We start from the raw sequence: 57,671 nt of genomic DNA on the forward strand, positions 1-57,671 counted from the left end.
CAACGCGTAAATCATATTGCTGCGATAAACGGGCAATGCCTTCCAGTACGCCAGGCAGCGCGCGGCGTGGGATGGTGCCGTCCATACAGTAGTAATCCGGGGAAATGCGCCCCACTGCCGGGAAGGCGTTTTTGCGGCCAGCCCAGAAACGTACGCGCTCCGCTTCATCCTGCGCCAGACGGACGTCAGTCGCGCCCGCTTTCAGTAAGATGTCGTTAACTCGCTCGCAGTCTTCCTGTACATCAGACTCCACGCCGTCCAGCTCACACAATAAAATCGCTTCGGCATCGACGGGATAACCGGCATGAATAAAATCTTCCGCCGCGCGGATCGACAGGTTATCCATCATCTCCAGCCCTCCGGGGATAATGCCATTGGCGATGATGTCACCGACGGCGAGTCCGGCTTTTTCTACCGAGTCAAAGCTGGCTAACAACACGCGCGCCACGGGCGGCTTCGGCAGCAGTTTTACCGTCACTTCGGTGGTCACGCCGAGCATGCCTTCCGATCCAGTAAACAGCGCCAGCAGGTCAAAACCTGGCGAATCCAGCGCGTCCGATCCCAGCGTCAGCGCCTCGCCTTCCAGCGTTTGCACTTCAATTTTCAGCAGGTTATGTACGGTAAGCCCATACTTCAGGCAGTGGACGCCTCCGGCATTTTCCGCCACGTTGCCGCCAATGGAACAGGCGATTTGTGAGGAAGGATCCGGCGCGTAATAGAGATTATGCGGCGCTACGGCCTGGGAGATCGCCAGGTTACGCACGCCCGGTTGCACGCGCGCACGGCGCCCAATGGGGTTAATGTCGAGGATCTCTTTAAAGCGCGCCATCACCAACAACACACCTTTTTCCAGCGGCAGCGCGCCGCCAGAAAGCCCGGTGCCTGCACCACGGGTCACCACCGGTACACGCAGACGGTGGCAAACAGCCAGAATCGCCGTCACCTGTTCCATCTGCTTAGGCAGAACAACCAGTAATGGACGCGTGCGATACGCGCTCAACCCGTCACATTCGTAAGGAGTGATCTCCTCATCGGTATGCAGGATCTCCAGTCCAGGGACATGCTCACGCAGTGCCATCAGTACCGATGTGCGGTCGACATCGGGTAAAGCGCCATCAAGACGCTCTTCGTACAAGATGCTCATGAGTAGGGTTCGCTTTGTTGTGTTGTGTGGCAGCTGATTTTTGCGCGCTGCTTCTGTGAACAGTTATTAAGCGGGCTTTTTGTTTTCGTCTATCTCTTTAGCTACCGGTCAGACCATTTTTTTTCCATCTCTGTGACTTCGCATTGGTTAACTCAATGTTAAATTGATGTAACATAATCACTTACGTGATGTACGTGTTTCGCGAATTAAGAACAGAAAAATTGGTCCTACCTGTGCACGAGGTCCGGGAATGAAAGATGAGCGTCGCCCTATTTGCGAAGTGGTTGCAGAGAGTATCGAACGGCTAATTATCGACGGCGTGCTGAAGGTCGGCCAGCCGCTTCCTTCGGAACGTCGGCTGTGTGAAAAGCTCGGCTTCTCGCGTTCCGCATTGCGTGAAGGGCTGACCGTGCTGCGCGGACGCGGGATTATTGAAACGGCGCAGGGGCGTGATTCCCGAGTAGCGAGGCTTAATAGAGTGCAGGACACCAGCCCGCTGATCCATCTGTTCAGCACGCAGCCACGAACGCTGTACGATCTACTCGACGTTCGCGCATTGCTGGAAGGCGAATCGGCAAGGTTGGCGGCTACGCTGGGAACCCAGGCTGATTTTGTCTTGATAACTCGCTGTTATGAAAAAATGCTCGCCGCCAGTGAGAACAACAAAGAGATTTCGCTGATCGAACATGCGCAGTTGGATCACGCTTTCCATCTCGCGATTTGTCAGGCTTCCCACAATCAGGTGCTGGTGTTTACGCTGCAATCATTGACTGATCTGATGTTTAATTCGGTGTTTGCCAGCGTAAATAATCTCTACCATCGACCACAGCAGAAGAAACAGATCGATCGCCAGCATGCGCGGATCTATAACGCGGTTTTGCAGCGCCTGCCGCACGTCGCCCAGCGCGCCGCCCGCGATCACGTGATGACCGTGAAAAAGAATCTCCACGATATCGAACTGGAAGGCCACCATTTGATTCGCTCGGCGGTGCCGCTGGAGATGAAGTAGTGGTGGGGAAATATGAGCTGTTTTTCCCCCTCTCCCCGAGGCCAGGAGACTATCCGTGCGCTTAATGGGATCTGCCGTTAAATCTGCTTTTCATACAATCGGTAACGCTTGTACGGCTCCGCCCCAATGCGTTCCAGCATGTTATTCATGCCGGTATTGGTTTCGAGGATCCATGACATTTCCAGCGCATCAATCTTCCGGCGGGCAAAGGGATCGCGTAAGGCTTCAATCAGCAACAGCGCGATCACCGGGCCGATGCGGCTAAACTGATACTCGTCACGCACGCCCATCAGCGGCACTCGTGCGGTTCGCATACCGCTGACTTTTAAGCGCCACAGCAATTTTGCCCAGCCAAAGGGAAAGAGCGATCCGTTCAGATCGGCAATCGCCTCGTTGATGTTCGGCAAGCCGACAATAAACGCGCAGGGAGCAGAATCAATCTCGGCGATGTAGATCATATCGTCCGGCACCAGATACTTAAGTTGATCGCCCATGATTGCAAATTCGCGTTCGGTAAACGGCACAAATCCCCAGTTGTGCTGCCAGCCAGAGTTGAAAATCTCACGCAGAATCTGCATTTCTTCGGCGAACCGCTGGCGATTAATACAGCGAATGGTCACCTTTTTGCGCACCTGTTCCATCAGTTTTTTTAGCGCCGGAGAGAAAGTGAGATCGGTTCGCTGCATCCACCACGCCAGTAAATCAATGCCTTTGTGATAACCCAACTGTTCGATATGCGCGGCATACCACGGTTTACCGTGCGGCATCATCGCGCTGGGAGGCGTGTCAAAACCTTCAATCAGTAATCCGCTTTCCTGATTGATATTCAGGCTGAAAGGCCCGCTGATCTTACTTGCACCTTGTGACTTCAACCATGCTTCCGCTGCGCCAAACAAAGCGGCAAAAACCTGCGAATCATCAATGGCATCAATCATGCCGAAATGACCGGTATCTTCGCCGTAACGTTCACGATGCAAGGTATCGATTTGCGCAGTAATGCGCCCTACTACCCGCCCTGCTTTTTTCGCCACCCACGCCTGCCAGATAATATGGTCCGTCCCCGGATTTTTCGCAGACAAATGCTCGTTGCGTTCAATGAATAAAGGGGGTATCCAGTTTGGATCGTCGGGATAAAGTGATGACGGAAAAGCGATAAATGCCTTAAGGTCATTTTTATTAATTACTTTTTCAATTTTAATCATCAGCAGATCGCATTCCATAGTTCTGTGGGTAACAAATAATTAACGGTGACAAACAGGTTGCAACAGCAACGAACGGCACCTTAATAATCAACCCAATGAATACAAACGACGAATAAATAGTATTTATTAATGATTACGGTAAGGTCAGAGACTACACAGAAGCGCCTCAATGCCTTTTGTCGATTTAAGGCGACCGGACAAGGTTTCTTCTTAATATATTCATAAATTAAATATCATTCACAATAAAAACAACAAAGCCAAACCTATTATTTAAATCAATGTTCAATATCACACCAATGAAAATACTATCTCATTTATCTTTTATGCATATATAATCCACCGCATTATTGTCACTTTATTTTTGATATCCAATTTTTTCGTGGTGTATATGTCCAATAAAATTTTTACGCATTCCCTACCTATGCGCTATGCCGATTTTCCAACGCTGGTTGATGCTTTGGACTATGCCGCGCTGGGAAGCGCCGAAATGAGTTTTTATGACAGGCGTTGCCAACTTGAAGAAAAATTGGAATATCAGACACTAAAAGCGCGCGCCGAAACAGGAGCAAAGCGACTGCTATCGCTGAACCTGAAAAAAGGCGATCGCGTGGCGCTGATTGCCGAAACCAGTAGCGGGTTTGTCGAGGCATTTTTTGCCTGCCAGTATGCAGGATTAGTTGCTGTGCCATTGGCGATTCCAATGGGCGTCGGTCAGCGGGATTCCTGGAGCACCAAACTGCAAGGTTTACTGGCAAGCTGCCAACCAGCCGCGATAATTACTGGCGATGAATGGTTGCCACTGGTCAATGCCGCGACGCATAACAACAACCCCGAATTACATGTTTTAAGCCACGCCTGGTTTAAGGCGTTACCGGAAGCTGATGTTGCACTCCAGCGTCCGGTTCCAGACGATATCGCCTACCTCCAGTACACCTCTGGCAGCACCCGTTTTCCCCGTGGCGTTATCATCACTCACCGCGAAGTGATGGCTAATCTACGCGCCATAAGCCACGATGGCATTAAATTACGCCCTGGTGACCGTTGCGTCTCCTGGCTGCCCTTCTACCATGATATGGGGCTGGTCGGTTTTCTCCTGACACCTGTCGCCACGCAGCTTTCCGTGGATTATTTACGTACCCAGGATTTCGCCATGCGCCCGCTGCAATGGCTTAAATTGATCAGTAAAAATCGCGGCACTGTTTCCGTCGCGCCGCCGTTTGGCTATGAATTGTGTCAGCGCCGCGTGAATGAAAAAGATCTCGCTGAACTGGAACTCTCCTGCTGGCGCGTCGCTGGTATTGGCGCAGAACCTATCTCCGCAGAACAACTCCATCAATTTGCTGAATGTTTCCGTCAGGTTAATTTTAACGATAAAACCTTTATGCCCTGCTACGGACTGGCAGAGAACGCGCTGGCCGTCAGCTTCTCCGATGAAGCCTCCGGGGTTGTGGTTAACGAAGTGGATCGCGACATCCTCGAATATCAGGGTAAAGCCGTCGCACCGGGTGCTGAAACACGCGCCGTATCGACTTTCGTCAACTGCGGTAAAACGTTGCCAGAACATGGCATTGAAATTCGTAATGAAGCGGGCCTGCCAGTAGCAGAACGCGTAGTGGGCCATATTTGCATTTCTGGTCCCAGCCTAATGAGCGGCTATTTTGGCGACCAGACCTCGCAGGACGATATCGCGGCGACGGGCTGGTTAGATACCAGCGACCTCGGTTATCTGCTGGACGGTTACCTCTATGTCACTGGGCGTATTAAAGATCTGATTATTATTCGTGGCCGCAATATCTGGCCGCAAGATATTGAATACATTGCGGAACAGGAACCGGAAATTCATTCTGGCGATGCCATTGCTTTTGTTACCGCTCAGGAAAAAATCATTTTGCAGATCCAGTGTCGGATCAGCGACGAAGAACGTCGCACCCAGCTTATCCACTCTCTGGCGGCGCGGATACAAAGCGAATTTGGCGTTTCGGCGGCTATCGACTTGTTACCACCACACAGTATTCCGCGCACATCTTCCGGTAAACCTGCCCGCGCAGAAGCGAAAAAACGTTATCAGAAGGCCTATGCCGCTAATCTTCATGTGCAGAAATCCCTCGCAGGTTTTGCGCAATGAATCAAACGGTCGCGGTGACGGGCGCTACCGGGTTTATCGGTAAATATATTATCGATAATCTGCTCGCCCGTGACTTTCACGTCCGCGCATTAACGCGTACTCCCCGTGCTCACCATAACGATAACGTTACCTGGGTGCGCGGTTCGCTGGAAGATACGCATTCACTTAGCGAGCTGGTTGCTGGTGCCGGTGCTGTGGTCCATTGCGCCGGGCAAGTACGCGGACACAAAGAGGATGTCTTTACTCGCTGTAACGTTGACGGCAGTCTGCGCCTGATGCAGGCGGCAAAAGAGAGCGGCTTTTGCCAACGTTTTCTTTTTATCTCTTCGCTGGCGGCGCGCCATCCCCAACTCTCCTGGTATGCAAAATCCAAACACGTCGCCGAACAACGACTGGCAGCAATGACGAACGAAATTACGCTGGGCGTTTTTCGCCCAACCGCAGTCTATGGCCCTGGCGATAAAGAGTTAAAACCCCTGTTTGACTGGATGCTCCGCGGTCTGCTGCCACGGCCTGGCGCACCAGATACGCAGCTCTCTTTCCTGCACGTTACCGATTTCGCTCAGGCGGTAGGTCAGTGGTTAAGCGCCGAAACTGTACAAACGCAAACGTATGAATTATGTGATGGCGTCGCCGGAGGCTATGACTGGCAGCGTGTGCAACAGCTTGCCGCCGCCGCCCGTCGTGGTTCCGTGCGGATGGTCGGCGTTCCTCTGCCGTTGCTCACCTGCCTTGCGGATATCAGTACCGCGTTAAGTCGCCTGGCAGGTAAAGAACCCATGCTCACCCGCTCGAAATTGGGTGAATTAACCCATATCGACTGGTCGGCAAGTAATAACCGTATTTCTGAAGATATTAATTGGTTTCCCGGGATTAGCCTGGAACACGCATTACGCAACGGGCTATTTTGATTGTCTTGTTAAAAGGTGTGTTAACGTTTCTATGGTAAATCGTGAAATAGTAATGGATTACATCCTTTCCTGTTTACAGGATTTGGTCGAAAACGGTGTGGAAATTAAGCCTGACAGCGATCTCGTCAACGATCTCGGCCTGGAGTCGATTAAAGTGATGGATCTTTTAATGATGCTGGAAGACAGATTTGATATTTCCATTCCTATTAATATTCTGCTGGATGTCAAAACTCCTGTGCAATTAATGGAAACACTACTTCCATGGCTGGAGAATAAATAATGGGGCTATACGATAAATATGCGCGTCTTGCGGGCGAGCGCCTGCAATTTAGCGATAACGGGTTAACGCCGTTTGGCACCTGTATTGATGAAGTGTATTCCGCCACCGAAGGCCGTATCGGTAATAAAAAAGTGATCCTGGCCGGGACCAATAATTATCTCGGTTTAACCTTCAATCATGATGCCATCGCCGATGGTCAGGCAGCGTTAGCGACACAAGGCACCGGCACCACCGGTTCACGTATGGCTAATGGCAGTTATGCGCCGCATCTGGCCTTAGAGAAAGAGATTGCAGAGTTTTTCAATCGTCCTGGTGCTATCGTTTTTTCAACCGGTTATACCGCTAATTTAGGCGTCATCAGCGCACTTGCCGACCATAACGCCGTGGTGTTGTTGGATGCCGACAGCCACGCCAGTATTTATGACGCCTGTTCTCTCGGCGGCGCGGAGATTATTCGTTTCCGCCATAATGACGCCAACGATCTGGAACGTCGCATGGTTCGCCTCGGTGAACGGGCGAAAGAGGCGATTATCATCGTTGAGGGCATCTACAGTATGCTCGGTGACGTTGCGCCGCTGGCCGAAATTGTTGATATCAAACGTCGTCTCGGCGGATATTTAATTGTCGATGAAGCTCACTCGTTTGGCGTGTTAGGCGCAACGGGCCGCGGGCTGGTTGAAGCCGTTGGCGTTGAAGATGATGTGGATATTATCGTTGGCACCTTCAGTAAAAGCCTGGCCTCTATTGGTGGTTTTGCCGTGGGTTCGGAAGCGATGGAAGTGCTGCGCTACGGCAGCCGTCCGTATATTTTTACCGCCTCTCCTTCTCCTTCCTGCATTGCAACCGTGCGCTCATCGTTAAGAACCATTGCCACTCAACCAGAGTTGCGGCAAAAACTGATGGATAATGCCAACCATCTGTATGACGGGCTACAAAAATTGGGTTACGAATTAAGCTCACATATTAGTCCGGTAGTGCCGGTAATAATCGGCTCGAAAGAGGAAGGTTTACGCATCTGGCGTGAGCTTATTTCGCTGGGCGTGTATGTGAACCTTATCCTGCCACCTGCCGCGCCAGCGGGCATGACGCTACTGCGCTGTAGCGTTAACGCTGCCCACAGTCGCGAGCAAATTGATGCCATCATTCAGGCGTTCGCTACCCTGAAGCAATAATATTGCCCCGCCATGGTGTTAAACGTCATGGCGGGTTTAATTTTGCCTATCAAATAGATACACCAGAATCAACGCCACCAGTACAAATGCTATAGGTAAACCGAGTGCAGTAACGGGCGCACTCAGCGCAAATAACAATCCCAGATTGACCATGATTTGGTAGCTTATCCAGGTAAGTAAGCCAACGATGACGCCCACAGCAAGACGGCTGCCCATCCCCGGCGAGCGCGGGGCGCTAAAGGTAAAAGGCACTGCCAGTAAAATCATCGCCAGCGTTAAAATAGGATTCCCCAGCTTTTCCCATAATGCCAGGCGATACTCACTGCTCGGTTGTCCAGTTTCCTGCAAGTAATTGATGTAATGGTTGAGCTGACGAACGGAAAAGCTATTGCCCGGCATCGACAGTTCTTCAAGATTCATACTGGTGAATGTCGATTTCCAGGCAAGATTATCTAATGTTTCCAACGTTTCTTTGCCGTTCAGCCATTTTTTATGATTCACACCATGCAGGATCCACGTTTTATCGTCTTCAATAGTGGCACTACGCGCGTAAATGTAGGATTCGAGCGAGAGATCGTCACGGTAATGAAAAATCTCCACCCCCACCGGCTGGCCCTGTTCGTTTAGCGATTTCACCGTCACAAATTCATTGCCGCGTCTGGCCCACAGCATATTGCCAGTAATGTCATCATCTTCCCCTAACGCGGTGGCGGTCGATTTGAGTTGCAGCGCCTGTTGCTGCAATGGCGACGCTACCCACTCATCAATCGCGCCTAACGAAACAGCCCACAGAATACCAGCGACCAACACCACCATCGCAATACGAAAAATGGAAAAACCTGTGGTGCGAATGGCGGTAAGTTCACTGTTCTTCGACATCTGTCCAAGACCAACAATCCCGCCTAATAAGGCGATAAACGGTCCAAGATCGATAAGCGTACGCGGCAAGGTCATCAACACTACCATCACCGCCTGGGTCCAGCGATAACCGCCGGGACTGACATCATCCAGTTCGTTAATCAGGTTAAACGTAGTGAAAAGCGGAAGCAGTAATCCAGCCGCAGCCGTAAACCCGAGAAATACGTGACGTATCAAGTAGCGACTAAAAATATTCATCGAAAGTATTTCTGCAACAAAGAGAAGTCGCGGGCGATGAGCAGCAGCAAGCCGATCAACATCACCCCGGGTATCAACCACAAGCCCGGTATAAGAGGAATCGCGCCGTTAGCCACCAGCGTACGGCAAACATCGCCGCCATAAAAAATGGCAATAAACAGCAACGTCAGTGGCAGTAACGTAGAAAATCGCCCCTGGCGCGGTTTTACCCGACTTAAAGAGATGGCCAACAGAGCCATCAATAACGCAGTCAGACCACGACTTTGTCGCCATTGCAGTTCGGCATGATCGGCAGGAAAGACTGAGCGCGCCAGTTCCGCGACCGATTTCGCTTTGCGTTTGATATTAGGGCTTTGATCCAGCGGATTCAGATGTAATTGCAGATTACGGTAGATCTGTTCGTTGTCGTCACTACCCTGATGATCGAGAAGATAAGCGGTCCCGTTATGCAACATAACGGTAGGTTTCTCGGGTGATGAGTCAACCACATCAAGCGAACGGGCGCGGAAAATGCGGGTTCGATTGGCGGTAGAGGTGTAAATCAGCGCGTCAGTCAGGCGATTATTGTCTTGATCCACCGTCTGCGAAAGGATCATTCGCCCGTTATCGTTAGTATTAAATTTCTTTGCCCGCAACTGGCGAACATCCAGCTCCGACTGCGACTGTTGCTCCAGTTGATAAATCTGCGCATAAGCCCAGGGACGGCCATACATCGACAGAAGGGTGACAAAAATACTTAACGGTATCGCCAGATAAAGAACGGCTTTGTACAAACGTGTCGGACTGGCGCCCGCCGCAGAGATAGCGGTAATTTCCGAGTCGGTATACATCTGCCCAAGCGTCACGCCAACCGACACATACAGGCCAACAGGTAACAACATCTCCAGTGCAATCAGCACCTTGTAGAAAACGATATCCAGCACAACATCAAGAGCTAACGTCCCATTTGCCGCTTCGGTCAGATAACGCTGTGCGGAGTAGCTGGCGAAAATAAAGATCAGAAAACCGACGATAATCAGCACCAGACGGCGCGTACCACGCATGATGTAGTGTTCAACCAGCTTCATCTCACTAACGCCTTCAATCCTTTGAGTTTTTTATTCATTGATCAGCTTCTGCGCCAGCGTAATAACATGATCAACCTCTTCTGGCGTCAGACTGCCATCCTTCGTCCACTGAATTTGCCCGTATTTATTCAGCACCAGAATGGTTGAACTCTGTTCCGGCAGTTGCCAGGCAGCGCGCCCCAGACCGCTGCCGTCGATTACGAATTGCGCCCACGGATAGCGACGTTTATTTTTTTCAATTTTACCTGTCACAAAATAGCCGGTGCCGAAGATGGCATCATCGGTGTTCACAATGGTGGTGGGCTGAAAACGCTCCTGAGGAAAGTTTGCTGCTTCTACTGCTTTGATTAACAGTGAGTTCTTCTTCTTCGCTGACTTTCGCCCGGCGATATACTGAATAATGCGGACTTTTCCCTTCAGTTGCGTGCTGTTCCACTTTTGATAGTAAATCTCGTCATTTTTGAGCAGTAATTCGCCACCGTCCTGAATATAAACAGGTGTGACCGGTTTTCCGATGACGAAATTGTGCGCAGTAGCACCGAACGGGAAGAGTAAAAATATCAGCGCAGTAAGCAGACGAGAGGGCATCATTACTCCGGTTATAGCGGAAAACGCGAAATCAGCAGTTCTAAGCGCTGACGAATATCGCTGTCGAGTGCCACCGGCGCATCATACGACTGGCGGTTTTCCAAATCATCCGCCACCATGTCGTCGTGCTTATCCCCCATCAGGCCATTAATGGCCGCCAGGAAGCGGGAAATCTGTAACGCCTCTGTATTTTCGGGATCAATCGATCTTAGAGTGTCGTAATAAGAAACCTGCTGACTGATGATTTTTCGCACATCATGAAATTCCCTGCCGGTTAGCTGCGGTTTAGCAATAATCGCTTTCAGGATGTGCATTTGCTTCTGGCGATAAGCGATAAAACCGTTAACGCTTTCTAGCTGGCTATGGCGTAATGAATAGTTCACCAGCCACCAGACAGGGGAACTCAAATAAACACGTAACAGGCTGCCGTAATACGACACAATATTTTTCTTATCGTTACGAAAACCATCCTGAAAACGCCCCAGAAAAACGGTCGTTTTGCCAAATAAAAAACCAGCCTGATGCTTCTTTAAATACAGCCGTTGCGCAAAACGCAAATGCTTATAGCGAGCACGCATGTATTTATACTGTTTGCGTTCTTCGTCGGTAAGAGAGTCACCTTTTGCTTGCTTCAGGGTCAGGTTGAGTAACGCCTTGCGATTGACTCCGTCCAACCAGAATCTCAGGCATAATGCATAATTATCATGAATAATTTCCGATGAACAACGTAGTGCGATCGTTGGCGGTAAGCTAACTTGAGCGTCAACAACATCATCTTCTTCGACCGCGACAAATAAACGCTCACTGACCTCAAGTGGAAAATATTTTTTCATCATTGGGATTTTTCTCCCACTACGTTATAGGCCAATAAATGGCGTTGAAAGAACGCCTTTAATGTCGGAATTAACGAGAGCACCACATCCAGACATTGCCCACCGAAGTAAGCAAATGCGGCCCCCAGCACGCCAAACATATGGCAGAACATAAACAGCAACACGATATAGCCGATAGAGGCGATGGTTTGCGCCACGAGAAAAGCACGCTGTTTCCCCGCCATTAGCAATAATGACTCCTGTGGGAAGCCCAGCATCGAAATAACAATGGCCCCAAGCATCACCTGGATCAGGTCATACGCTTCGAGATACTTAACACCAAACACCAGTGAAATAAGTGGCTTGCCAACGATTAATACGACCAGCGCCACCAGAATGCCAATTCCGCCAGCCAGCAATCCAGACTTCACGCCAAGAAGCCACGGTCTGGTGGTTCGTGGATCTAAGCGCATGACTTCAGGGTAAAAACTCTTACCCAACAAACTGGCAGGCGTCCCGGCGGCATCGAAGAATGTCATGGCGATTTTAAATAACCCGGCAGCAGCTGGCCCTAATACGATCCCCACCAGCACCGTGCTACATGAATTACGCGCCGACCAAATGGAATGGGCAATGTTGGTTGACCAGACAAAACTCCACGCGCCTTTGATGTGCCGGGCAGACTCAAACAGATTCAATTTGAAGGCGTTATGGATATTTCTGCGGCGTAATTCGCGCGCAGCAAACCACCAGTACATGGTGCCGCCAACCAGATTCGATGCGTACCAGGCAATAACAAATCCGGCAAAGCCAAGGTTAAAATACCAGGCGATTACGCTGCCCGCTGCACGCAGAAAAGGTTTCGTCGCCTGCTGTACAGCAATTAAGTCGAAGCGATCTACCGCACGCAAAATGCCGGTCGGCGTGGAGGAAGCCATTGAAGGAATGAGCGTGCAATAGAGCGCCGCCAGCCAAAAGCTTTGGTCATCCAGACCTAATGAATGGGAAAGGAATGGCAGTAAGGCAATGCCGCCGACAATCGCCACCGCACCGCTGACGATATCCAGCGAGAAGGAAAATGAGACGACATTACGGAATTGCTGGGGATTATTGTTGGTTAATGCAGGCGTTCCGTATTGCACCACCAACTGCCATGTCTGAAACTTAATAAAATCACTAATCGACTTGGCATAAGACTGTATGACGACAAGCACGCCAAACATCGCTGGCGTCATCCCTTTACCGGCGCACGAAAGCGCCAGTAAGCCCAGCAAGGCGCTCACGACATTGCTGGAACCTAACCAGGCACTGTTACGAATAATGGTGCGAAAGGCTCCATCTGCAAACCAATGTTTGATGTTAAAACCTGCCAATTCAGCCTGACCTTATCGTTGAAAAATTAAAAATATCCCGTCAGCCTTAAGTCAAGCTTCGGCGATCAGAAACGATGGCAACCAGAGAAACCGCTTTCTGTGCCTGTTCCAGCACTTCGCTGTAGGGCGCTCTGGAATCAATCTCTAAAATTTTTGTGCCGTTATAGCCAATCTTCGACATGACGCCGATTTTGTCCTGCAACTCGGCATAGTCATGGTCAGGCTTGCGGGAGATGGCAGTATCAATATCAATCCCCAAACGAATGATTAATTCAGGGCGATACTGCGCCATTTGTTGGTATAACTGTCGCTCGCGCTGCGCCAGAAATTGGTTGATTTTCCCGGTTGCACGTTCGACGCCAATCCCCGGCCCGTCATAATAAAAGCCGGAAATTTCCGCCTGCGGAAAGCGATCGCTGACCACCAGAACACCGCTTTGCGCCAGTCGCTGGACCTTACGCAGATTCGCCATTCGCCGCAGTGAAAAGCAGTACATAATCACCGCCGCCCAGAGCGCCGGAGAGCGAGTTTTCATGCTTTGGGTTTTCGAGGATTTTGCCGCCAGTCGCCGCTCCAGCCAGACACCAACCAACGGCAATCGTTTGATTTTGTCGCCGTCTTCGCCGGAGAGCAGCCCCAGATATCGCCGCTCGGTTTGCCAGTGCTGTTGTAATGATTTCACCAGATCGTTGGTTAGCGTGGATTTACCGGTGCCATCGCACCCGACCACAGCAATTAGCCCCGGAATGTAGCTGGGCTGCGGCGCGGTGGTGCTGTTAACAGATTGCGTTTGTAGTGCATCCATTCTTTAAATCATCCCCTATCCATTTTGGTGATCAGGAAAGTGCGGCGTGAATTGCGTGTAGTGACGCTTGCAGGATTTCATCGGCTGGTTGCCGACCATCCAGTTCAAGGATCCTGGCGCCGTTGAAAGTCAGTTGCGGCGTAACGGCGATTTTTTCCTGTAACGCCACCAGTTGATGGTCAGGTTTACGCGAAAACGCGGTTTGTTCATCAATGCCAAGACGAATCAACAATACGGGCAAATAAGACGCCATCCATTGGTACAGCTTCATCTCGCGCTGCCTTAACATTTTTACCCAACCATTACCGCCTTTAGTTTTAGCCAGTTGCGGGCCATCAAAACGAAAGCCAGGAACTTCAACCTGCGGGTAGCGGTCGGTAATCAACAATAAACCGTGCTGGCTTTTTCTCAGCATTTTGTGAAACTTGTACGCCCGCCAGCAGGAAAGCAAATAGATAACCAGCGCGGTAATATTGCCGGGTGGCGTTGAGGGCTTTTCATGCACATGAGCTGCCTTACCCCGCAGATAACGCCCAAAAGGGGCGCCAATTATAGGGAGCTGTGAAATCCATTCGCCAATTCGCCCGGAAGATTGCCCAAGATAGATTTGTTCTGTTGGCATTATTGCTGCCAGTTCATTCACCAGGCTTGCCGTGAGGGTCGATTTACCTGAACCATCACATCCCACAATGGCAATAACACGCACTGGCATGGAATTAATTATTGACATATTACGTTGATTCACGAAAAACCCGGCAGCAAATAATGTATTGAATATTACGTGGTCCGTGCTCAGAATATCCGTTCAACCTTATTGTGACAATGGTTAATTGTGGCATTGACCTGAATTACGTTTTCATAAAAACATATTAACCAGATAAATATTTTGGATGGATATTTAAATTTAAGGATATATTCATGCAGTCAATAACACCTCCATTAATAGCCGTTATTGGTAGTGATGGTTCAGGCAAGTCAACGGTTTGTGAACATCTCATTACCGTTGTCGAAAAATATGGTGCCGCAGAAAGAGTTCATCTCGGAAAACAAGCCGGAAATGTCGGTCGTGCAGTGGTAAAACTGCCCTTAATGGGAAAATCGCTTAATAAATCTATTGAACGCAATAAAGTAAAAACAGCGAAAAAATTACCGGGGCCAGTTCCGGCGTTGGTGATTACAGCGTTCGTCGCCCGTCGCTTGCTACGCTTTCGTCATATGCTTGCCTGTCGTCGTCGCGGGTTAATTGTTTTAACCGACCGTTATCCGCAGGACCAAATTCCTGGCGCTTATGATGGCACGGTGTTCCCGCCTAACGTTGAAGGTGGTCGTTTTGTCTCATGGCTGGCAAGTCAGGAACGTAAAGCATTTCACTGGATGGCGAGCCATAAGCCTGATCTGGTCATCAAACTCAATGTCTCTCTGGACGTGGCCTGCGCGCGTAAGCCTGACCACAAAAGGGAATCGCTGGAAAGGAAGATTGCCATAACGCCACAGTTAACCTTTGGCGGTGCGCAACTGGTTGATATCGATGCCAATCAGCCACTGGAACAAGTGCTGGTTGATGCAGAAAAAGCGATTACGGATTTTATGACGGCGCGAGGTTATCGCTAGTCAGAAGTGATAATGCCCGATCGCAGGACCGGGCATTATCAGGAAGGTTAAATAAGCTGCAATGCAATCCAGTACAGACTACCAGACAGAAAAATCGCCGCCGGTAAGGTAAACACCCACGCCATCAGGATACTGGTTACCGTTTTACGCTGTAACCCACCGCCATCCACCACCATCGTCCCCGCCACCGCAGAAGAGAGTACGTGAGTTGTGGAAACAGGCATACCGATGTAGCTGGCAAGACCAATTGATACCGCCGCCGTCATCTGCGCCGCCATCCCTTGCGCATAAGTCATGCCGCGCTTACCAATTTTCTCACCGATGGTCATCGCTACACGACGCCAGCCAATCATGGTGCCAATACCGAGCGCTAAAGCCACCGCCATGATTATCCACACTGGAGCATATTCAATGGTGCTTAACATATCGCTGCGCAGTTTTTTCAGCAGGTTCTGGTCCTCTTTGCTGACGCCAGGCAGTTTCGCCAGCTTCGCAGAGGTATCAGAGATACAAAGCATAATCCGGCGTAGCTGACTGCGTTGACTCACGTTTAACGGTTCGTAGCTTTCCATATTGCCCGGCAGCATCGTTTTAACACGCGCAATCGCATCAAAGGTATTTGCCGGATGACAATGGAACTCCGTCACTTGCGTGCCATCAGTCGATGCCGCTGGCAATGGAGGTTCCATCGCAATCAACTTTTGCGGCAGTTCAGGATGCTGTAGCAGATAGTGTTCGAAGTTGGTGACAGCATCGCGGGTACGTGTAATTTCATAGCCAGACGCGTTCATATTGACGACGAAACCAGCAGGGGCAATCCCCACCAGTACCAGCATCACCAGGCCGATCCCTTTCTGTCCGTCGTTCGCGCCATGTGAAAATGCCACACCCGCCGCGGAAACAATCAGCGCAATACGCGTCCAGAATGGCGGCTTACGTTTGCCCTTTTTCTTTTTGCGATCTTCAGGAATACGGTGAATACGGTCACGCTTTTTCGTCCCGCTCCAGAAACGGCGCAGCAGGAAAATCAGTCCTCCCGCAATCACCAGCCCCACAATTGGGGAGACAATCAGCGAGGAGAAAATCTTGGTCACTTCACGCAGGTTTAACGCATCCATCACCGATGAACCGGTTAACAGCGCATTGGTTAAACCGATGCCGATAATCGCGCCAATCAAAGTGTGCGAACTGGAGGCTGGTAAACCAAAGAACCACGTTCCCAGATTCCAGATAATCGCCGCCAGCAGCATGGAAAAGACCATCGCCAGACCGTGAGTTGACCCCATATTCAGCAACAAATCGGTTGGCAACATATGGACGATGGCATAAGCGACACTGAGTCCGCCTAATAACACGCCAAAAAAGTTAAAAAATGCCGCCATCACTACGGCAAGCTGTGGCTGCATGGCACGAGTATAAATAACGGTTGCCACCGCATTCGCCGTGTCATGAAAACCATTGATTGCTTCGTAGAACAACACAAATGCCAGAGCAAGTAATAACAAAAGCCCCGTGTATATATCAAGGCCAACAAATAAATTTAGCATATATTAGATTACGCCATTTTGAATTTACGAACGGACGCATTATCAGTGACTTTAACGGCGTGGGCAAAGTGAAATATCATCTTTTAGCGATAAAAAGAGTGATATTGCTTTAGTATCAGATAATAAGTTGTCATTCAAAATTTTAAGAAATAATTAATGGCGAATCATTTCAATCATTAATACATTCGCATTGTGAATTTATTAACTTCATGTATTACAATATTCAATATTTCGAGTGTTCTATGAACGATTTTCCGTGCTGATTATTTTTGATAATCAGCACGGGTTCGCGAAAAAGTCTATTACTCTTTCATCACAATTAAAGGTTCAATATCACTCTCTTTTTTGATGACCAGTGATTCATCGCCGCGCAAACAAGTTCCACCGTAGTTGCCGCCCACGGTGAAGGTACATACCTGAATGTATTTACCGTCCACTTTTGGCAGACACCACAGTTGCTGGTAGATATTTTTCTGCTCGGCAAATTTACCGCTGGTTTGGTCGAGCACCTCTTCATGATGGCTGACCAGGTCGATATTGCTACCACAGCGCCCGGCAATCGGTTTCACTGCGTAACCGGTTTTCACCAGTTCATCATTAACAGTGAAATCGGTATCCAGCAGATAACGATGATGCGGGAACAGCGACCAGAGAATTGGCAGAATCGCTTTGTTGCCAGGGATCACCGTCCAAAGCGGTTCAAAGACCAGCACTTCCGGGCGTAGCAGAACGTCGATCAGGCGCACTTCATTTTGCGGGTGACCAGTGCGAATCGGGACCGCAGCAAATTCACGGTCACTGACTTCACGAATCTGATCAAACGCCGTTTCCCACGCCCAGGTCTTCCACACGCAGTTAACCAGTCGTCCTTCCCCATCAATCAGTTGCCCGGCAGCATCCCAGCCCAGTTCATCTAACCCGCGCAAGATATGCGTTTCAAAACCTGCCTGTTGCAGCGCCTGCTCCATAAACTGAGCGTGATAGTTCTCCTCAATATCTTTGTCCTGCATGATATGGACAAACGGACGAGCACGACTGTGTTTCCACGCGCCAGCCAGTTCGTTAATCAGCCCTTCCGCCGGATTGAAGCCGTTACCTTTATAGCCCTGCTCCGCCCAACGTTCGAGGATTAAGCCTGCTTCAGTATGACAGGAGGCGGAATCGGCGTTGTATTCGTAGACCTTCAGGCCACGTTCATCCATACAGAAATCCATACGACCGGTGATCATATGGTGGCGACGGCGCTGCCAGGAGAGGCGCAAACGCGGCCAGAGAATTTTCGGAATGTCGAACAGCGCCAGCAGATTGTCATCTTTCAGCACTTTATCGGTGGCGTGGAGATACATCAGGTGCAGCTCGTTGGTGGCTTTAACCAGTTCCTGTTCAGCGCTCTCCGTAATGGTGTAGTAATGATACGGATCCTGATTGATCACCTGACCGTTCGCCTGCACGTAGGCGTTTTGCAGCGGATCTTTTTCATCCAACCATTTACCGTCAAACTGGCCTTTGTTTTCCAGTCGCGCTCCGCTGATCTTCAACAAATCGCCTGCAATTTCCGGCTGTGGCAAGCTGTATTCGGTATCTTCCGTCTGGATCATCCAGCCCAGAATGGTGGTGTCATCGAAGGTGTCTTTGAGGGTATAGCAGCCGTTTTCTACCACCATTTCCAGCTCGCGCGTCCACTGTTGCCCTTGTGGCAACGGGGAATGAATCACGTTCTGTTCCGCAATACGGACTTTGTTGCCGTGCAATTGCGTAATGATAGCGACATGGCCGGTGTCTTTAAATTCACCGCCTTTATCCCAGATAAGAAGCGCGCCCGCAACCGGCGCACGCGGCGAGCCGTTAGGAAATGCCTGCAATGGCAGAATGTTGTCATTAACCACTTCACGCAGGAAGCGCAGCGAGAAAATCTCCCACGCCATACCCACGTCAGTGAAGACCACGCCGTAGTTCAGAAAGAGAAAACGGCGAGCAAATTCAACGCATTGCCATTTGTGGCCCATATATTCGTCGTCGATATAGCTACGAAATACGGCGTCATCTTCGTATTCCTGCGGATCGAGAGAACTGTAATCTGAAGAGTAGATTGCTACCCCACCGGGGGCGTAGCCCAATAACGTCCCGAACGGGGCATCCTGGCTGGTCGTTCCTTTGCTCATCACTTTACCTTTAACAATACAACCTAAGCAGTTGGCGTAATTGTTGTGCTCTGATTACCTGCTCAGGGACATTAACCGGACAGAGGTTAGACTTATCATACACCTCAACGCAGCGGCTGGCGCAAAGGGTTAAAAAATTCACATTCTGTACAGCAAGTGACCTGCTACACTGCTTCAACACTACCACTCAGAAGGCAACTCACTATGACAGACAATACTTATCAGCCCGCGAAAGTCTGGACGTGGGATAAATCCGCTGGCGGCGCGTTCGCCAATATCAATCGCCCGGTTTCTGGCCCGACGCATGAGAAAACGCTGCCCGTTGGCAAACACCCATTGCAACTTTATTCACTGGGAACGCCGAACGGTCAGAAAGTCACGATTATGCTTGAGGAGCTGCTGGCGCTGGGCGTTACCGGTGCAGAGTACGACGCCTGGCTAATTCGTATTGGCGATGGCGATCAATTCTCCAGCGGTTTTGTGGAAGTGAACCCGAACTCGAAAATTCCAGCTCTGCGCGATCATACACACAACCCGCCGATCCGCGTTTTTGAGTCAGGATCGATTCTGCTTTATCTGGCCGAAAAATTTGGCTATTTCCTGCCGCAGGATCTGGCGAAGCGAACTGAAACGCTCAACTGGTTGTTCTGGTTACAGGGCGCGGCGCCATTCCTCGGCGGTGGTTTTGGTCACTTTTACCATTACGCGCCAGTGAAAATTGAGTACGCTATTAACCGCTTTACCATGGAAGCCAAGCGTCTGCTCGACGTGCTGGATAAGCAACTGGCGCAGCATAAGTTTGTTGCGGGCGATGAGTACACCATTGCTGATATGGCAATCTGGCCGTGGTTTGGCAACGTGGTGTTAGGTGGCGTGTATGATGCCGCAGAGTTTCTTGATGCGGGCAGTTATAAGCACGTGCAACGCTGGGCGAAAGAAGTGGGCGAACGTCCGGCAGTGAAGCGTGGGCGTATTGTTAACCGCACCAACGGGCCGCTGAACGAGCAGTTGCATGAGCGCCATGACGCCAGTGATTTCGAGACAAATACGGAAGATAAGCGTCAGGGGTAAAGGTTGGTGCATATCGCAGCAAGCCATCCAGGCTGGATAAGGCGTTCACGCCGCATCCGGTAATCAAGCACAATGCCTGATGCGACGCTGCCGCGTCTTATCAGGCCTACGAAAGCTACCCATCACGCGCTGGTAATGTCGTAATCCATTTGGCGCAGTGCGTCTAATGTGGCTTTGGCTTCATCTTCGTCGATGATGCTCATAGCAAATCCGACGTGCACCAGCACCCATTGGCCCAGCAGATCGGCAGGGTTACCTTCGCAAATCAGCGCGATATTCACGTCGCGCTTGATACCACATACTTCAACCTGCGCAAGTTGGTGAATATCTTCACCGACAGCCAGCACCTGGCCTGGAACGCCAATACACATTGTTAACTCCGGTTATTCAACTTCAATACTTTTGACGATCAGCGAATCGCCGGTATCGACACGCAACCGCTCGCCGAGACAGAGCGGGCATTGCGTATCGTGCTGATGAATCTCCACCACCTGGCTACAATCCCAGCACCAGGCCTGGGCGGGTTTATAGACGATATGTAAATCGCACCCTTGCGCCACCGTTCCCTGGCAGACGATTTCAAAACTAAAACGGACGGCGCTCTCCTCAACGCAGGAGAGCGCGCCAATTTCCAGCCACACGGCGGTGACGCGCTTAACATCGTGCTGCTCCGCCTGCCGTTGGATAATTTCAACGGCGCTCTGGCAAAGCGACAACTCATGCATTTTCGCCACTCCTGCGGCCAAACAGCAGGGCGCGACGCCCTGCATGTGGCACATCCGGATTGGTGACCGGCAGCGAAAGGATCATTCGCGCGCAGTCATCCGTCAGGCGTTGGCCCTCTTCAATCGACATGCTGTGCGAAAGCGGTGACATCAGCGAGCAGGAGAGGTATTGCGAAACACCGTCCAGTTCGCCAACGGTAAAGGTCATGGTGCCGTACGGCAGTTGCAGACCGATTTTTTCACTCACTTTGCGCAGCGGCCAGAGTTGATCCGGGCCAGGGAAGATAACTGCACTCAGCATCCACGGGGTGATTACACACCCCGTCCACTGACCTTCGAACAGCGTAAAGTCGGAAACATACACCGGCATTGAAGGATGCAGAAAAGAGAGATCGTGCATCGAACGCCGGGCAATTTCTTCAAACGCTGCCTGTACTTGCGCCTTCGGGGAGGTCTGGAAACCTGCTATCTCCTCAGTCATGAGCTACCTCCCGTGGGATGGCTTCCACGCCTGATTCTCGCAACGCAGCCAGAACCTGCTCAAGCGCAGGTTCAATCATTGCTTCAACCGTCGGCGTTAAGCCGATGTGCGGCTCCAGCGATTCCGGGATCACGCCGACCAGAGTCAGCTTTTTCGGAAACTCACCGGTGAAGCGCAGGGCCGACAAGACGTCGGCCAGGCCAAGCTGATGCGGAGAGATTTTGTTGGTAAACAACGCCGGAACTTCTTCATCCCGCAGGATCATCATCGTTCCCGGCGCGTTCTTTTTCGACACAATGGCATCGGCGATAATCAGATGATCGCGATTTGCCATGTCGCCAAGCAGCTCCATTCCCGCCGTGCCGCCATCAAGGATTTCAACATAATCCGGCAGAATGTATCGTTGCTCTAACGCTTCGACAATCCGCACACCGATGGCTTCATCGGTCAGCAAAATATTGCCGACCCCTAAGACTAAAATACGCATTACAGAACCTTCACTGAAACCACTTCGTTGCCGTCAGCATCCACTACGTGTACCGCACAGGCCATGCACGGGTCGAAGGAGTGAATGGTACGCACCACTTCCAGCGGTTTATTCGGATCGGCAACCGGCGTGCCCACCAGCGACTGCTCGTACGGACCAACATCATCATTGAAGTTACGCGGGCCGGAGTTCCAGGTTGACGGAACGACCGCCTGGTAGTTGCTGATAATACCGTCTTTAATAACCATCCAGTGGGAGAGCATACCGCGCGGCGCTTCGAGGAAGCCAACGCCTTTGAACTCGCCCGTTGCCGGAATGTTCGGCTTCACAAAGGTGGTGTGATCGCCTTTGCCGATATTGGTGATCAGTGCACTGTATTGATTTTGCAAGATATCCTGCAATTCGCAGCAGTGAACGGTACGACCAATAATACGGCCCAGCGTAGAGTGCAGTTGTGCCACTTCCAGCGTGTTGCCAGTCAGTTTCTGATAAATCGCAACGATTTCATTCAGTTTGTTCTGAGTAGATTCGCGACCAGCAGCCAGTTTCACCAACATGTTAGCCAGCGGCCCCACTTCTACCGTTTTGCCGTAGAAAGTCGGCGATTTCACCCAGGAGTATTTACCGTCGTCAGACCAACCGTCGTAAGCCGGAATGGTCGTACCTTCCCACGGTGCCTGCGGCGCTTCGTCTTTATACCAGGAGTGCTTCGCGCTTTCCTGAATCCCTTTGATCAGGTATTCATCGGAATGGGAAGTGATTGGACGATACGAGGACAGATCCGCATTCTCAATGTAGCCGCCCGGGAACAGGAAGCTGCCGTTTTTGCTGTCGGTCGGGAATTCCGGCACGCTCAGGTAGTTCACCGCACCTTTGCCGCGAGTCAGCCATTCCGGGTAGAACGCGGCGATAACTGCGGTATCAACCTTGTAAACCTGCTCAACAAAGTCGCTCAGTTTGTCGATGAAGGACTTGATGTACATCAGGCGTTCGAGGTTCAGTACGCCCAGACCGTCAAGGTTGATCGGGTTCGCAACGCCGCCTACCGCCAGGTTCTGAATGTGCGGCGTTTTACCGCCCAGCAGCGCCACAACGCGGTTAGCGTCACGCTGGCACTCCAGCGCCTGCAGGTAGTGCGCAACCGCAATCAGGTTCACTTCCGGTGGCAGTTTCATCGCCGGGTGACCCCAGTAGCCATTGGCAAAAATACCCAACTGACCGCTGGCAACCAGATCTTTGATCTTGTTCTGAACTTTGGTGAACTCTTCCGGACTGTTCAGGTGCCAGGTCGAAACGCCTTTCAGCATTTCGGAGGCTTTGGTTGGATCCGCTTGCAGTGCAGAAGTGATATCCACCCAGTCCAGCGCCGAAAGCTGATAGAAATGAACGATATGGTCATGCGTGGTGTGCGCAGCCAGAATAATGTTACGAATGTACTGGGCGTTTACCGGAACGTCGATATTCAGCGCGCTCTCTGCCGCACGTACGGAAGACAGCGCGTGAGTGGTGGTACATACGCCACAGATACGTTGCACAATCATCCATGCATCGCGCGGATCGCGGTTTTTCACGATCTCTTCCATGCCGCGCCACATGGTACCGGAAGCCCATGCTTTCGAAACGACGCCATTTTCGATTTCGCAATCGATGCGTAAATGCCCTTCAATTCGGGTTACCGGATCAATAGTAATTCTCTGGCTCATGCTTTGCTCGCCTCATGACGATTATGATCGTTTTGTTTTAAAGGAGGAAGTATCGGCAGTAGACGAATGAGTACGATGTAAGCGCAAATCTCAATAGCCACAAAACCAATAGAAATCAACAGTTCTTCCCAGGTCGGGAAGTAGGCGTAACCGCCGCCCGGGTTGAATGCCACCAGCGAATAGGTCAAACGCCAGGTTGCACAACCTAACAGTGCGCTCAGTGCTGACAGGAACAACATGCGGGAATCATTACGCAGCTTCGCCACACGCAGAACGACCAGCGGGAAGAGCATCAGCAGGACTTCAATCCAGAACATGACGGAGTAGAAGTCACCGGCAAACGCTAACGACAGCTTGTCGCGATAGATAAGTTCGCCAAAGCGCAGCACGATGAAAATCGCCAGCAGTACGCTGATGGTATTCGTCAGCTTGACGAACAGGCTCTTTTCATCCGGACCATTGCCACGCAGACCCGCCTGCACCAGCGAACCTTCAAAGATGACAATCGAGAAGCCCATGATGAACGCCGTCAACAGCGAGAACAACGGCAACATTTCATAGCTCTGCCACAGCGGATGCACTTTGTAGCCCGCAGAGATCATCAGCGACCCCATTGAAGACTGGTGCATGGTCGGCAACAGCGCGCCGAGAGCGATGATGAAGAACATCACCTTGTTCAGACGCTTGAGCGAAACCTTCCAGCCCAGGCGTTCAAACAGTGCCGGAGCAAACTCCAGTGCCATCACGCCGATGTAGATGGTCATACAGACCGCCGTCTCGAACAGTACCGAGTTCACGTTGAAGTGACCCGGAATGTAGAAGTACGGCAGGTTCCAGTAACGACCAACGTCGATGGTGATCGACAAGCCCCCCAGTGAGTAACCGAACAGACTCGCCAACAGCGCCGGACGCACCAGCGGATGGTATTGCCCACGGTTAAAGACGTACACCGCCCACGCCAGCGCCCAGCCGCCACAGGCAAAGCCGGTGCCGATCAACAGGTCAAACGCGATCCACACGCCCCACGGGAAGCCGCCGTTCAGGTCGGAGACAGAGCCCAGACCGAACACCAGACGCTTCACAATCAGGAGCATACAGATGACGATTAACGGTCCAAAAATCATGACCGGTTTACTGATGATTTTGCCGCCCAGCGGTTGTGGATCATGACTCATGATCGTCTCCTCCGTCGTGATGGTCGTTTTTGGTGTTGCGACGAACCAGCACGGTTAAGCCCGCCAGCACAGCCAGTGGTAGCATCATGCCTTTATACAGGGTGTGTTGAATATTTTCTGAACGCGCGCCAGTTGAAAGATCGTCCAACTTCGGCAGGTCGAGATTTTCATAAGGAACACCCGTCAGTACCAGAACCTGAGTACCGCCGCCCTCTTTCTCGCCGTACAGATGCGGATAATATTTCGGCACCGTGTGCAGGTAAGTGTCGCCAGATTTCAGCGTCTGACGCGGATAGTGATATTCGCTACCAGGCTTCAGTGCCAGACGTTTTTTCGCCTCAGCCATCAGCTCTTCACGCGTACCAAAAATCACCGCCCCCGCCGGACACACTTCTACGCAACCTGGCAGACCGCCTTTATCGAGGCGTTCCACACCTTTCTGGTTGCACAGCTCACATTTATGCAGCGCACCAAACGGGTTGTTGTAGTCGTACTTCGGTACGTTGTACGGACAGGCAACCATGCAGTAACGACAGCCGGTGCACACGTCTTTGTCGTAATGGACAATGCCGGTTTTCGGATCTTTTTTCAGTGCAGAAACCGGGCACACGGAGACACAGTTCGGATCGACGCAGTGCATACACTGTTTCTTAATGTACGCGTAGCCGTTCTCCTCCTGGTCTTTGTTGACGCCAGTGCCGCTGGTCCACACCTGAATGATGTTATTGGTATACGGCGACAGTTTGTCGTTGTTCGACCAGGTCTGTTCCCCTTGTGGGTTACGTTCAGGGAAGTTGATATCCTGACACTTAGTGACGCAAGCCTGGCAGCCTACGCACAAGGTCGAGTCGTACAACATACCCAGCGATCCCGGAATTGGCGGGCGGTTTTCAGCAGCCGCATGGCTGACAGACGGCAACGCGCCCGTCAGCAATGCCCCGCAGGAGGCTGCTTTAATAAAATTACGTCTGTTCACGGTTATTCTCCCCGTGAGTCAGCGTTATCTTTCTTTTGCTGACGACCCAGTTCACGCACCGCCATCACGCTGACACCGGCAACCAGCCCAACCACGCCGCCGAGCAAACCGATAGCGCCCGCAGAGACGTTGCCGCCTTCTTTCGCGTTGACGTCCGGTTTTTGTGAACGCGGCGTTTGGTTTTCGACGTTGGCAAGCTGATGGATGCCTTTATGGAAGCCGATACCTTCTTCGTTACAGCCGTAGCACGGGTGACCAATTGCCACCGGCCACACGCCGCCAACGTCGCAGAATTGCAGCGTTGAGCAGTTGCCGTAAGTTTCTGGCCCTTTACAGCCGAGGTGGTACAGGCACCAGCCTTCGCGGTGGCCTTCATCGCCGAACTCTTTCGCAAAACGACCAGCATCGAAGTGTGGGCGACGTTCACAGTGTTCGTGAATCAGACGACCATAGGCGAAGGTCGGACGGTTTTTGTCATCCAGCTTCGGCGGTTTGCCGTAAGTAATGATGTGCGCAACGGTCGCGAGGAAGTTGTGTGGGTTCGGCGGGCAGCCAGGAATATTGATTACGGTTTTGCCTGGCAGAACTTCTTGCAGGCTGACCGCGCCGGTTGGGTTAACCCCAGCCGCGGCGACACCGCCCCACGCGGAGCAGGAACCGATAGCGATAATTGCTGCTGCGCCTTCTGCCGCTTTGCGGATGTGGTCCACAATCGGCTCACCGGCAACCATGCAATAAATACCGTTATCTTTTAATGGGATGGAACCATCCACAACCAACACATACTGCCCTTTGTATTTCTCGAGCGCGTTATGTTTGTTCTCTTCAACCTGATGGCCGAAGGCGGCGGAGAGCACTTCGTGATATTCCAGAGAGATAGTCTCCAGCACGAGGTTTTCTACCGTAGGATGCGTTGCACGAAGCAGAGATTCCGTGCAACCGGTGCACTCCTGCGCGCCAATCCAGATAACCGGCGGGCGCTGCGGGTTAGTGACCGATTCGGCCATCTCTGCGGCGGCTTTGCTACTTAACCCCATGGTGGCGGCTAATGCTGCACAAAGCTTCATGAAATCACGACGATTAATGCCGTGAGAATGGATGAGGGTGTTATCTCCAGTCATTTATAGTTATTCCGTTGCGAAGACCTGGCATATATTTTGCGTCAATCGCAAAATCAATAATGCGATCGATGCGCCATTTACCACACATTTATTATGGTTATCATCGCAATGATACTGCGGCGGGGCGCTAAAACGAAGGGAATAAGCATTAGTGTAATTAATTAAAGCAAGATAATACGTATGTTTGATCAATTTTCGAGGCGATAACCGGCCATAAAAAAACGCAACGTAGAACAGGAATTATTCTCACGAAAGAAATCCATTACCATCTCTTTATCCAGCCCATAACGGCGCGTCAGAATACCCGCTTCCCAGGCGCAAAGCTGGCGATCACCGGTCTTTTCATACATCCGGTGCGAGTAGCCTAATACAAAACCACGTTTATAATCGGCGCAAAATTTAGTCACATTAACCGCACTGTCGGCATGCGTGGCTTTTAATCCCGCCATTAAACCTTTACCGAAATGGTTATTCATCGTTTACCTCAATCGCTATATATAAACATATATAGCGATATTTTAGGCAAACTCCGACTTTAACGCACGCTATTTTTTCCTGCTCATGTAGGACGTTATCCTTTAAGGGATAAACTCATCAGGAAAGATATTTATCGAACCATGTCAGCGTCCTTTGCCAGGCAAGATCGGCGGCTGATTTGTCATAACGTGGCGTGGAATCATTATGGAATCCGTGGTTAACCCCCGGATAAATATACGCTTCATAGACTTTGTCATTGGCCTTCAACGCCGCCTCATAAGCAGGCCAGCCTTCGTTGATTCGCGTGTCCAGTTCAGCATAGTGGAGCAGTAAAGGCGCTTCTATCTTTGCCACATCGGCGGTGGGTGCCTGGCGACCATAAAATGGCACCGCGCAGGCCAGTTCCGGATATGCCACCGCTGCTGCGTTCGAGACGCCACCACCATAGCAAAATCCGGTTATGCCAACTTTGCCCGAGGCCTGGGGATAGTGTTGCATAAACTCAATTGCGGCAAAGAAATCATTCATCAGTTTGGTTGGGTCAATCTGCTGTTGCAGCTCGCGGCCTTTATCATCATTTCCCGGGTAACCACCAACGGAACTTAAACCGTCGGGGGCCAAAGCAATGTATCCCGCTTTAGCTACCCGCCGTGCTACATCTTCGATATACGGATTCAGCCCACGATTTTCATGCACTACCACCACAGCGGGTGTTTTGTCGCTCATTTTCGCAGGCCTCACCAGATAACCGCGTACCTCGCCGTGACCATTTGGCGACGGATATGTAATGTACTCAGCGACAATCTCCGGGTCGGTAAACTCTACCTGGGTCGCCCACGCGTAATTTGGTTTGAGCAACTCAAACAACGCTAACGCCGTCATCCCGCCCACCGCGTACTTCGCCGCCAGGTTGAGGAACTCACGTTTCGATATTTTCCCATGAGCGTAATAGTCGTAGTAATCCAGCAACTCTTGCGGAAAATCTTTGGCGGTCAAACGCGGCATCGTTTTACTCCTCAGTTGGTGTTTTTTTAAGCAAAGCATAAGCGTGTGTTTTTGCCCAGTTTTTCGTCACTCTGTGAGCGATGCTACGGGATACGTCCTGGTAAATCGCTAGACTAGAAACATTGTTTCGAAATTGAACGATGGAAAGGAGATGTCATGGTCTGGTTAGCGAATCCCGAACGTTACGAGCAGATGCAGTACCGCTATTGCGGAAAAAGCGGTTTACGCCTGCCCGCCCTGTCGCTCGGTTTGTGGCACAATTTCGGTCACGTCAACGCGCTGGAAACACAGCGTGCAATCCTGCGCAAAGCCTTTGATTTGGGTATTACTCACTTCGACTTAGCCAACAACTACGGCCCGCCTCCTGGCAGTGCGGAAGAGAATTTTGGTCGTCTATTACGGGAAGATTTTGCGCCTTATCGTGACGAGTTAATTATCTCCACCAAAGCTGGCTATGATATGTGGCCTGGTCCGTATGGCTCTGGCGGGTCGCGTAAATACTTGCTTGCCAGCCTCGACCAAAGCCTGAAGCGTATGGGGCTTGAGTATGTCGATATCTTTTACTCGCACCGCGTCGATGAAAATACGCCGATGGAAGAAACCGCTTCTGCGTTGGCCCATGCCGTGCAAAGTGGTAAGGCGCTGTATGTCGGGATCTCCTCTTACTCGTCTGAGCGGACGCAAAAAATGGTCGAGTTGCTGCGCGAGTGGAAAATTCCGTTGTTAATTCATCAACCTTCATACAATTTGCTCAACCGCTGGGTAGATAAAAGCGGTCTGCTGGATACTCTGGAAAATAACGGTGTAGGCTGCATCGCTTTCACCCCACTGGCCCAGGGATTGCTGACCGGAAAATATCTCAACGGTATTCCTGAAGATTCACGGATGCATCGCGAAGGTCATAAAGTTCGTGGCCTGACACCGAAAATGCTCACCGAAGCGAATCTCACCAGCCTGAGGCTATTGAATGAAATGGCACAGCAGCGAGGTCAGTCTATGGCGCAAATGGCGTTAAGCTGGTTGCTGAAAGACGATCGAGTGACGTCGGTATTGATTGGCGCCAGCCGTCCGGAGCAACTGGAGGAGAACGTGCAGGCATTGAATAATCTGGCGTTTAGTGCCGAAGAACTGGCACAGATTGACCAGCATATCGCCGATGGCGAGCTAAACCTGTGGCAGGCGTCTTCCGATAAATAACAAATTCATACCGGGCGCGAGAACCGCGCCCGCATAAGATCAGTGATTATGACGAGTCAATCGGTCAAGATAGCCCATCACAAATGCAGAAAGCACAAACGTCAGATGGATAATGACGTACCACATCAGTTTGTTATCCGGGACATTTTTCGCATCCATAAAGACGCGCAGTAAGTGAATGGAAGAGATTGCCACAATCGACGCTGCCACTTTGTTTTTTAGCGACGTTGCGTCCATTTTCCCCAGCCAGTTCAGCTTCTCTTTGTTCTCGGAGATATCCAGCTGCGAGACGAAATTCTCATAACCGGAAAACATCACCATCACCAGCAGACCGCCAACCAGCGTCATATCCACCAGCGACAGCAACACAAGGATCAAATCTGATTCCGCCATCGAGAAGATATTTGGCAGGACGTGAATAATCTCCTGAAAGAACTTCAGCGCCAGGGCAACCAGCGCCAGCGAAAGGCCAAAGTACACGGGGGCAAGCAGCCAGCGAGAAGCATACATTGCATTTTCAAGAAAACGTTCCATACATTCCTGTCGTGTAGTTAAAACGGGCAACAGTATATCGCAATTGAGTAAACAGCACGCAACAGCAAATCAACATATACGTTAAACCTTTGTCGCATAATTCTGAGGTTTAGGGATCTTCCTGGTTCCCTAATCAACGCATTGAGAGCATCTACCCTTAAAGGACGTTGAACCTGAAGGGAGAAAAGCGATGTCTCATTTAAAAGACCCCACCACACAGTATTACTCTGGTGAATATCCCAAACAGAAACAACCAACGCCCGGCATCCAGGCGAAGATGACGCCCGTGCCAGATTGCGGCGAGAAAACCTATGTTGGTAGCGGTCGCCTGAAAGATCGTAAAGCACTGGTGACTGGGGGCGATTCCGGAATCGGCCGCGCTGCCGCCATCGCTTACGCGCGTGAAGGCGCTGACGTGGCAATTAGTTATCTTCCGGCGGAAGAAGAAGATGCCCAGGATGTGAAAAAGATTATTGAAGAGTGCGGACGCAAAGTCTTTCTGCTGCCGGGCGATTTAAGCGATGAGAAATTTGCCCGTTCGCTGGTTCACGAAGCACATAACGCGTTAGGCGGGCTGGATATTATGGCGCTGGTCGCTGGTAAACAGGTTGCCATTCCTGATATTGCAGATCTCACCAGCGAGCAGTTTCAAAAAACTTTTGCTATTAACGTTTTCGCACTGTTCTGGCTAACCCAGGAAGCAATTCCCCTGCTGCCGAAAGGCTCAAGTATCATCACCACTTCGTCAATCCAGGCCTACCAGCCAAGCCCGCATTTGCTGGACTATGCTGCTACGAAGGCGGCGATTCTTAACTACAGCCGTGGTCTGGCGAAGCAGGTCGCGGAGAAAGGCATTCGGGTGAATATTGTCGCACCAGGCCCTATCTGGACGGCACTGCAAATTTCCGGCGGACAGACGCAGGATAAGATCCCACAGTTTGGTCAGAAAACGCCGATGAAACGTGCGGGGCAGCCGGCGGAACTGGCTCCGGTGTATGTTTATCTGGCAAGTCAGGAGTCGAGCTACGTCACCGCAGAAGTGCACGGCGTGTGCGGCGGCGAACATTTAGGCTAAAAAAATGCCCGGTTGTAAAAGTAACCGGGCGTCATTGTGCATTTAACTCTTGCCAGATGCGGTGTAAACGCCTTATCCGGCCTACATGCCCCTGCAAACTCAACATGTTGCAATAGACTTTGTAGGCCTGATAAGCGTAGCGCATCAGGCAATTTTGCTTTACTTCGCTCTGGCAGTTTCTTCGCCGACCAGACCAATCTTCAGGTAACCTGCCTGATGCAGCTTATCCATTACCTTCATCAACATCTCGTAGTCGACGGTCTTATCTGCACGGAAGAAGATGGTGGTGTCTTTCTTACCTTCAGTTAACGCATTCAGCGCCGTAACCATCGTTTCATCGGTGACCGGATCGTTACCGATAAACATTGAGTTGTCCGCCTTCACTGACAGGTAAACCGGTTTTTCCGGGCGTGGCTGCGGCGTGCTGGTAGAAGCAGGCAAGTTCACCTTCACATCTACCGTCGCTAACGGTGCCGCCACCATAAAGATAATCAGCAGAACCAACATCACGTCGATAAACGGCGTCACGTTGATATCATGCATTTCGCCGTTATCATCGAGGTTTTCGTTAAGATGCATTGCCATCGGACATTATCCTGCGCGTAATTTTTGTGCAACACGAACCGGATGCGCAGCGGCGCTGGCTTCCAGATCCAGGTCACGGCTTTGCAGCAACAATACTTGCGCAGCGACATCACCCAGCATCGCTTTAAAGCCGCCAATTTGACGTGCAAATACGTTATAGATAACGACCGCCGGAATCGCTGCCACCAGACCGATTGCTGTTGCCAGCAGTGCTTCTGCGATACCCGGCGCAACGACTGCCAGGTTGGTAGTCTGCGTTTGCGCAATACCGATAAAGCTGTTCATGATGCCCCAGACCGTACCAAACAGACCAACGAACGGCGAAATCGCGCCGATGGTTGCAAGGTAGCCGTTACCGCGGCCCATTTGACGACCTACTGCGGCGACCCGACGCTCAAGGCGGAAACTGGTACGCTCTTTAATACCTTCGTTATCGTCGCTGCCTTCTGACAGTTCCAGCTCATTTTGCGCTTCATTGAGCAAATGCAGGCTTAAGCTTTTGCTGCCAAAATCAGCGGCGATATTGTTGGCCTGGTTTAAGGAGCGGGCTTCAGCCAGCAGTTGCTGTTCGCGCTTCAGGCGACGCTTCTGGTTGAAGAACTCTACGCTCTTACTGAAGAAGATTGCCCAGGTGACTACGGAGGCCAGAATCAGCCCAATCATCACGCACTTAACGACAATGTCGGCGTGCTGATACATACCCCAGACGGAAAGGTCCGTCTGCATTAAATTATTACCCACTGTGTATCTCCAGGACGCAAGTCACAAAATCTGCGCATAATAATATCAAAACGACGTCGAATTGATAGTCGTTCTCATTACTATTTGCATACTGCCGCACCTTTGTTTTCTTTTCTTTGCGTTTACGCAGTAAAAAAGTCACCAGCACGCCATTTGCGAAAATTTTCTGTTTTATGCCAATTCTTCAGGATGCACCCGTGGATATTCATGCTAGTTTAGACATCCAGACGTATAAAAACAGGAATCCCGACATGGCAGACAAACAACTTGATACTCAACTGGTCAATGCAGGACGCAGCAAAAAATACACTCTCGGCGCGGTAAATAGCGTGATTCAGCGCGCCTCTTCGCTGGTTTTTGACAGTGTGGAAGCCAAAAAACATGCGACGCGCAATCGCGCCAATGGTGAGTTGTTCTATGGACGGCGCGGAACGCTAACGCACTTCTCATTACAAGAAGCGATGTGTGAACTGGAAGGTGGCGCAGGTTGCGTGCTGTTTCCTTGCGGGGCGGCAGCGGTTGCCAATTCCATTCTTGCTTTTGTCGAACAGGGCGATCATGTGTTGATGACCAATACCGCCTACGAGCCGAGCCAGGATTTCTGTAGCAAAATCCTCAGCAAGTTGGGCGTAACGACATCATGGTTTGATCCGCTGATTGGCGCAGATATCGTTAAACATCTGCAGCCAAACACCAAAGTCGTATTTCTGGAATCACCTGGCTCCATCACTATGGAAGTACATGATGTTCCAGCGATTGTTGCCGCCGTACGCAGTGTCGTTCCGGACGCCATCATTATGATCGATAACACCTGGGCCGCCGGAGTGCTGTTCAAAGCTCTTGATTTTGGTATCGATGTTTCCATTCAGGCCGCCACCAAATATCTGGTAGGGCATTCGGATGCGATGATCGGTACTGCGGTGTGCAATGCCCGTTGCTGGGAGCAACTACGAGAAAATGCCTATTTGATGGGGCAGATGGTCGACGCCGATACCGCCTATATGACCAGCCGTGGCCTGCGTACACTGGGCGTGCGTCTGCGCCAACATCATGAAAACAGCCTGAAAGTAGCTGAATGGCTGGCCGTACACCCGCAGGTTGAGCGGGTTAACCACCCTGCTTTGCCAGGCAGTAAAGGCCATGAATTCTGGAAACGAGACTTTACAGGCAGCAGCGGACTATTTTCTTTTGTGCTCAAGAAAAGACTCAACGATGAAGAACTGGCGAACTATCTGGATAACTTCAGTTTATTCAGCATGGCCTTCTCATGGGGCGGGTATGAATCCTTAATCCTCGCGAACCAGCCAGAGCATCTCGCCGCCATCCGCCCGCAAGGTAAGATCGATTTTAGCGGCACCTTGATCCGCCTGCATATTGGTCTGGAAAATGTCGACGATCTGATTGCCGATCTGGACGCAGGCTTCGCGCGAATTGTGTAACGTTGCCAGTTTGGACAATTTTGCAGACATTTAATTGTGAATAGTCTTAAATTGTTGCGTCCGGGATCAAGGCGTCCCGGACGATTCAGGAGTACAATAGTCAAATTAAGGCTTAAACGCTGTTCCACAGGAAAGTCCATGGCTGTTATTCAAGATATCATCGCTGCGCTCTGGCAACATGACTTTGCCGCGCTGGCGGACCCTCACATTGTTAGCGTTGTTTACTTTGTCATGTTTGCCACGCTGTTTTTAGAAAACGGCCTGTTGCCCGCCTCATTTTTGCCTGGCGACAGTTTGTTGATTCTGGCTGGCGCATTGATTGCCCAGGGGGTTATGGATTTTCTGCCAACAATCACGATTCTGACTGCCGCAGCCAGCCTGGGTTGTTGGTTGAGTTATATTCAGGGACGTTGGCTAGGTAATACCAAAACGGTGAAAGGCTGGCTGGCACAGCTTCCGGCCAAATATCATCAGCGCGCCACCTGTATGTTTGACCGCCACGGTCTGCTGGCGCTGCTGGCTGGACGTTTTCTCGCCTTTGTCCGCACGCTGCTGCCAACCATGGCGGGGATTTCCGGACTGCCAAACCGCCGCTTCCAGTTTTTCAACTGGTTAAGCGGGTTGCTATGGGTCAGCGTGGTAACCAGTTTTGGCTATGCCTTAAGCATGATCCCGTTTGTAAAACGCCATGAAGATCAGGTGATGACGTTCCTGATGATCCTGCCGATTGCCTTGTTAACCGCTGGCTTGCTAGGCACGCTTTTCGTGGTGATTAAAAAAAAGTACTCTAGTGCCTGACGATTTCCTCCGTTCCCGGTGGCCATGCCGGGAACGCATTTAACTCCCCTGCATCGCCCGCATTCTGGCTGCATCTTCTCCCGGCGTCACACCGAAATAACGTTTAAACTCACGGCTAAATTGCGACGCGCTTTCATAGCCGACGCGCATCGCCGCCGCGCTGGCCTTCATGCCGTTGTGGATTATCATCATCCGCGCCTTATGCAGACGGTAATTCTTCAGATACTGCAACGGCGAAGTGCTGGTGACAGACTTAAAATTATGGTGGAACGCCGAAACGCTCATATTGGCTTCTGCTGCCAATTGCTCAACGCTCAGGTTTTCGGTGTATTTATTCTCAATTCGTTTCAGCACGCGGCTAATCAGGCTGAAATGCGTCTGGCGACTGACCAGCGCCAGTAGCGCGCCGCCACAAGGCCCCGTCAGCACATAGTAAAGAATTTCGCGGATAATCTGTTTACCGAGAATGCGCGCATCCAGCGGTCGTTCCATCACATCCAGTAACCGCTCTGCCGCGCATAAAATCTCTTCGGACAATGTGGCGGAATTAATACCGCTGGCAGCCATCGATGGCTGGAAATGTTCATCTTCGCCAATGTCCATCAACAGCTCTTGTAACTGCAAAATATCAACATTGAGACGCACTCCCGCCAGCGGCACCTCTGGCGTGGCATAGGTTTCGCATTCAAACGGCAACGGCACAGTCAGCAGCAGGTATTCGTTGGCGTCATAGCGAAACACGCGTTCATTGATATAACCGATTTTATGCCCGGAAAAGAGAATTATGATGCCAGGCTCATACATCACTGGCGTACGCGCACCGGGGTTCTCGCCATACAATAAGCGCACATCAGGCAACATATCTGACAAACTATTTTCTTTATTTTTCAGTCTATTAATTTTATCCGTCAGTAGGCGGCATATCTCTTCACGTTTCATATCGCGTAATTTCTTAGGAATAATGCGGCAATTTGATTGTGCGCAATTTTGTACCATTTCTCCAGCACTCTGGAGAAATAGGCAAGACATTGGCAGGAATGAGCATTGAGAGCCACGGCGCTGGCGACCACAATAAAAAACATCAGGCAGACCGATCTCTGCCCTCATATTGGCCCAGCAAAGGGAGCAAGTAATGAACAACTTTAATCTGCACACCCCAACCCGCATTCTGTTTGGTAAAGGCGCAATCGCTGGTTTACGCGAACAAATTCCTCACGATGCTCGCGTATTGATTACCTACGGCGGCGGCAGCGTGAAAAAAACCGGCGTTCTCGATCAAGTTCTGGATGCGCTGAAAGGTATGGACGTGCTGGAGTTTGGTGGTATTGAGCCAAACCCGGCTTATGAAACGCTGATGAACGCCGTGAAACTGGTTCGCGAACAGAAAGTGACTTTCCTGCTGGCGGTTGGCGGCGGTTCCGTACTGGACGGCACCAAATTTATCGCCGCAGCGGCAAATTATCCTGAAAACGTCGATCCGTGGCACATTCTGCAAACTGGCGGCAAAGAGATTAAAAGCGCTATCCCGATGGGCTGTGTGCTGACGCTGCCAGCAACCGGTTCTGAATCTAACGCGGGTGCGGTGATTTCCCGTAAAACCACTGGCGACAAACAGGCGTTCCATTCTGCCCATGTTCAGCCGGTATTTGCCGTACTCGATCCGGTTTATACCTACACCCTGCCGCCGCGCCAGGTGGCTAACGGCGTAGTGGACGCCTTTGTGCACACCGTGGAACAGTATGTGACCAAACCGGTTGATGCCAAAATTCAGGACCGCTTCGCCGAAGGCATTTTACTGACGCTTCTCGAAGATGGTCCGAAGGCCCTGAAAGAGCCAGAAAACTACGATGTTCGCGCCAACGTCATGTGGGCAGCGACTCAGGCACTGAACGGTTTGATAGGCGCTGGCGTACCGCAGGACTGGGCAACGCATATGCTGGGACACGAACTGACTGCTATGCACGGCCTGGATCACGCACAAACGCTGGCAATCGTCCTGCCTGCCCTGTGGAATGAAAAACGCGACACCAAGCGCGCGAAACTACTGCAATACGCTGAACGCGTCTGGAACATCACCGAAGGTTCCGACGACGAGCGCATTGACGCCGCGATTGCCGCTACCCGTAACTTCTTCGAGCAATTGGGCGTGCCGACGCATCTTTCCGACTACGGTCTGGACGGCAGCTCTATCCCGGCATTGCTGAAAAAACTGGAAGAACACGGCATGACCCAACTGGGCGAAAATCATGATATTACGCTGGATGTCAGCCGCCGCATCTACGAAGCCGCTCGTTAAGCTTTTTACGCCTCAAACTTTCGTTTTCGGGCATTTCGTCCAGACTTAAGTTCACAACATCTCACCGGAGCCTGCTCCGGTGAGTTCATGTAAGGAGGAACGTATGACTAATCCAACCGTTATTAAGCTACAGGACGGCAATGTCATGCCCCAGCTGGGACTGGGCGTCTGGCAAGCAAGTAATGAGGAAGTTATCAGCGCTATTCAAAAAGCATTAGAAGTGGGTTATCGTTCGATTGATACCGCCGCAGCCTACAAGAACGAAGAAGGTGTCGGCAAAGCCCTGAAAAATTCCGCACTTAACAGAGAAGAGCTGTTCATCACCACTAAACTGTGGAACGACAACCACAAGCGCCCCCGCGAAGCCCTGCTCGACAGTCTGAAAAAACTCCAGCTTGATTATATCGACCTCTACTTAATGCACTGGCCCGTTCCCGCAATCGACCATTATGTCGAAGCATGGAAAGGAATGATTGAGCTGCAAAAAGAGGGATTAATCAAAAGTATCGGCGTCTGCAATTTCCAGATCCACCATCTTCAGCGTCTGATTGATGAAACTGGTGTGGCGCCTGTTATTAACCAGATAGAACTTCACCCGCTGATGCAGCAACGTCAGTTGCATGCCTGGAACGCCACACACAAAATCCAGACCGAATCCTGGAGCCCATTAGCCCAGGGCGGGAAAGGCGTATTCGATCAGAATATCATTCGCTACCTGGCGGATAAATACGGCAAAACTCCAGCGCAGATTGTTATCCGCTGGCATCTGGATAATGGTCTGGTCGTAATCCCGAAATCGGTCACCCCTTCACGCATTGCTGAAAACTTCGATGTCTGGGATTTCCGGCTCGACAAAGACGAACTTGGTGACATTGCGAAACTCGACCAGGGTAAACGCCTCGGCCCCGATCCCGACCAGTTCAGCGGCTAACGCACAAATTCTCCCGGTAGCGGTAATGTTCCGCTACCGGACTTTTCAGAAATCATTTATTCCCCTCGCCTCCCGCCCGTTGTTACTCTCCCCTGTTCAGGAACGCCAATTATAAGGACATCATCATGCGGAGCTGGAAGCTCTTAAAGGAACAACTCATCTACACCAGGGATAAACGCGACGGAGAGGTGAAAAACAGATGAAAATAATGGTTCTGTTTTTGACTGCCTTTTTAAGTTTTACCGTTCAGGCGCAATCCCCCTCGCTGACCGCTGAACAAACAGTCAGGCAGATTTATCAATACTATACCGGTAGCGCTAGCGTTCCTTATTTCGGTGATAACAGTGAGCAGGCAATAACATCAACGCGAATGCAAAAGGCGCTAACCCTGAATGACAATCTCACGCTGCCGGGTAATATTGGCTGGCTGGATTACGATCCGGTTTGCGATTGTCAGGATTACGGCGATCTGGTGTTAGAAAGTGTCGCGGTTACTCAAACGGATGCCGATCACGTGGATGCCCTTGTGCGCTTTCGTCCCTATAAAGACGATAAAGAAAAGACCACGCAAACACTGAAGATGGTGGCAGAAAATGGTCGTTGGATGATTGATGATATTGTCAGCAATCATGGCAGCGTCTGGCAGTCAGTTAACGGTGAGAATGAAAAAATATTGGCGGTACTGGCATCACTACAAAAAGAGCAACCTGAAGCCTTTGTCGCCGAGTTGTTTGACCATATCACTCATTATAGCTGGCCCTGGACGTGGGTTGTTTCCAACACCTATCGCCAGGCTGTTAATGCCTTCTATAAAACCACCTTCAAGACTGGCAGCAACTCCGATGAAGATATGCAATTAGAGCGGCAATTTATTTACGACAACCCAATCTGTTTTGGCGAAGAGTCGTTATTTTCACGCGTTGATGAAATTCGTGTGCTGGAGAAAACTGCCGATTCCGCCCGTATTTCTGTTCGTTTTGCATTGACCAATGGCAACAGCGAAGAACAAGAATTCGTTTTACAGCGGCGTGAAGATCAGTGGGAAATTGCCGATTTTATCCGCCCAGGCAGCGGAAGCTTACTTAAACAGATTGAAGCGAAGACTGCCGCCAGATTACAGCAATAAACGGAATAATTAACACCAGATAAAGGGAACTGGAAATGAATAATCAACTGTTACTCTTTTTTATAATGTTCATTCTCACAGGCTGCGTCAATAATGAAAAAATCAGTCATGTAGAAAATGATATTCATCTGATAAATATAAAAATCGATCAACTCCAACAGGATATCGACGCGTTACGTCAGGAAATTCAGGTAGCGAAAGAAGCGGCAGAAAATGCCAATACACGGTTGGATGATGCCGGAAGATGGCCGGACGGAATTTGGGCACACCCGCCACGCTGGTAATACGCGGCTAAACGTCAAGCAACTATTAATCAGAACAATGAAAAACAGGAAGAAATAAATAATGAAAAAGACTTTCAGCGTGGGAACACTAATTCTGGTAACCGGCTTATTAAGCGGATGTGTCAATGAGCAAAAGGTCAATCAGCTGGCGAACAATGTTCAAACCTTAAATGCAAAAATCGCCCGACTTGAGCAGGATATGAAAGCATTACGCCCACTAATCTACGCCGCCAAATCCGAAGCTAACAGAGCCAATACGCGTCTTGATGCGCAGGACTATTTTGATTGCCTGCGCTGCTTGCGTATGTATGCGGAATGACAAAACAATCCCCGGCAGCACTCAGTTACCGGGGATATATTTTAACGTCCGACCGCCGCTTTAGGCCGCTTCTTCGCACCAGCATTTACCGGGCGAGATTGCGTAGATGGCGCTTTTTTTGCCGTCGCAGGCGTCTGGCGCTGAGTCGCCATCGGCGTATGTTTGGTCAACGCCGGGCGGGTATTGCGGTTCTGACGACGCGCTTCACGCATCTCTTCAATGGTTGGCGCAGGCACTAAGCAATCGCGACGGCTGCCAATCAGATGCTTTTTACCCATTGCTTCCAGCGCCTGACGGATTAACGGCCAGTTTGCCGGATCGTGGTAACGCAACAACGCTTTATGCAAACGACGCTGCTTGTCGCCCTTCGGTACGAAGACGTCTTCGCTCTTATAACCAATCTTCGCCAGCGGGTTTTTCCCGGTGTAATACATGGTGGTGGAGTTAGCCAACGGCGACGGATAGAAGTTCTGTACCTGGTCGAGGCGGAAGCGATGCTTTTTCAGCCACAGCGCCAGATTCACCATATCTTCATCACGCGTACCGGGGTGCGCAGAGATGAAATACGGGATCAGATACTGCTCTTTACCTGCCTGTTTCGAGTAGGTGTCAAACAGCTCTTTAAAGCGGTCATAGCTGCCCATGCCCGGCTTCATCATCTTCGACAACGGCCCTTCTTCGGTATGTTCCGGGGCAATTTTCAGATAACCACCGACGTGATGGGTCGCCAGCTCTTTGATATAGCGCGGATCTTCCACGGCGATGTCATATCGCACGCCAGAGGCGATAAGGATTTTTTTAATGCCTTTTAGATCGCGCGCGCGGCGATAGAGGTTGATCGTCGGTTCGTGGTTCGTGTCCATATGCGGACAAATATCCGGGTAAACGCACGACAAACGGCGGCAGGTCTGCTCGGCGCGCGGTGATTTACAGCGCAACATATACATGTTGGCCGTTGGGCCGCCGAGATCGGAAATCACGCCCGTAAAACCAGGAACAGTGTCGCGGATCGCTTCGATCTCATTAATGATCGAATCTTCCGAACGGCTCTGAATAATACGCCCTTCGTGCTCGGTAATAGAACAGAAAGAGCAGCCGCCAAAGCAGCCACGCATAATATTGACCGAGAAACGGATCATCTCGTAAGCCGGAATACGGGCATTACCGTAAGCCGGATGCGGGACACGCTTGTACGGCAGCGCAAAGACGCTGTCCATCTCTTCGGTAGAAAGCGGTATTGCAGGTGGGTTGATCCACACATAGCGGTCGCCGTGTTTTTGCATCAACGCCCGCGCGCAGCCTGGATTGGTTTCGTGGTGCAGAATACGCGAAGCATGAGCGTACAGCACTTTATCGCCCTTCACTTTCTCGAAAGAAGGCAGCAACACGTAGGTTTTTTCCCACGGTTTCGGGCGTGGCGGCTGCACGGTAACAGCTTTGGCTTCCTGTTTTTTCGGTGCCACCGGTTTGTTATCCGCGCACGGCAGGTCTTCACCATACGGATGCGGGATTGGGTCTATTTTCCCTGGGGTATCAAGACGGGTCGAATCCACGCCGCTCCAGCCAGGCAGCGCTTCTTTCACGATAATCGCAGTATTACGCACATCGCGGATTTCACTAATCGGCTCGCCCATCGCCAGACGATGCGCCACTTCCACCAGCGGACGCTCACCGTTACCGAACATCAGCATGTCGGCCTTGGAATCCACCAGCACCGAACGGCGCACGGTATCAGACCAGTAATCATAATGCGCGGTACGGCGCAGGCTGGCTTCGATACCGCCGAGGATCACCGGCACATCTTTCCACGCCTCTTTACAACGCTGGGTATAAACCAGTGTGGCGCGATCCGGACGCTTCCCTGCGACGTTATCCGGCGTGTAAGCGTCGTCATGACGCAAACGGCGATCGGCAGTGTAACGGTTGATCATCGAGTCCATGTTGCCTGCGGTAACGCCGAAAAACAGATTCGGTTTACCCAGACGCATAAAATCGTCTTTGCTGCTCCAGTCCGGCTGGGCGATGATCCCAACGCGAAAGCCCTGCGCTTCCAGCATACGACCGCAAATCGCCATCCCGAAGCTCGGGTGATCGACATACGCGTCGCCTGTAACCAAAATGATGTCGCAGCTATCCCAGCCAAGTTGATCCATCTCTTCACGAGACATCGGCAAAAACGGTGCCGGTCCAAAACAGGCGGCCCAGTACTGCGGCCAGGAGAACAGGTCGCGATCCGGTTGGATCAGGGAGATAGAGCTCATTTTGCTTCCAGAAATGGTAAAAAAATAATCAAAGGCCGGGGATTATACGCTGTATCGCGCGCGGAAATGAAGTGGTGTTGATGAAAGGTTACGAAATACCCTGGCGATGGTTTTTCACAGCCCAACTATAGCAAACACATTTAAGGCTAGCGGTATCGTGGCAACTGCCGCTACTATTTATGCCGATCAGCAACGCTCAAGTCATGTTGCACGACGATCGGCTATCCGAGGACACCCACAGTAAGGCAAGGTATGGAACAGGTTATTACAAAGCGCCGCTATTACGATATTGGTCTACAGATTGAGGAGTTGCTATATTCAGGCGTATTTAAAGCCGGAGAGCGCCTACCTTCAGAACGTGAACTGAGCGAGCGGTTTAATACCAGCCGAACTACCATTCGTGAAGCCATCATTATGCTGGAACTGAAAGGCGTGCTGAATGTGAAGCAAGGGTCAGGGATCTTCTTTGTTGATTCCACCGATAAGCTCAATCAGAAATCATTGATGCCTTATTCAGAAATTGGCCCGTTTGAACTGTTACAGGCGCGTCAGGTAATTGAGAGCAATATTACTGGCTTTGCAGCCAGCCAGATCAGCTTTAACGAGTTACAAGAGTTAAAGAAAATCATTGGATTACAGGAAAAAGCCATCGCTGCGGAAAGTGATAAATTTGAAGACCTGGATCATCGTTTTCATAGCCTTATTGCCGAAGCGACGCAAAATCGGGTACTCATCAAACAAGCCGCCGAATTATGGCGGGCAGTGCGCACAGAAAACCCCCGCTGGAAAAAGCTGAACTACAAGTATCTGCACGAAAAGCATTTGCGTCTGCAATGGCTGGAAGATCACCGGGCTATTTTCCTTGCACTGCAACAAAAAGATTCAGAGCTTGCCAGGGAAGCATCCTGGAATCATCTGGAAAACAGCAAAAATGAACTGATCAAAATCTTCAAACAAGACGCCTCCATTAGCGATTTTGATGACTTTTTCTTCGCTCGTTAACCTTCATTAATCCAGAGCTGACGTGAAAATAACGCTGGCTCTGCGTCCCTTCTTTGGTACACCATATATTGCAAATTGGTCTAATGAATAAATGAACAGCAAACTGATGATAAAGTGCGCTTTGTTCATGCCAGATGCGACGTTAACTCCTTACCACCAAAAGAAAACCATAAAAATTCAATGCATTATATGATTCACGTAGGCCTGATACGCGTAGCGCATCAGGCAGTTTTGCGTTTATCATCAATCTCAAATCACCTCCTTATGTTCTATTTCGTACTTTTACCTTTCTCCGCAGCGTGATGCATCTCTCTTTTTTTGGTCTAGCATGTTATGTAAATTGGTCTGCACATAATGACTACCAGGAGTAAGAGCATAATGTCAGGGAACGAAAGCATCGCTGTCGCCCACTATGACCAGGTAACCACCTGGCCCCGAGATGGGTTACAGGCAGATATTGTCCATATTGGTTTTGGCGCTTTTCATCGCGGACACCAGGCTGTCTACACGGATCTCACTAACCAGCTTTCAGACACCCGCTGGGGGATCTTTGAGATCAACCTGTTTGGTGATGTTCAACTGATCGAAAACTTAAATGCGCAAAATGGGCTGTTTTCGGTTGTAGAAACGTCTGCATCGCAATCGACCTCACGTCTTGTGCGTTCGGTGACCGGTGGTATTCATACCCCAATGGATGGCATTTCCGCAGCAATCCAGAGATTGACGGAACCTCAGGTAAAAATCGTTTCATTAACCATCACCGAGAAAGGTTATTGCCTCGATCCGCAAACGCGTTCGCTTAATCTCACCAATGGATTAATCCAACACGATCTACAAAACCCGGATGCGCCTCAGTCGGCTATTGGCTTGATCGTCTGTGCTTTGCAACAACGTAAAGAGGCAGGACTCGCCGCTTTTAGCGTGCTCTCCTGCGATAACTTGCCAGACAATGGGCATCTGACGCGAAATGCTGTTCTCGGCTTTGCCCGGCAGTTGGACCTGACGTTGGCTCAGTGGATCGAAGAAAATGTCTCGTTTCCAGGCACGATGGTAGATCGCATTGTTCCGGCAATGACCGAATCGCAATTCGCCTTACTGGAAACTAAAACTGGTTATGCCGACCCCTGCGGGATCGTCTGCGAATCCTTTCGCCAGTGGGTGATCGAAGATAATTTTGTGCACGGGCGACCGGAATGGGATAAAGCAGGCGCGATGTTTGTCAGCAATGTTCAGCCTTATGAAGAGATGAAGTTACGCATGTTAAATGGTAGCCATTCATTTCTGGCTTATCACGGCTCACTGGCAGGCTATGAATTTATCTGGCAATGCATGGAAGACGCTGATTTTCGTTCCATTACTCGCCAGCTGATGATTAATGAACAAGCCCGAACACTTAATCCAGACTTAAATATCGACGTCCAGGAATACGCCAACCTGTTAATTGAACGCTTTAGCAACCGTAATGTTGCACACCGTACCGGGCAAATCGCTATGGACGGTTCGCAAAAGCTTCCCCAGCGAGCGCTGACTCCCTGGCTGAAATTGCATCGGCAAAAACAAAACAATACTGTTTTGTCACTGCTCGTTGCGGGTTGGTTGCATTATGTCATTGAAGCTGTTGAGAAAAACCAGTCTATCGCTGATCCAATGAGTGAACAATTTCATGCGCTAATAAAGGAACAACAAGACGCATGGCAACAGGCGCTCGTATTACTGCACCTTAGCGCCATATTTGGTGAATTAAGCAATCATCAGCCGTTTATAAAAGAAATAAAAATCGCCTTTGCGAATATAAAAAACAAAGGCATCAAGGCCACCATCAGCCAATTATTATCGGATGAGCAGAAATGAAAACATTAATTTGTCAGCAGCCTGGCGTTATGGAATATGTGGAAAAGGATATTCCCACCCCAGCAGATAATGAAGTGCTGTTAAAAATCAAAGCAGTGGGTATTTGTGGTACTGATATTCACGCTTTTGCCGGCAGACAGCCTTTTTTTAGCTACCCACGTGTATTAGGTCATGAAATATGCGCAGAAGCGGTTTCGCGAGGCAGTCAGTGCCAAACAGCACAGTCAGGCCAGCGCTATTCCGTCATCCCATGCATTCCGTGTGGCGAGTGCGCAGCCTGTCGGGAAGAGAAAACGAACTGCTGCGAACGTGTTTCGCTATATGGCGTGCATCAGGATGGCGGTTTTAGTGAGTATCTTGCTGTACGTGAAGACAATCTTGTCCCACTCCCTGACGAAGTCAGCGACAGCGCCGGAGCATTGGTTGAATGTTTCGCTATTGGTGCGCACGCCGTTCGCCGGGCTGAGATCAAGGCTGAACAAAACGTACTGGTGATTGGCGCCGGGCCAATCGGTCTGGCTACCGCCGCCATCGCCAGGGCTAAAGGGGCGCATGTTGTTGTTGCGGATATCGATAGCCAACGTCGCCAGCACGTTGTGGATAATCTGGCTATTAATGCCTTCGATCCCACACCGGAAGATTTTATTGTCGCGCTTCGTGAGGCCTTTGGCGGCGAACTGGCTTGCGTAGTACTGGATGCGACGGGAAATAAAGCTTCAATGAGTCAGGATGTAAATCTTATTCGTCATGGGGGCAAAATTGTTTTCATCGGTTTGTATATTGGCGAACTCGTTATTGACGATCCAACCTTCCACAAAAAAGAGACAACGTTACTCAGCAGTCGCAATGCCACACGGGAAGATTTCGCATTGGTAATTGAACTAATGCGCAGCAATAAAATTCACGAAGATTTAATGAAAAACCAGCAATTTGATTTCTTTAGTGTTGGCGAGGATTACCAGCGTAACGTTGTAGAAAACAAAAATATGGTCAAAGGTGTGATCACTTTTTAAGGGAACAAAGATGACAACTGTTTATGTCAGTGAAGCAAATTTAAAATCGCTGGTGCACCACAAATTACATACTGCCGGACTGGATACTAACACCGCACAACAAGTTTCGGATGTTTTAGTACATGCCGATATTACCGGGGTGCATTCTCACGGTGTTATGCGTGTCGAACATTATTGCACTCGCCTTGCTGCCGGAGGGTTAAATAAAACCGCGCAATTTAGTATTGAGCAAATATCACCGTCAGTGGCCATTTTCGACTCTGATGACGGGATGGGACATTCAGCATTAATTAGCGCCACAGAGCACGCCATCAAACTGGCACAGGAAGAAGGTCTTGGGTTCGTTAGCGTCAAAAACGCCTCTCACTGTGGCGCGTTATCTTATTTTGCAGAGATGGTCACCAACCAGGGATTGATTGCTATCGTAATGACGCAAACCGATACCTGTGTGGCTCCTTATGGCGGTGCCGAGCGCTTTTTGGGGACTAATCCCATCGCCTTTGGTTTCCCGGTTGAAAACAGCCACCCGATGATTGTTGATATGGCGACCAGTGCTACTGCTTTCGGCAAAATACTTCATGCAAAGGAAACCGGTAAACATATTGGCGAGGGGCTGGCGATAGATAAAGACGGTTATGGCACCACTGATCCGCACAAGATTGAAAACCTGCTACCTTTCGGCCAACACAAAGGTTCAGGGATTGCGCTGGCTATAGATGCACTGACTGGCGTGCTAATGAATGCGAATTTTGGCAACCATATTGTTCGTATGTATGGCGATTATGACAAGATGCGTAAGCTGGCGAGTCTGGTTATTGCCATCGATCCGAAAAAACTCGGCAATCCTGTTTTTGCTGAAACCATGGCACAAATGGTCACAGAGTTGCATGCCGTTAAACCGGTTCCCGGCGTTGAAAAAGTATTAGCGCCGAATGATCCTCAAATACACTACAAAGAAAAATGTCAGCAGGAAGGTATTCCGGTTCCGGCAGGAATTTTCCATTATCTGACAACGAATTAATAACCACTTTTTATTATAACGATAGAAAAGCGCTGTATTTATCGTTTCTGTTATATTAACCAGGAGCAGGATATGAAAGCACTTCGTCCTCTGACGGCATCGCTTATGCTGTTGACCAGTTGTTTATTAATCTCTAATACAACACTGGCAAAAACAACATTAAAACTCAGCCATAATCAGGATAAAAGCCATGCTGTCCATAAAGCATTAAGTTATTTAGCGGATAAAACAAAAGAATATTCTAACGGTGAATTAGTTATTCGTATTTACCCGAATGCGACATTGGGCAACGAGCGTGAATCACTGGAGTTAATGAACTCCGGCGCATTACAGATGGTAAAAGTAAATGCTGCATCACTGGAGTCTTTCGCCCCAGATTACAGTCTTTTCAGTCTGCCATTCTTATTCCGCGACCGCGATCACTATTATCGCGTTCTGCAAAGTGATTTAGGTAAAAAAATACTTAACTCATCAGAAAGTAAAGGTTTTGTTGGTATTACATATTATGACGGCGGAGCGAGAAGTTTTTACGCCAATAAACCAATTACTAAACCTGAAGATTTAGCGGGAATGAAAATCAGGGTTCAACAGAGCCCCAGTGCCATTGCAATGATGAAAGCACTTGGTGGTGTCGCCACACCGATGGCCCAGGGTGAACTCTATACCGCCCTTCAGCAAGGTGTGGTTGATGGCGGGGAAAACAATACCGTTGTCTATGCCGACATGCGTCACGCCGAGGTGGCAAAAGTCTATTCACGTGATGAACACACCATGGTGCCTGATGTGTTAATTATCAGCACCAATGTGTTGAATAAACTTGGAGACAAAGAGCGCACGGCATTATTAAAAGCAGCCGATGAATCAATGATGCAAATGAAAGATGTCATCTGGCCTGCCGCTGAAAAAGAAGCCTACGACAAAATGAAAGAGATGAACGCAACAGTGGTTGATGTTGATAAATCCGCTTTCAAAGAACGCGTAAAACCGCTATACGATGAATTCAAGGCGAAAGATGCACAATCGGCTCAAAACCTTGAGCAAGTAGAAAGTATGTAACCTTAATGGGCAGGTAATTCCTGCCCTTTCATGGAAGACTTATGCGTACACTCACTCATATTCTTAACAAGATCCTTGCCGGATGTTGCAGCATCATTCTTGCCATTATGGTGTTCTGTGTAACCTGGCAAGTTATTGCTCGTTTTATTTTTAACGCGCCCAGTACCGTGCTTGATGAATTTACCCAGATTTTATTTATGTGGATGATTTTACTAGGCGGTGTATATACAGCCGGTTTAAAAAAACATCTGGCTATTGATTTGTTGGCGCAGAAACTTCCTGCGGCATCAGTGCTGATGCTTGACAGTTTTATCCAAATTATTATTACCGTCTTTGCAGTTATTTTCATGATCTATGGAGGAAATATTGTTGTTGAAAAGGCGCAACATGTTGGACAAATTTCTCCGGTATTAAAGTGGCCGATGGATAAAGTCTATTGGGTTATGCCTGTCAGTGGTTTTATTCTGGTCTGGTATTCAGTGATGAATATTATCGACAATTATCGCAAACGGAATTCTCATTAACGAGGGAAGTATGGACTTTGAATATATCTACCCCGTCTTAATTTTATTTGGCAGCTTTGCCGTCATGCTGGCAATAGGCGTGCCAATTACTTTTGCTATTGGCCTTTCTTCGCTGTTATCTATTATTACTGCGTTACCGCCCGATGCCGCCATTTCGGTTATTTCGCAAAAGATGACCGTAGGCCTGGATGGCTTTACGCTATTAGCCATTCCCTTCTTCGTGTTAGCCGGAAACATTATGAATACCGGAGGCATAGCCCGACGATTGGTTAACCTGGCGCAAGCATTAGTTGGGCGTCTTCCTGGCTCACTGGCTCATTGTAATATCCTCGCGAATACTCTATTTGGTGCGATTTCAGGTTCTGCTGTGGCGTCAGCTGCCGCAGTAGGTGGCATTATGTCACCATTGCAGGAAAAAGAGGGCTATGATCCGGCGTTCTCTGCGGCTGTTAATATTGCCTCTGCTCCAATTGGTCTGATGATCCCCCCCAGCAATGTGTTGATTGTCTATTCACTCGCCAGCGGAGGGACTTCTGTTGCTGCGTTATTCTTAGCCGGATATCTGCCAGGCATTCTCACCGCTGTTGCTTTAATGTTTGTTGCTGCACTTTATGCACGACGCAACCATTATCCAGTGGCTGAACGCATCAATTTGCATCAGTTTTTACAAATATTTCGTGAATCAATTCCCAGCCTGATGCTTATTTTTATCATTATTGGCGGTATTATCGCGGGGGTTTTTACGCCTACAGAAGCGTCGGCAATAGCGGTAATTTATAGTTTAGCCCTGGCGATGATTTACCGGGAAATCACCATCAAGAAACTCAATGAAATCCTGTTAGATTCCGTGGTAACCAGTTCAATTGTTCTGTTGCTGGTAGGCTGTTCGATGGGGATGTCATGGGCCATGACGAATGCTGATGTTCCTGAGTTGATCAATGAACTGATTACCAGCGTTTCGGATAACAAATGGATCATTCTTCTTATTATCAATATCATTCTGTTGATCGTCGGCACCTTTATGGATATCACACCGGCGATCCTGATATTTACACCTATTTTCCTGCCGATCGCCCAACATCTGGGGATTGATCCCATTCACTTCGGCATAATTATGGTTTTCAACTTAACCATTGGCCTTTGCACACCACCTGTCGGCACCATTCTGTTTGTGGGGTGCAGCATTGGTAAGGTCAGTATCGACAGAGCAATAAAACCATTACTGCCGATGTTTCTGGCATTGTTTGTAGTAATGGCAATTATTTGTTATTTCCCGCAGCTTAGTCTGATGCTACCAGGATTATTTTCAAGCTGACAAACAGACGGGCCTGAATAATTCAGGCCCGTCTGTTTACGTCTTCCCTCACCGCGAGGACTGCATATCGCCAGGAGACTTAATTGGTCCATTACGGTACCGGATTGACCAACAGTTGCCCTATCGAGCCACGGTCCGCCATTTCCAGCGTTTGACTATTAAAGTAGAACGGGAAGTGCGCCCAGGAAGGCTGGCCGAAATAGACAAGCAGCTCCACTTGTCCGTCGACCCAAACGGTATCTTTCCAGCCTCTGTCTTCCGGGAACGGCATGGCGCCGTTAACATTGCGGATCTGGAACATCACGCCTTCAATATGGAACGCCTGCGGTTCATCTGCTCGCACGATCCAGCGCTCCCACGTACCTTGCTGCGCGGTGACATCAATACGGTTGACGTCCCACAACTTCCCATTGATACCAGGATCGTCACCCAGGCTAATATCACGACTACGAATCGGCGAACCGGCCATAATTTCTGTCGGCAACAGCCGCATTGGCAGGCTGTCAGTGACCAGCGGCAGTAGCCCAGTCGGGCGCAACGTTAGCACCAGCGTGGAAACCAGAATGCTGGATGGCTCAAAGAAGCCACGAATACGATCAACGATACTCGCCGCTTCACCACAGGTGATAGACACTTCATCACCGTTGCTCATATCCACCAGAATCTCACGACGCTCGCCCGGCGCCAGGGAAAGTTGTTTTACCGACACTGGCGCAGGCAGGAATCCCTGATCGCCTGAAATCACATGCAATGGACGTCCGTCGCTCATCTGCAATTGATAACGACGGGAGTTCGACGCATTCAACAAACGCAGGCGCACCCAGCCACGCGAGACTTCAACGTACGGGCTTTGCACACCGTTAACCAGTAGCGTATCGCCAACAAAGCCACCGCTTCCTGGTTCGTTATATTCTGGTGTGCCAAAGTTATCCAGGCGTTTATCCTGAATAATGACCGGAAAATCATCGACACCATAATGGTTAGGAATGGGCAGTGACTTGCTGACTTCATCTTCCACCAGCCACATTCCGGCAAGGCCATTGTAGACTTGTTGAGCAGTGCGGTTCGGCGTATTAGCGTGATACCACAAGGTCGCAGCGTTCTGGCGGATTGGCAACACGGGCGCCCAGTCAGCATTAGGCGACATCATGCGCGCCGGGCCACCCATCAGCGGACCAGGCACCTGTAACCCGGCAACCGTCATTGAGACATTTTCCGTTAGTCGGTTGCTGTAAATAAGCTTAACATCGTCGCCCTTCCAGACACGGATTGTCGGCCCAAGGTAACGACCATTGATACCCCAAACCGACGCACGCGTCCCTGGCGTAAATGACCAGTGCGCGCGCTGTACTGTCATAAACAGCGGTTGCCCACGGCGAGATTCAAGCAGCGGCGGAACGGGCAACGGTTGCTGTTGCCCGGCTGCGCTTGCCTTCAGGGGGACAGCGCCTGCACAGAGTGCAATCCCCGATGCCTGAATGAACTGACGCCGACTGAGTGACATATTTGCTCCATGTAAAACTGGCTAAAGTAAAACTGTGCAGGAAAACGTTCCCGCAAAAATCCAGATTGCCGACTTAAACTTTTCCGGCAGCTTCGCGCTCTGCGACTTCTTTATCGAGCTCGGCGATTTTTTGTTCCATTATCGAACGACAATGAGCAGCCAGCTCGCGAACCTGATCTTTACCATATTGACTGACGTCAATCGGCGGCAGCATTTCTACGATCACTAAACCATTATTCAGTCGATTGAGATTAATCTTATTCGAAGTCGTGGAAACACACACGGGAATAATCGGCACACCTGCCGCAATCGCCGCATGAAAGGCCCCGGTTTTAAACGGCAGCAGGCCGCGACCACGACTACGCGTACCTTCCGGGAACATCCAGATGGAAATACGGCGTTTTTTAAAGTGATTCACCACTTCCGCGATGGTACCGTGCGCCTTAGTACGGTTGTTTCTGTCGATCAATAAGTTACCGGTTAACCAGTACAACTGCCCAAAGAAGGGGATCCACAGCAAACTCTTTTTACCCACAGTGACCGTCGGCGGCTGCACGATGTTTGATGCCGTCACCATGTCATAGTTGTTCTGATGGTTAGCAATATAGATAGCATTACCGTAGCTTTCAGCGTCAGTTGGTTTGCGACATTCGACCTTCAGGCCGTACAGCGGCGCAAGACGACCAAACATATGCCCGAAGGTGGCCACATGCTTCGGATTACGCGGGCTGAAAAGGCAGTAAATGGAGCCGAATACACAGACTAAGATGCTGTAAATAACAGTAATAATAAGACGAAAGATATATAGCATAACACCCTCTGAAGATCTGAGAGACTGGCATTGTACGTCACCTGAAATCAGGTTAGGGCATTGTTAAAAGCCGCTCTCCGGAAAAGCGTATTGTTAATCGCAACGCATGAATAAACAACGGTTTCAAGGGAATTTTTATTGTTTACACGGACTAAATGCAGTACCGGATGACGACTTCAACGTTTCATCCGGCTTACCTTAGTGGCAGGAGAAGGTGCAGCCCTCTCCTGCATTTTACTCTTCGCTGTCAGCACGCCGCGGGGAGTCAATCTCGACACGGTCGATACGCTGCAAACCACGCATCAATGTGCCGCGACGGCCACGCTCACCGGTCACCTTCAGCAGCTCTTCCGGACGCAGTTTGATTTTGCGTTTCCCAACATGAATCGTCAGCGTACTTTGTGGAGGCAGCACATACAGATGAGCAAGGCCATCCTCGCCCCGGGCGGCTTCTGCCGACGGAATGTTGATGATCTTGTTGCCTTTACCCTTCGACAGTTGCGGAAGCTCACTGACCGGGAACATCAGCATACGTCCAGCCAGAGTAATCGCCAGCAACATATCGGAAGGATCCTGAATCACCACTGGCGGCATAACATGCGCGTTTTCTGGCAGAGTAATCAGTGCCTTACCAGCACGGTTACGCGCCACCAGATCGTTAAAGGTACAGACGAATCCGTAACCTGCATCGGACGCCATCAACAGTTTCTGATCGTCGCTTTCCATTAGCATGTGATCAACGGTAGCGCCTGGCGGCAACGTCAGTTTACCGGTGAGTGGCTCGCCCTGACCACGCGCTGAGGGCAGCGTAATGGGGTCGATGGCGTAACTGCGTCCGGTAGAGTCAACAAACACCACAGGCTGGTTACTCTTGCCTTTCACCGCAGCTTTAAAGCTGTCACCCGCTTTATAGTTCAGACCAGGGGCGTCGATATCATGACCTTTGGCGCTACGCACCCAGCCCATCTGCGACAACACAATGGTAACCGGCTCAGACGGCAGCATGTCGTGCTCGCTCATCGCTTTCGCTTCTTCGCGTTCCTGCAGCGGAGAACGGCGATCGTCGCCATATGCTTGTGCGTCGGCCTGTAGCTCTTTCTTCAGCAGATTATTCATTTTGCGCTCGGAAGCCAGAATACCCTGCAACTGATCGCGCTCTTTTTCCAGCTCGTTCTGCTCACCGCGAATCTTCATCTCTTCCAGTTTGGCGAGATGACGCAGTTTCAGTTCGAGGATCGCTTCCGCCTGAGTTTCCGTAATGCCAAAGCGCGACATCAGCGCCGGTTTCGGTTCATCTTCATTACGAATGATCTCAATCACTTCGTCGATGTTGAGAAACGCCACCAGCAAACCTTCCAGGATATGCAGGCGCTTGAGGACTTTCTCCAGACGATAGTTCAGACGGCGGCGCACGGTATCGCGGCGGAACACCAGCCATTCAGAGAGGATTTCCCGCAGGTTTTTCACCGCCGGACGACCATCCAGACCGATCATATTGAGGTTAATGCGATAGCTCTTTTCCAGATCGGTGGTAGCGAAGAGGTGGTTCATCACCTGATCCATATCCACGCGGTTGGAACGCGGCACAATCACCAGACGAGTCGGGTTCTCGTGGTCAGATTCATCGCGCAGATCGTCAACCATCGGCAGCTTCTTGTTGCGCATTTGCGCAGCAATCTGCTCCAGCACGCGCGCGCCAGAAACCTGATGCGGTAGTGCGCTGATAACCACTGCGCCATCTTCTTTTTTCCACACCGCGCGCATACGCACAGAACCGCGACCGTTTTCGTAGATTTTGCGGATCTCCGCGCGGGAAGTGATGATTTCCGCTTCGGTCGGGTAGTCCGGCCCCTGCACGATATCCAGTAACTGGTCGAGCGTGGTATTGGGCTGCTCAATTAAGGCGATTGCCGCCTGCGCGACTTCACGCAGGTTGTGCGGCGGAATATCCGTCGCCATGCCGACGGCAATGCCGGTGGTGCCGTTAAGTAAAATATTCGGCAAGCGGGCAGGAAGCATTTTCGGCTCTTGCAACGTGCCATCGAAGTTTGGCACCCAATCCGCCGTTCCTTGCCCCAGTTCACTTAATAAAAGCTCGGAATATTTCGACAGGCGGGATTCGGTGTAACGCATTGCCGCGAACGATTTCGGATCGTCCGGCGCCCCCCAGTTCCCCTGCCCGTCCACCAGCGGATAACGGTAAGAGAATGGCTGCGCCATCAGCACCATCGCTTCATAGCAGGCGCTGTCGCCATGCGGATGGTATTTACCCAGTACGTCACCGACGGTACGAGCCGATTTTTTAAATTTGGCGGTAGAATTCAGGCCCAGTTCTGACATCGCATACACAATGCGGCGCTGAACGGGTTTCAGACCATCACCAATAAACGGCAACGCACGGTCCATGATCACGTACATGGAGTAGTTTAAGTAGGCGTTCTCCGTAAACTCATGCAGCGCAAGGCGCTCTGCCATATCGCTCATTAATTCTGATTCCTCAACTTATTCGCCCGCCTTCAAAGGGGCAATATTGCTGGAGATACTACATTATCTGCCGCGTCGAGTCACAGGAGATCAGCGTCATTAGCGCCGCCGGACGTGCTCCGACGGCGATAAAGGCATCAATGTGCCTTGATATACAACTCTTTGCTGTAGACATAATCCTGAGGATTATGCAGCGGGAAACCGCCAACGTAGGGTTTAAGCAGTTTGATCAGCGGTTGATAGTAGATGGGAATGAGCGGTGCCTGCTGGTTAATAATGGCCTCAGCCTGTTGATACAGCGCATTACGTTTTCCCGCATCGGTGGTTTGCGCGGCCTGATTCAATAACGCGTCATACTGCGCGTTTTTCCAGTGACCGACGTTCTCTTTACTATCGCTTTTAAGCGTGTTCAGAAAGGTGGAAGCATCATTATACGTCGCATCCCACGACTGCCGCGACAACATGAAATCACCGCTACGTCGGGCATCGAGATACGTTTTCCATTCCATCGTTCGCAACGTCACCTGTGCGCCAAGCCATTTTTTCCATTCGGAAGACAAGGCTATCGCCGTTTTCTCATGCAGATCGTATTTGTTGTAGAACAGTTCAAAGCGTAGCGGGTGAGAGGCGTCGTATCCCGCCTGTTTCAGCAAGGCTTTTGCCGTCGCCACGCGCTCACTCATTGGCTGTTGCAGTTCATCGAACGTCGGTGCGTTAAAGCCTTCAACCTCTGGCGGCGTCAACGTGGTTGCAGGCGTTCGCAGCCCAAGTACCTTTTGCGCGATTAACTGTCTGTCGACCGTCAGATATAACGCCCGCCGCACACGCACGTCGTCAAACGGCGTTTTCTGCGTATTGAAGTTGTAATATTCGCTGTTCAGACGCGGGATAATCTGCAACTCGCCTGGCAACGATTTTTCGATAGCCGGAATTTGCTGCGCCGGAACCCAGGTCAGATCGACCTCTCCCGCGCGATAGCGGTTATAACCGGTGACCGCATTATCCAGCGCCAGATACTCGACCTGCTGCAAAACGGTATGCTCTGCATCGCGGTACTTAGAATTTTTGCGAGCAGTAATCTTTTCGTTAACTACCCATTTATCAAGCACAAAGGCACCGTTGTAAACCATATGTTCTGGCTTACTCCAGCTATCGCCATATTTCGCTATTACATGATGTGGAACAGGAAACAACGTCGGCCAGGCTAGCATCGTCGTAAACCACGGTACGGGCTGCTCAAGCGTGACTTCAAGGGTGCGTTCATCTGTCGCTTTCACGCCTAACGATGAGACATCCGCTTTTCCCGCCGCGATAGCCGCTGCATTTTTAATATGCGCCTGCGCCAGATAGCCAGCAAAAGGGCTTGCCGTTTTGGGGTCAACCGCGCGCTGCCAGCCGAGGACAAAATCTTGAGCTGTCAGAGGCTGACCATCAGACCACTGTAGGCCGTTGCGTAAATGGAAAACATAGCGTTTGCCGCCATCAGACACTTCCCAGGACTCGGCCTGAGCGGGTTGCACTTTGCCTTCGCTGTCCATCCATACCAGACCTTCAAACAGATCCAGCACAATCTGCGCGGCAGTATTCTCCTCAACCTTTTGCGGGTCGAGTGTGCCTGGATCGCTATGATTGTTGTAACGAAAGACTTGTTGCGAAGAGAGCGGAGTATTGGCGGGAACGTCAGCAGCGTAGAGAGGAGTCGCACTTACCAGGCTGACCAGCCATAATAAATTTCGCGTATACATGGTATTCCTTACCGGAGAAATTATAAGCCCGACAACAATACGCCTGTGGCATTGTTAGCTCAAACTTATCACGAGTGATTTGGTTCACACTCCGGAAAAGATCCCCTTCACATTAACGGCACATAAACATCCGTTTTCAATTGCTGCTCTGCTATCCCTTCGCCCAGGTTGGTGTAATGAAACAGAATCGGAGCGTTACGTATTTTCTCGCCGCTTTCAGGAAGCCAGCTGCGAATGATGGTCCAGATGGTGTGAGATATGTTATCCAGGTCGCCAACATGGCGGGCTACGGCATAACGTCCCGACGTAAGTTCACCATTACTCACCCCATAACGATTCTCCGGAATCGGTTCGTTAACGCTGCCGCAGATATCAAAGCGAAACGCATCTGGCGCGGTGGTGGCAGGATCGTCCCAGGCGACGCCAAAAGTCTGGCTTTGGTTAACAGGAGAAAGCCCCGTCTCTTTGCGCCACATGATAAATTTTGCCACGCTGTAGTTGAGCAACTCAGGGCTACAGCGATGTGGCAACATCGCCACAGGGATTGATGGGAAATCGATAATGTTTACATCCAGTGTCAGGTTTGTCATTTTGCCTCCCTGCGAAATTATTCCCGGGAACGCGTCCCGGGAGCGGTAAAATTACGGGTTTACTTTGCGGATCTGTTTAACGTCAATTTCAACAGAGTTCCAGTCTTTATCCACTTCGCCCTGAATCTCAACCGTATCTTTCGGCGTCACAGTCACACCGTTCCAGCGTTTGTGGTCGATATCTACATTGATGGTGCCGCTGGCATCTTTGAACAGGTACAGATCGTCAGAGATGCGCTCAACGATATTGCCGCGCAGAGTTACCCAGGTGTCGTCACGCAGAGATTTCGCGTTTTCTACGTTAGTTACACTGCCGTTCGGCCCCTGGAATCCACCGGTCTGACTTTGTGTTGCCGATGGGCCAGAAAAACCACCCTGCTCTGCTGCCATTACCGGTGCGCTGCACAGAGCCATTACTGCAATTACTGCTGCTAATTTTTTCATGTTTGTTACTCCCTTTAATGTCTGTTTCCGGGCATTAAACAAGATAGTCCTTAACAACTTCTTAAGGAAAAAAAGAAAATTTAGGGCTGTACAGAGCACGTTACAACACGGTTTACTTGCAACAAATACAGTTATCGCAGGGATGAAAAGATGCGAATTTTACTGATAGAAGATGACATGCTGATTGGCGATGGCATCAAAACAGGTCTGAGTAAGATGGGTTTTAGCGTCGACTGGTTTACGGAAGGTCGTCAGGGAAAAGAGGCGCTTTATAGCGCGCCTTATGACGCGGTGATCCTTGATTTAACCTTACCGGGAATGGATGGTCGCGATATTTTACGCGAGTGGCGGGGTAAAGGTCAGCGTGAACCGGTACTGATTCTCACTGCACGCGACGCTCTGGCCGAACGCGTGGAAGGTTTGCGCCTGGGCGCGGACGATTATCTATGCAAACCTTTTGCGTTGATAGAAGTCGCAGCCAGGCTGGAGGCTCTGATGCGCCGAACCAACGGCCAGGCCAGCAACGAGCTGCGCCACGGTAACGTAATGCTCGACCCCGGCAAACGGATCGCCACGCTGG

General features: G+C 50.4%; 56 protein-coding genes (2 of these 56 running past the window's edge). 24 read left to right on the forward strand and 32 right to left on the reverse strand.

From position 1 onward, the window contains the following. Nucleotides 1–1,144: the 5' portion of a glycolate oxidase subunit GlcD gene (glcD, locus tag H9644_RS07370; protein ID WP_191773956.1), read on the reverse strand. Its footprint begins 356 nt before the window's first position; 1,144 of the gene's 1,500 nt are visible here — the first part of the coding sequence; the start codon lies at nt 1,142–1,144; its stop codon lies beyond the left edge, outside the window. A 250-nt stretch (nt 1,145–1,394) separates the two neighbouring features. Between glcD and glcC the strand changes: the two genes are divergently transcribed. Further along, entirely contained in the window at nt 1,395–2,153 is a 759-nt protein-coding gene (glcC, locus tag H9644_RS07375; RefSeq protein WP_191773958.1) for a transcriptional regulator GlcC, read from the forward strand. A 77-nt stretch (nt 2,154–2,230) separates the two neighbouring features. On the opposite strand, the gene yghO is transcribed toward glcC, so the two are convergent. Continuing rightward, complete coding sequence (gene yghO, locus H9644_RS07380; RefSeq protein ID WP_191773960.1) at nt 2,231–3,373, reverse strand: protein YghO; 1,143 nt, start codon at nt 3,371–3,373, stop codon at nt 2,231–2,233. A gap of 370 nt (nt 3,374–3,743) precedes the next feature. On the opposite strand from yghO, the gene H9644_RS07385 reads away from it, so the two are divergent. The 4 genes from H9644_RS07385 to spt are packed head-to-tail and all read left to right on the forward strand — an operon-like array spanning nt 3,744 to nt 7,843. Continuing rightward, nucleotides 3,744–5,480: a fatty acyl-AMP ligase gene (locus tag H9644_RS07385; protein ID WP_225221313.1), complete on the forward strand. Its 1,737-nt coding sequence runs from the start codon at nt 3,744–3,746 to the stop codon at nt 5,478–5,480. Beyond that, the gene (locus H9644_RS07390; protein ID WP_191773962.1) at nt 5,477–6,391 is read left to right on the forward strand and encodes an NAD-dependent epimerase/dehydratase family protein; all 915 of its coding nucleotides are present in this window, start codon (nt 5,477–5,479) and stop codon (nt 6,389–6,391) included. The genes H9644_RS07385 and H9644_RS07390 overlap by 4 nt, the downstream gene beginning before the upstream one ends. Before the next feature lie 31 nt (nt 6,392–6,422). After that, the gene (locus tag H9644_RS07395) at nt 6,423–6,671 is read left to right on the forward strand and encodes an acyl carrier protein (protein WP_001697422.1); all 249 of its coding nucleotides are present in this window, start codon (nt 6,423–6,425) and stop codon (nt 6,669–6,671) included. Then, nucleotides 6,671–7,843 carry a serine palmitoyltransferase gene (gene spt, locus H9644_RS07400; protein WP_191773964.1) on the forward strand — a complete coding sequence of 391 codons (1,173 nt, stop codon included), beginning with the start codon at nt 6,671–6,673 and terminating at the stop codon, nt 7,841–7,843. Before H9644_RS07395 ends, spt begins: the two co-directional genes overlap by 1 nt. A gap of 36 nt (nt 7,844–7,879) precedes the next feature. On the opposite strand, the gene lptG is transcribed toward spt, so the two are convergent. The 7 genes from lptG to H9644_RS07435 are packed head-to-tail and all read right to left on the reverse strand — an operon-like array spanning nt 7,880 to nt 14,349. After that, nucleotides 7,880–8,959 carry an LPS export ABC transporter permease LptG gene (lptG, locus tag H9644_RS07405; protein ID WP_191773966.1) on the reverse strand — a complete coding sequence of 360 codons (1,080 nt, stop codon included), beginning with the start codon at nt 8,957–8,959 and terminating at the stop codon, nt 7,880–7,882. Further along, nucleotides 8,956–10,026 carry an LPS export ABC transporter permease LptF gene (lptF, locus tag H9644_RS07410; protein WP_191773968.1) on the reverse strand — a complete coding sequence of 357 codons (1,071 nt, stop codon included), beginning with the start codon at nt 10,024–10,026 and terminating at the stop codon, nt 8,956–8,958. Before lptF ends, lptG begins: the two co-directional genes overlap by 4 nt. A gap of 30 nt (nt 10,027–10,056) precedes the next feature. Beyond that, a complete protein-coding gene (locus H9644_RS07415) occupies nt 10,057–10,614 on the reverse strand; it encodes a YtfJ family protein (RefSeq protein ID WP_191774072.1) in 558 nt (185 codons plus the stop codon). Nucleotides 10,615–10,625: 11 nt separating this feature from the next. Further along, nucleotides 10,626–11,450: a hypothetical protein gene (locus H9644_RS07420; protein WP_191773970.1), complete on the reverse strand. Its 825-nt coding sequence runs from the start codon at nt 11,448–11,450 to the stop codon at nt 10,626–10,628. After that, the gene (locus tag H9644_RS07425) at nt 11,447–12,799 is read right to left on the reverse strand and encodes a lipopolysaccharide biosynthesis protein (RefSeq protein ID WP_191773972.1); all 1,353 of its coding nucleotides are present in this window, start codon (nt 12,797–12,799) and stop codon (nt 11,447–11,449) included. The genes H9644_RS07420 and H9644_RS07425 overlap by 4 nt, the downstream gene beginning before the upstream one ends. Before the next feature lie 46 nt (nt 12,800–12,845). Continuing rightward, nucleotides 12,846–13,604 carry a nucleoside/nucleotide kinase family protein gene (locus H9644_RS07430; protein ID WP_191773974.1) on the reverse strand — a complete coding sequence of 253 codons (759 nt, stop codon included), beginning with the start codon at nt 13,602–13,604 and terminating at the stop codon, nt 12,846–12,848. 31 nt (nt 13,605–13,635) lie between these two features. Continuing rightward, nucleotides 13,636–14,349 (reverse strand): dTMP kinase, encoded by a 714-nt coding sequence (locus H9644_RS07435; protein ID WP_191773976.1) that lies wholly within the window; start codon nt 14,347–14,349, stop codon nt 13,636–13,638. A gap of 173 nt (nt 14,350–14,522) precedes the next feature. Here H9644_RS07435 and H9644_RS07440 point away from each other — a divergent pair, with 173 nt between their 5' ends. Continuing rightward, entirely contained in the window at nt 14,523–15,215 is a 693-nt protein-coding gene (locus H9644_RS07440; RefSeq protein WP_191773978.1) for a dTMP kinase, read from the forward strand. Between the two features lie 47 nt (nt 15,216–15,262). On the opposite strand, the gene pitB is transcribed toward H9644_RS07440, so the two are convergent. Beyond that, nucleotides 15,263–16,762, reverse strand: coding sequence for an inorganic phosphate transporter PitB (gene pitB / locus H9644_RS07445; protein ID WP_191773980.1), 1,500 nt, complete (start codon nt 16,760–16,762; stop codon nt 15,263–15,265). 302 nt (nt 16,763–17,064) lie between these two features. Further along, on the reverse strand, nt 17,065–18,924 hold the full coding sequence (gss, locus tag H9644_RS07450) for a bifunctional glutathionylspermidine amidase/synthase (RefSeq protein WP_191773982.1): 1,860 nt from the start codon (nt 18,922–18,924) through the stop codon (nt 17,065–17,067). A 204-nt stretch (nt 18,925–19,128) separates the two neighbouring features. Between gss and yghU the strand changes: the two genes are divergently transcribed. Continuing rightward, nucleotides 19,129–19,995: a glutathione-dependent disulfide-bond oxidoreductase gene (yghU, locus tag H9644_RS07455; RefSeq protein ID WP_000131798.1), complete on the forward strand. Its 867-nt coding sequence runs from the start codon at nt 19,129–19,131 to the stop codon at nt 19,993–19,995. Between the two features lie 122 nt (nt 19,996–20,117). Here the strand turns inward: yghU and hybG are convergent, their stop codons facing one another. From hybG to yghX, 10 genes are all read right to left on the reverse strand, one after another. Continuing rightward, nucleotides 20,118–20,366, reverse strand: coding sequence for a hydrogenase maturation factor HybG (hybG, locus tag H9644_RS07460; RefSeq protein ID WP_000334896.1), 249 nt, complete (start codon nt 20,364–20,366; stop codon nt 20,118–20,120). A gap of 12 nt (nt 20,367–20,378) precedes the next feature. Further along, a complete protein-coding gene (hypA, locus tag H9644_RS07465; RefSeq protein ID WP_191773984.1) occupies nt 20,379–20,720 on the reverse strand; it encodes a hydrogenase maturation nickel metallochaperone HypA in 342 nt (113 codons plus the stop codon). Continuing rightward, the gene (gene hybE / locus H9644_RS07470; protein ID WP_000134014.1) at nt 20,713–21,201 is read right to left on the reverse strand and encodes a hydrogenase-2 assembly chaperone; all 489 of its coding nucleotides are present in this window, start codon (nt 21,199–21,201) and stop codon (nt 20,713–20,715) included. Before hybE ends, hypA begins: the two co-directional genes overlap by 8 nt. Then, a complete protein-coding gene (locus H9644_RS07475; protein WP_025238351.1) occupies nt 21,194–21,688 on the reverse strand; it encodes a HyaD/HybD family hydrogenase maturation endopeptidase in 495 nt (164 codons plus the stop codon). The genes hybE and H9644_RS07475 overlap by 8 nt, the downstream gene beginning before the upstream one ends. Beyond that, nucleotides 21,688–23,391 (reverse strand): hydrogenase 2 large subunit, encoded by a 1,704-nt coding sequence (gene hybC, locus H9644_RS07480; protein WP_000083065.1) that lies wholly within the window; start codon nt 23,389–23,391, stop codon nt 21,688–21,690. The genes H9644_RS07475 and hybC overlap by 1 nt, the downstream gene beginning before the upstream one ends. Further along, complete coding sequence (gene hybB / locus H9644_RS07485; RefSeq protein WP_000017694.1) at nt 23,388–24,566, reverse strand: Ni/Fe-hydrogenase cytochrome b subunit; 1,179 nt, start codon at nt 24,564–24,566, stop codon at nt 23,388–23,390. Before hybB ends, hybC begins: the two co-directional genes overlap by 4 nt. Next, entirely contained in the window at nt 24,556–25,542 is a 987-nt protein-coding gene (hybA, locus tag H9644_RS07490) for a hydrogenase 2 operon protein HybA (protein WP_001081870.1), read from the reverse strand. Before hybA ends, hybB begins: the two co-directional genes overlap by 11 nt. A gap of 2 nt (nt 25,543–25,544) precedes the next feature. Further along, entirely contained in the window at nt 25,545–26,663 is a 1,119-nt protein-coding gene (gene hybO, locus H9644_RS07495; RefSeq protein ID WP_000145410.1) for a hydrogenase 2 small subunit, read from the reverse strand. A gap of 188 nt (nt 26,664–26,851) precedes the next feature. Next, nucleotides 26,852–27,139: a DUF2623 family protein YghW gene (gene yghW, locus H9644_RS07500; RefSeq protein ID WP_064529658.1), complete on the reverse strand. Its 288-nt coding sequence runs from the start codon at nt 27,137–27,139 to the stop codon at nt 26,852–26,854. A 118-nt stretch (nt 27,140–27,257) separates the two neighbouring features. Next, a complete protein-coding gene (gene yghX / locus H9644_RS07505) occupies nt 27,258–28,145 on the reverse strand; it encodes a YghX family hydrolase (protein ID WP_191773986.1) in 888 nt (295 codons plus the stop codon). Between the two features lie 156 nt (nt 28,146–28,301). Between yghX and gpr the strand changes: the two genes are divergently transcribed. After that, a complete protein-coding gene (gene gpr, locus H9644_RS07510) occupies nt 28,302–29,342 on the forward strand; it encodes an L-glyceraldehyde 3-phosphate reductase (RefSeq protein ID WP_191773988.1) in 1,041 nt (346 codons plus the stop codon). 39 nt (nt 29,343–29,381) lie between these two features. On the opposite strand, the gene H9644_RS07515 is transcribed toward gpr, so the two are convergent. Next, nucleotides 29,382–29,876 (reverse strand): TIGR00645 family protein, encoded by a 495-nt coding sequence (locus H9644_RS07515; protein WP_000439331.1) that lies wholly within the window; start codon nt 29,874–29,876, stop codon nt 29,382–29,384. Between the two features lie 190 nt (nt 29,877–30,066). On the opposite strand from H9644_RS07515, the gene yghA reads away from it, so the two are divergent. Next, nucleotides 30,067–30,951 carry an NADP(+)-dependent aldehyde reductase gene (yghA, locus tag H9644_RS07520; RefSeq protein ID WP_064529655.1) on the forward strand — a complete coding sequence of 295 codons (885 nt, stop codon included), beginning with the start codon at nt 30,067–30,069 and terminating at the stop codon, nt 30,949–30,951. A 159-nt stretch (nt 30,952–31,110) separates the two neighbouring features. On the opposite strand, the gene exbD is transcribed toward yghA, so the two are convergent. Then, the gene (gene exbD / locus H9644_RS07525) at nt 31,111–31,536 is read right to left on the reverse strand and encodes a TonB system transport protein ExbD (RefSeq protein ID WP_064529654.1); all 426 of its coding nucleotides are present in this window, start codon (nt 31,534–31,536) and stop codon (nt 31,111–31,113) included. A gap of 6 nt (nt 31,537–31,542) precedes the next feature. Then, nucleotides 31,543–32,277, reverse strand: a complete 735-nt coding sequence (exbB, locus tag H9644_RS07530) for a tol-pal system-associated acyl-CoA thioesterase (protein WP_064529653.1) — start codon at nt 32,275–32,277, stop codon at nt 31,543–31,545. A 251-nt stretch (nt 32,278–32,528) separates the two neighbouring features. On the opposite strand from exbB, the gene metC reads away from it, so the two are divergent. Together metC and yghB are read left to right on the forward strand one after the other, a co-directional pair. Further along, complete coding sequence (metC, locus tag H9644_RS07535; RefSeq protein ID WP_191773990.1) at nt 32,529–33,716, forward strand: cystathionine beta-lyase; 1,188 nt, start codon at nt 32,529–32,531, stop codon at nt 33,714–33,716. 138 nt (nt 33,717–33,854) lie between these two features. Further along, a complete protein-coding gene (yghB, locus tag H9644_RS07540) occupies nt 33,855–34,514 on the forward strand; it encodes a DedA family general envelope maintenance protein YghB (protein ID WP_064529651.1) in 660 nt (219 codons plus the stop codon). Nucleotides 34,515–34,553: 39 nt separating this feature from the next. Here yghB and yqhC read toward each other — a convergent pair whose 3' ends face one another. Beyond that, complete coding sequence (gene yqhC / locus H9644_RS07545; protein WP_225221315.1) at nt 34,554–35,453, reverse strand: DNA-binding transcriptional regulator YqhC; 900 nt, start codon at nt 35,451–35,453, stop codon at nt 34,554–34,556. Nucleotides 35,454–35,646: 193 nt separating this feature from the next. On the opposite strand from yqhC, the gene yqhD reads away from it, so the two are divergent. The 5 genes from yqhD to yqhH all read left to right on the forward strand — a co-directional run bounded on the left by yqhD (nt 35,647) and on the right by yqhH (nt 39,470). After that, the gene (gene yqhD / locus H9644_RS07550; protein WP_191773994.1) at nt 35,647–36,810 is read left to right on the forward strand and encodes an alcohol dehydrogenase; all 1,164 of its coding nucleotides are present in this window, start codon (nt 35,647–35,649) and stop codon (nt 36,808–36,810) included. 103 nt (nt 36,811–36,913) lie between these two features. Then, nucleotides 36,914–37,741: a 2,5-didehydrogluconate reductase DkgA gene (dkgA, locus tag H9644_RS07555; RefSeq protein WP_191773996.1), complete on the forward strand. Its 828-nt coding sequence runs from the start codon at nt 36,914–36,916 to the stop codon at nt 37,739–37,741. 199 nt (nt 37,742–37,940) lie between these two features. Further along, complete coding sequence (locus H9644_RS07560; protein WP_191773998.1) at nt 37,941–38,867, forward strand: YbjP/YqhG family protein; 927 nt, start codon at nt 37,941–37,943, stop codon at nt 38,865–38,867. Between the two features lie 35 nt (nt 38,868–38,902). Further along, a complete protein-coding gene (locus tag H9644_RS07565) occupies nt 38,903–39,151 on the forward strand; it encodes an LPP leucine zipper domain-containing protein (RefSeq protein WP_191774000.1) in 249 nt (82 codons plus the stop codon). 61 nt (nt 39,152–39,212) lie between these two features. Continuing rightward, entirely contained in the window at nt 39,213–39,470 is a 258-nt protein-coding gene (gene yqhH / locus H9644_RS07570; protein ID WP_064529645.1) for a lipoprotein YqhH, read from the forward strand. 41 nt (nt 39,471–39,511) lie between these two features. Here yqhH and H9644_RS07575 read toward each other — a convergent pair whose 3' ends face one another. Further along, nucleotides 39,512–41,731 carry a YgiQ family radical SAM protein gene (locus H9644_RS07575; RefSeq protein ID WP_064529644.1) on the reverse strand — a complete coding sequence of 740 codons (2,220 nt, stop codon included), beginning with the start codon at nt 41,729–41,731 and terminating at the stop codon, nt 39,512–39,514. A gap of 252 nt (nt 41,732–41,983) precedes the next feature. On the opposite strand from H9644_RS07575, the gene H9644_RS07580 reads away from it, so the two are divergent. The 7 genes from H9644_RS07580 to H9644_RS07610 all read left to right on the forward strand — a co-directional run bounded on the left by H9644_RS07580 (nt 41,984) and on the right by H9644_RS07610 (nt 49,513). Then, on the forward strand, nt 41,984–42,733 hold the full coding sequence (locus H9644_RS07580; RefSeq protein ID WP_191774003.1) for an FCD domain-containing protein: 750 nt from the start codon (nt 41,984–41,986) through the stop codon (nt 42,731–42,733). A 378-nt stretch (nt 42,734–43,111) separates the two neighbouring features. Beyond that, nucleotides 43,112–44,584, forward strand: coding sequence for a mannitol dehydrogenase family protein (locus H9644_RS07585; RefSeq protein ID WP_191774005.1), 1,473 nt, complete (start codon nt 43,112–43,114; stop codon nt 44,582–44,584). Further along, the gene (locus H9644_RS07590) at nt 44,581–45,597 is read left to right on the forward strand and encodes a zinc-binding alcohol dehydrogenase family protein (protein ID WP_191774007.1); all 1,017 of its coding nucleotides are present in this window, start codon (nt 44,581–44,583) and stop codon (nt 45,595–45,597) included. Before H9644_RS07585 ends, H9644_RS07590 begins: the two co-directional genes overlap by 4 nt. Before the next feature lie 10 nt (nt 45,598–45,607). Next, nucleotides 45,608–46,618: an Ldh family oxidoreductase gene (locus H9644_RS07595; protein WP_191774009.1), complete on the forward strand. Its 1,011-nt coding sequence runs from the start codon at nt 45,608–45,610 to the stop codon at nt 46,616–46,618. Nucleotides 46,619–46,690: 72 nt separating this feature from the next. Beyond that, on the forward strand, nt 46,691–47,674 hold the full coding sequence (locus tag H9644_RS07600; protein WP_191774011.1) for a TRAP transporter substrate-binding protein: 984 nt from the start codon (nt 46,691–46,693) through the stop codon (nt 47,672–47,674). A 41-nt stretch (nt 47,675–47,715) separates the two neighbouring features. Next, nucleotides 47,716–48,198, forward strand: coding sequence for a TRAP transporter small permease (locus H9644_RS07605; protein ID WP_191774013.1), 483 nt, complete (start codon nt 47,716–47,718; stop codon nt 48,196–48,198). Nucleotides 48,199–48,208: 10 nt separating this feature from the next. Beyond that, on the forward strand, nt 48,209–49,513 hold the full coding sequence (locus H9644_RS07610) for a TRAP transporter large permease (RefSeq protein WP_191774015.1): 1,305 nt from the start codon (nt 48,209–48,211) through the stop codon (nt 49,511–49,513). 91 nt (nt 49,514–49,604) lie between these two features. Here the strand turns inward: H9644_RS07610 and ftsP are convergent, their stop codons facing one another. The 6 genes from ftsP to ygiW form a co-directional block, all read right to left on the reverse strand. Beyond that, nucleotides 49,605–51,017 carry a cell division protein FtsP gene (gene ftsP, locus H9644_RS07615; protein WP_064529642.1) on the reverse strand — a complete coding sequence of 471 codons (1,413 nt, stop codon included), beginning with the start codon at nt 51,015–51,017 and terminating at the stop codon, nt 49,605–49,607. Between the two features lie 73 nt (nt 51,018–51,090). Continuing rightward, nucleotides 51,091–51,828, reverse strand: a complete 738-nt coding sequence (gene plsC, locus H9644_RS07620; RefSeq protein WP_191774016.1) for a 1-acylglycerol-3-phosphate O-acyltransferase — start codon at nt 51,826–51,828, stop codon at nt 51,091–51,093. A 234-nt stretch (nt 51,829–52,062) separates the two neighbouring features. After that, nucleotides 52,063–54,312, reverse strand: coding sequence for a DNA topoisomerase IV subunit A (gene parC, locus H9644_RS07625; RefSeq protein WP_064529641.1), 2,250 nt, complete (start codon nt 54,310–54,312; stop codon nt 52,063–52,065). 137 nt (nt 54,313–54,449) lie between these two features. Further along, complete coding sequence (locus H9644_RS07630) at nt 54,450–56,057, reverse strand: ABC transporter substrate-binding protein (protein WP_191774018.1); 1,608 nt, start codon at nt 56,055–56,057, stop codon at nt 54,450–54,452. A gap of 107 nt (nt 56,058–56,164) precedes the next feature. Then, nucleotides 56,165–56,647, reverse strand: coding sequence for an AraC family transcriptional regulator (locus tag H9644_RS07635; RefSeq protein WP_064529640.1), 483 nt, complete (start codon nt 56,645–56,647; stop codon nt 56,165–56,167). Nucleotides 56,648–56,698: 51 nt separating this feature from the next. Beyond that, nucleotides 56,699–57,091, reverse strand: a complete 393-nt coding sequence (gene ygiW, locus H9644_RS07640; protein WP_191774021.1) for an OB fold stress tolerance protein YgiW — start codon at nt 57,089–57,091, stop codon at nt 56,699–56,701. Between the two features lie 150 nt (nt 57,092–57,241). On the opposite strand from ygiW, the gene qseB reads away from it, so the two are divergent. Continuing rightward, a protein-coding gene (gene qseB, locus H9644_RS07645; protein WP_064529638.1) for a quorum sensing response regulator transcription factor QseB crosses the window boundary here: on the forward strand, nt 57,242–57,671 show its 5' portion. It continues 230 nt past the right edge of the window; the window shows 430 of its 660 coding nt (coding positions 1–430); the start codon lies at nt 57,242–57,244; its stop codon lies beyond the right edge, outside the window.

It is taken from the genome of Escherichia whittamii, assembly GCF_014836715.1.
GTDB classification, from domain to species: Bacteria; Pseudomonadota; Gammaproteobacteria; order Enterobacterales; family Enterobacteriaceae; genus Escherichia; species Escherichia whittamii.

Coding starts and splice junctions, on each gene's coding strand:
- H9644_RS07565 (WP_191774000.1), top strand. CDS start 38,903: ATGAATAATCAACTGTTACTCTTTTTTATAATGTTCATTCTCACAGGC.
- H9644_RS07415 (WP_191774072.1), bottom strand. CDS start 10,614: ATGCCCTCTCGTCTGCTTACTGCGCTGATATTTTTACTCTTCCCGTTC.
- H9644_RS07515 (WP_000439331.1), bottom strand. CDS start 29,876: ATGGAACGTTTTCTTGAAAATGCAATGTATGCTTCTCGCTGGCTGCTT.
- pitB (WP_191773980.1), bottom strand. CDS start 16,762: ATGCTAAATTTATTTGTTGGCCTTGATATATACACGGGGCTTTTGTTA.
- spt (WP_191773964.1), top strand. CDS start 6,671: ATGGGGCTATACGATAAATATGCGCGTCTTGCGGGCGAGCGCCTGCAA.
- yghB (WP_064529651.1), top strand. CDS start 33,855: ATGGCTGTTATTCAAGATATCATCGCTGCGCTCTGGCAACATGACTTT.
- hybE (WP_000134014.1), bottom strand. CDS start 21,201: ATGACTGAGGAGATAGCAGGTTTCCAGACCTCCCCGAAGGCGCAAGTA.
- yghU (WP_000131798.1), top strand. CDS start 19,129: ATGACAGACAATACTTATCAGCCCGCGAAAGTCTGGACGTGGGATAAA.
- exbD (WP_064529654.1), bottom strand. CDS start 31,536: ATGGCAATGCATCTTAACGAAAACCTCGATGATAACGGCGAAATGCAT.
- yghW (WP_064529658.1), bottom strand. CDS start 27,139: ATGAATAACCATTTCGGTAAAGGTTTAATGGCGGGATTAAAAGCCACG.
- hybC (WP_000083065.1), bottom strand. CDS start 23,391: ATGAGCCAGAGAATTACTATTGATCCGGTAACCCGAATTGAAGGGCAT.
- H9644_RS07580 (WP_191774003.1), top strand. CDS start 41,984: ATGGAACAGGTTATTACAAAGCGCCGCTATTACGATATTGGTCTACAG.
- H9644_RS07560 (WP_191773998.1), top strand. CDS start 37,941: ATGAAAATAATGGTTCTGTTTTTGACTGCCTTTTTAAGTTTTACCGTT.
- H9644_RS07610 (WP_191774015.1), top strand. CDS start 48,209: ATGGACTTTGAATATATCTACCCCGTCTTAATTTTATTTGGCAGCTTT.
- H9644_RS07585 (WP_191774005.1), top strand. CDS start 43,112: ATGTCAGGGAACGAAAGCATCGCTGTCGCCCACTATGACCAGGTAACC.
- yqhC (WP_225221315.1), bottom strand. CDS start 35,453: ATGAAACGTGAAGAGATATGCCGCCTACTGACGGATAAAATTAATAGA.
- H9644_RS07395 (WP_001697422.1), top strand. CDS start 6,423: ATGGTAAATCGTGAAATAGTAATGGATTACATCCTTTCCTGTTTACAG.
- H9644_RS07430 (WP_191773974.1), bottom strand. CDS start 13,604: ATGGATGCACTACAAACGCAATCTGTTAACAGCACCACCGCGCCGCAG.
- plsC (WP_191774016.1), bottom strand. CDS start 51,828: ATGCTATATATCTTTCGTCTTATTATTACTGTTATTTACAGCATCTTA.
- yghA (WP_064529655.1), top strand. CDS start 30,067: ATGTCTCATTTAAAAGACCCCACCACACAGTATTACTCTGGTGAATAT.
- gss (WP_191773982.1), bottom strand. CDS start 18,924: ATGAGCAAAGGAACGACCAGCCAGGATGCCCCGTTCGGGACGTTATTG.
- H9644_RS07385 (WP_225221313.1), top strand. CDS start 3,744: ATGTCCAATAAAATTTTTACGCATTCCCTACCTATGCGCTATGCCGAT.
- H9644_RS07600 (WP_191774011.1), top strand. CDS start 46,691: ATGAAAGCACTTCGTCCTCTGACGGCATCGCTTATGCTGTTGACCAGT.
- lptF (WP_191773968.1), bottom strand. CDS start 10,026: ATGAAGCTGGTTGAACACTACATCATGCGTGGTACGCGCCGTCTGGTG.
- hybG (WP_000334896.1), bottom strand. CDS start 20,366: ATGTGTATTGGCGTTCCAGGCCAGGTGCTGGCTGTCGGTGAAGATATT.
- H9644_RS07440 (WP_191773978.1), top strand. CDS start 14,523: ATGCAGTCAATAACACCTCCATTAATAGCCGTTATTGGTAGTGATGGT.
- hybB (WP_000017694.1), bottom strand. CDS start 24,566: ATGAGTCATGATCCACAACCGCTGGGCGGCAAAATCATCAGTAAACCG.
- ftsP (WP_064529642.1), bottom strand. CDS start 51,017: ATGTCACTCAGTCGGCGTCAGTTCATTCAGGCATCGGGGATTGCACTC.
- dkgA (WP_191773996.1), top strand. CDS start 36,914: ATGACTAATCCAACCGTTATTAAGCTACAGGACGGCAATGTCATGCCC.
- yghX (WP_191773986.1), bottom strand. CDS start 28,145: ATGCCGCGTTTGACCGCCAAAGATTTTCCGCAAGAGTTGCTGGATTAC.
- H9644_RS07575 (WP_064529644.1), bottom strand. CDS start 41,731: ATGAGCTCTATCTCCCTGATCCAACCGGATCGCGACCTGTTCTCCTGG.
- yghO (WP_191773960.1), bottom strand. CDS start 3,373: ATGGAATGCGATCTGCTGATGATTAAAATTGAAAAAGTAATTAATAAA.
- H9644_RS07475 (WP_025238351.1), bottom strand. CDS start 21,688: ATGCGTATTTTAGTCTTAGGGGTCGGCAATATTTTGCTGACCGATGAA.
- H9644_RS07635 (WP_064529640.1), bottom strand. CDS start 56,647: ATGACAAACCTGACACTGGATGTAAACATTATCGATTTCCCATCAATC.
- lptG (WP_191773966.1), bottom strand. CDS start 8,959: ATGAATATTTTTAGTCGCTACTTGATACGTCACGTATTTCTCGGGTTT.
- H9644_RS07590 (WP_191774007.1), top strand. CDS start 44,581: ATGAAAACATTAATTTGTCAGCAGCCTGGCGTTATGGAATATGTGGAA.
- H9644_RS07390 (WP_191773962.1), top strand. CDS start 5,477: ATGAATCAAACGGTCGCGGTGACGGGCGCTACCGGGTTTATCGGTAAA.
- H9644_RS07595 (WP_191774009.1), top strand. CDS start 45,608: ATGACAACTGTTTATGTCAGTGAAGCAAATTTAAAATCGCTGGTGCAC.
- metC (WP_191773990.1), top strand. CDS start 32,529: ATGGCAGACAAACAACTTGATACTCAACTGGTCAATGCAGGACGCAGC.
- glcC (WP_191773958.1), top strand. CDS start 1,395: ATGAAAGATGAGCGTCGCCCTATTTGCGAAGTGGTTGCAGAGAGTATC.
- hybO (WP_000145410.1), bottom strand. CDS start 26,663: ATGACTGGAGATAACACCCTCATCCATTCTCACGGCATTAATCGTCGT.
- ygiW (WP_191774021.1), bottom strand. CDS start 57,091: ATGAAAAAATTAGCAGCAGTAATTGCAGTAATGGCTCTGTGCAGCGCA.
- H9644_RS07630 (WP_191774018.1), bottom strand. CDS start 56,057: ATGTATACGCGAAATTTATTATGGCTGGTCAGCCTGGTAAGTGCGACT.
- hypA (WP_191773984.1), bottom strand. CDS start 20,720: ATGCATGAGTTGTCGCTTTGCCAGAGCGCCGTTGAAATTATCCAACGG.
- H9644_RS07605 (WP_191774013.1), top strand. CDS start 47,716: ATGCGTACACTCACTCATATTCTTAACAAGATCCTTGCCGGATGTTGC.
- parC (WP_064529641.1), bottom strand. CDS start 54,312: ATGAGCGATATGGCAGAGCGCCTTGCGCTGCATGAGTTTACGGAGAAC.
- H9644_RS07420 (WP_191773970.1), bottom strand. CDS start 11,450: ATGATGAAAAAATATTTTCCACTTGAGGTCAGTGAGCGTTTATTTGTC.
- gpr (WP_191773988.1), top strand. CDS start 28,302: ATGGTCTGGTTAGCGAATCCCGAACGTTACGAGCAGATGCAGTACCGC.
- yqhH (WP_064529645.1), top strand. CDS start 39,213: ATGAAAAAGACTTTCAGCGTGGGAACACTAATTCTGGTAACCGGCTTA.
- yqhD (WP_191773994.1), top strand. CDS start 35,647: ATGAACAACTTTAATCTGCACACCCCAACCCGCATTCTGTTTGGTAAA.